Source organism: Endozoicomonas elysicola (assembly GCF_000710775.1).
GTDB classification, from domain to species: Bacteria; Pseudomonadota; Gammaproteobacteria; order Pseudomonadales; family Endozoicomonadaceae; genus Endozoicomonas; species Endozoicomonas elysicola.
On record NZ_JOJP01000001.1, the window covers coordinates 2,964,415 to 3,022,085 of the forward strand.

Annotated in this window: 47 protein-coding genes, 3 tRNA genes and 1 pseudogene (2 of these 51 only partly in view); 34 read left to right on the forward strand and 17 right to left on the reverse strand. The window is 47.6% G+C overall.

The features are described 5' to 3' along the window. The 3 genes from rlmD to mazG form a co-directional block, all read left to right on the forward strand. Positions 1-1,224 carry the 3' portion of a 23S rRNA (uracil(1939)-C(5))-methyltransferase RlmD gene (rlmD, locus tag GV64_RS12700; protein ID WP_020583287.1) on the forward strand. 117 nt of this gene lie to the left of the window's left edge, so 1,224 of the gene's 1,341 nt are visible here — the last part of the coding sequence; its start codon lies off the left edge, out of view; its stop codon occupies positions 1,222-1,224. A gap of 149 nt (positions 1,225-1,373) precedes the next feature. Next, complete coding sequence (gene relA, locus GV64_RS12705; RefSeq protein WP_020583288.1) at positions 1,374-3,623, forward strand: GTP diphosphokinase; 2,250 nt, start codon at positions 1,374-1,376, stop codon at positions 3,621-3,623. Between the two features lie 74 nt (positions 3,624-3,697). After that, the gene (gene mazG / locus GV64_RS12710) at positions 3,698-4,507 is read left to right on the forward strand and encodes a nucleoside triphosphate pyrophosphohydrolase (protein ID WP_020583289.1); all 810 of its coding nucleotides are present in this window, start codon (positions 3,698-3,700) and stop codon (positions 4,505-4,507) included. Between the two features lie 75 nt (positions 4,508-4,582). Here the strand turns inward: mazG and GV64_RS12715 are convergent, their stop codons facing one another. The 3 genes from GV64_RS12715 to GV64_RS12725 all read right to left on the reverse strand — a co-directional run bounded on the left by GV64_RS12715 (position 4,583) and on the right by GV64_RS12725 (position 7,240). Beyond that, positions 4,583-5,035, reverse strand: coding sequence for a YaiI/YqxD family protein (locus GV64_RS12715; protein WP_020583290.1), 453 nt, complete (start codon positions 5,033-5,035; stop codon positions 4,583-4,585). Positions 5,036-5,217: 182 nt separating this feature from the next. Continuing rightward, entirely contained in the window at positions 5,218-6,345 is a 1,128-nt protein-coding gene (locus GV64_RS12720) for a dienelactone hydrolase family protein (protein ID WP_020583291.1), read from the reverse strand. 94 nt (positions 6,346-6,439) lie between these two features. Further along, on the reverse strand, positions 6,440-7,240 hold the full coding sequence (locus GV64_RS12725) for a type IV pili methyl-accepting chemotaxis transducer N-terminal domain-containing protein (protein WP_026258355.1): 801 nt from the start codon (positions 7,238-7,240) through the stop codon (positions 6,440-6,442). 57 nt (positions 7,241-7,297) lie between these two features. On the opposite strand from GV64_RS12725, the gene GV64_RS12730 reads away from it, so the two are divergent. After that, positions 7,298-8,005 (forward strand): pseudouridine synthase, encoded by a 708-nt coding sequence (locus GV64_RS12730; protein ID WP_020583293.1) that lies wholly within the window; start codon positions 7,298-7,300, stop codon positions 8,003-8,005. Here the strand turns inward: GV64_RS12730 and GV64_RS12735 are convergent. Next, the gene (locus tag GV64_RS12735) at positions 7,982-8,419 is read right to left on the reverse strand and encodes a GNAT family N-acetyltransferase (protein WP_020583294.1); all 438 of its coding nucleotides are present in this window, start codon (positions 8,417-8,419) and stop codon (positions 7,982-7,984) included. The genes GV64_RS12730 and GV64_RS12735 overlap by 24 nt on opposite strands. Before the next feature lie 5 nt (positions 8,420-8,424). Further along, positions 8,425-9,159, reverse strand: coding sequence for a tRNA (cytosine(32)/uridine(32)-2'-O)-methyltransferase TrmJ (gene trmJ, locus GV64_RS12740; RefSeq protein ID WP_020583295.1), 735 nt, complete (start codon positions 9,157-9,159; stop codon positions 8,425-8,427). A gap of 161 nt (positions 9,160-9,320) precedes the next feature. Between trmJ and cydD the strand changes: the two genes are divergently transcribed. From cydD to GV64_RS12755, 3 genes are all read left to right on the forward strand, one after another. Next, positions 9,321-11,129 (forward strand): heme ABC transporter permease/ATP-binding protein CydD, encoded by a 1,809-nt coding sequence (gene cydD, locus GV64_RS12745; protein ID WP_026258356.1) that lies wholly within the window; start codon positions 9,321-9,323, stop codon positions 11,127-11,129. After that, positions 11,119-12,798 (forward strand): heme ABC transporter ATP-binding protein/permease CydC, encoded by a 1,680-nt coding sequence (gene cydC, locus GV64_RS12750; protein WP_020583298.1) that lies wholly within the window; start codon positions 11,119-11,121, stop codon positions 12,796-12,798. Before cydD ends, cydC begins: the two co-directional genes overlap by 11 nt. A gap of 105 nt (positions 12,799-12,903) precedes the next feature. Beyond that, positions 12,904-13,647, forward strand: coding sequence for a hypothetical protein (locus GV64_RS12755; RefSeq protein ID WP_020583299.1), 744 nt, complete (start codon positions 12,904-12,906; stop codon positions 13,645-13,647). A gap of 284 nt (positions 13,648-13,931) precedes the next feature. On the opposite strand, the gene GV64_RS12760 is transcribed toward GV64_RS12755, so the two are convergent. The 4 genes from GV64_RS12760 to ubiG all read right to left on the reverse strand — a co-directional run bounded on the left by GV64_RS12760 (position 13,932) and on the right by ubiG (position 18,226). Beyond that, positions 13,932-15,581, reverse strand: a complete 1,650-nt coding sequence (locus GV64_RS12760; RefSeq protein WP_020583300.1) for an HAD family acid phosphatase — start codon at positions 15,579-15,581, stop codon at positions 13,932-13,934. Between the two features lie 213 nt (positions 15,582-15,794). Continuing rightward, positions 15,795-16,541, reverse strand: coding sequence for a YciK family oxidoreductase (locus GV64_RS12765; RefSeq protein ID WP_020583301.1), 747 nt, complete (start codon positions 16,539-16,541; stop codon positions 15,795-15,797). 85 nt (positions 16,542-16,626) lie between these two features. Then, the gene (locus GV64_RS12770) at positions 16,627-17,349 is read right to left on the reverse strand and encodes an HAD family hydrolase (RefSeq protein ID WP_033403322.1); all 723 of its coding nucleotides are present in this window, start codon (positions 17,347-17,349) and stop codon (positions 16,627-16,629) included. 151 nt (positions 17,350-17,500) lie between these two features. Beyond that, positions 17,501-18,226, reverse strand: a complete 726-nt coding sequence (gene ubiG, locus GV64_RS12775; RefSeq protein WP_020583303.1) for a bifunctional 2-polyprenyl-6-hydroxyphenol methylase/3-demethylubiquinol 3-O-methyltransferase UbiG — start codon at positions 18,224-18,226, stop codon at positions 17,501-17,503. Positions 18,227-18,932: 706 nt separating this feature from the next. Between ubiG and gyrA the strand changes: the two genes are divergently transcribed. The 11 genes from gyrA to GV64_RS12835 all read left to right on the forward strand — a co-directional run bounded on the left by gyrA (position 18,933) and on the right by GV64_RS12835 (position 33,872). Further along, on the forward strand, positions 18,933-21,563 hold the full coding sequence (gene gyrA / locus GV64_RS12780; protein WP_020583304.1) for a DNA gyrase subunit A: 2,631 nt from the start codon (positions 18,933-18,935) through the stop codon (positions 21,561-21,563). Positions 21,564-21,775: 212 nt separating this feature from the next. Continuing rightward, positions 21,776-22,894, forward strand: coding sequence for a 3-phosphoserine/phosphohydroxythreonine transaminase (serC, locus tag GV64_RS12785; protein WP_020583305.1), 1,119 nt, complete (start codon positions 21,776-21,778; stop codon positions 22,892-22,894). Next, positions 22,894-23,979 (forward strand): prephenate dehydratase, encoded by a 1,086-nt coding sequence (gene pheA / locus GV64_RS12790; RefSeq protein ID WP_020583306.1) that lies wholly within the window; start codon positions 22,894-22,896, stop codon positions 23,977-23,979. Before serC ends, pheA begins: the two co-directional genes overlap by 1 nt. A gap of 191 nt (positions 23,980-24,170) precedes the next feature. After that, complete coding sequence (gene hisC, locus GV64_RS12795) at positions 24,171-25,307, forward strand: histidinol-phosphate transaminase (RefSeq protein WP_236632951.1); 1,137 nt, start codon at positions 24,171-24,173, stop codon at positions 25,305-25,307. A 27-nt stretch (positions 25,308-25,334) separates the two neighbouring features. After that, positions 25,335-27,719 (forward strand): bifunctional prephenate dehydrogenase/3-phosphoshikimate 1-carboxyvinyltransferase, encoded by a 2,385-nt coding sequence (locus GV64_RS12800; RefSeq protein WP_020583309.1) that lies wholly within the window; start codon positions 25,335-25,337, stop codon positions 27,717-27,719. A 167-nt stretch (positions 27,720-27,886) separates the two neighbouring features. Then, positions 27,887-28,582 carry a (d)CMP kinase gene (gene cmk / locus GV64_RS12805; RefSeq protein WP_020583310.1) on the forward strand — a complete coding sequence of 232 codons (696 nt, stop codon included), beginning with the start codon at positions 27,887-27,889 and terminating at the stop codon, positions 28,580-28,582. Positions 28,583-28,828: 246 nt separating this feature from the next. Beyond that, the gene (rpsA, locus tag GV64_RS12815) at positions 28,829-30,508 is read left to right on the forward strand and encodes a 30S ribosomal protein S1 (protein ID WP_020583312.1); all 1,680 of its coding nucleotides are present in this window, start codon (positions 28,829-28,831) and stop codon (positions 30,506-30,508) included. Positions 30,509-31,011: 503 nt separating this feature from the next. Continuing rightward, a complete protein-coding gene (gene ihfB, locus GV64_RS12820; RefSeq protein ID WP_020583313.1) occupies positions 31,012-31,311 on the forward strand; it encodes an integration host factor subunit beta in 300 nt (99 codons plus the stop codon). A 15-nt stretch (positions 31,312-31,326) separates the two neighbouring features. Further along, on the forward strand, positions 31,327-31,674 hold the full coding sequence (locus GV64_RS12825) for a LapA family protein (RefSeq protein WP_020583314.1): 348 nt from the start codon (positions 31,327-31,329) through the stop codon (positions 31,672-31,674). Continuing rightward, a complete protein-coding gene (gene lapB, locus GV64_RS12830; RefSeq protein WP_020583315.1) occupies positions 31,667-32,839 on the forward strand; it encodes a lipopolysaccharide assembly protein LapB in 1,173 nt (390 codons plus the stop codon). The genes GV64_RS12825 and lapB overlap by 8 nt, the downstream gene beginning before the upstream one ends. A 448-nt stretch (positions 32,840-33,287) precedes the next feature. After that, positions 33,288-33,872 (forward strand): hypothetical protein, encoded by a 585-nt coding sequence (locus tag GV64_RS12835; RefSeq protein ID WP_020583316.1) that lies wholly within the window; start codon positions 33,288-33,290, stop codon positions 33,870-33,872. Positions 33,873-33,876: 4 nt separating this feature from the next. Here GV64_RS12835 and GV64_RS12840 read toward each other — a convergent pair. Continuing rightward, a tRNA-Asn gene (locus GV64_RS12840) sits at positions 33,877-33,952 on the reverse strand. 91 nt (positions 33,953-34,043) lie between these two features. After that, entirely contained in the window at positions 34,044-35,192 is a 1,149-nt protein-coding gene (locus GV64_RS12845) for a pyridoxal phosphate-dependent aminotransferase (RefSeq protein WP_020583317.1), read from the reverse strand. Positions 35,193-35,521: 329 nt separating this feature from the next. On the opposite strand from GV64_RS12845, the gene uvrB reads away from it, so the two are divergent. The 3 genes from uvrB to GV64_RS12860 all read left to right on the forward strand — a co-directional run bounded on the left by uvrB (position 35,522) and on the right by GV64_RS12860 (position 37,807). Then, complete coding sequence (gene uvrB / locus GV64_RS12850) at positions 35,522-37,534, forward strand: excinuclease ABC subunit UvrB (protein WP_020583318.1); 2,013 nt, start codon at positions 35,522-35,524, stop codon at positions 37,532-37,534. An 81-nt stretch (positions 37,535-37,615) separates the two neighbouring features. Beyond that, positions 37,616-37,691 (forward strand) — tRNA-Val (locus GV64_RS12855). 40 nt (positions 37,692-37,731) lie between these two features. Continuing rightward, positions 37,732-37,807, forward strand: a tRNA-Val gene (locus GV64_RS12860). A gap of 411 nt (positions 37,808-38,218) precedes the next feature. Here the strand turns inward: GV64_RS12860 and GV64_RS12865 are convergent. Beyond that, entirely contained in the window at positions 38,219-38,416 is a 198-nt protein-coding gene (locus GV64_RS12865) for a hypothetical protein (protein WP_020583319.1), read from the reverse strand. A 163-nt stretch (positions 38,417-38,579) separates the two neighbouring features. Here GV64_RS12865 and GV64_RS12870 point away from each other — a divergent pair, with 163 nt between their 5' ends. Beyond that, positions 38,580-41,669: a glycosyl hydrolase family 18 protein gene (locus GV64_RS12870; RefSeq protein WP_020583320.1), complete on the forward strand. Its 3,090-nt coding sequence runs from the start codon at positions 38,580-38,582 to the stop codon at positions 41,667-41,669. An 85-nt stretch (positions 41,670-41,754) separates the two neighbouring features. Here GV64_RS12870 and GV64_RS12875 read toward each other — a convergent pair whose 3' ends face one another. Further along, positions 41,755-43,155, reverse strand: a complete 1,401-nt coding sequence (locus tag GV64_RS12875) for a M20/M25/M40 family metallo-hydrolase (protein WP_020583321.1) — start codon at positions 43,153-43,155, stop codon at positions 41,755-41,757. Positions 43,156-43,373: 218 nt separating this feature from the next. On the opposite strand from GV64_RS12875, the gene GV64_RS12880 reads away from it, so the two are divergent. From GV64_RS12880 to GV64_RS12900, 5 genes are all read left to right on the forward strand, one after another. Beyond that, positions 43,374-43,931: a hypothetical protein gene (locus tag GV64_RS12880; protein ID WP_152554046.1), complete on the forward strand. Its 558-nt coding sequence runs from the start codon at positions 43,374-43,376 to the stop codon at positions 43,929-43,931. 277 nt (positions 43,932-44,208) lie between these two features. Further along, positions 44,209-44,691, forward strand: coding sequence for a 5-(carboxyamino)imidazole ribonucleotide mutase (purE, locus tag GV64_RS12885; protein ID WP_020583324.1), 483 nt, complete (start codon positions 44,209-44,211; stop codon positions 44,689-44,691). A gap of 12 nt (positions 44,692-44,703) precedes the next feature. Further along, on the forward strand, positions 44,704-45,852 hold the full coding sequence (locus GV64_RS12890; RefSeq protein ID WP_020583325.1) for a 5-(carboxyamino)imidazole ribonucleotide synthase: 1,149 nt from the start codon (positions 44,704-44,706) through the stop codon (positions 45,850-45,852). Positions 45,853-46,030: 178 nt separating this feature from the next. Continuing rightward, positions 46,031-47,593: a bifunctional metallophosphatase/5'-nucleotidase gene (locus tag GV64_RS12895; RefSeq protein ID WP_020583326.1), complete on the forward strand. Its 1,563-nt coding sequence runs from the start codon at positions 46,031-46,033 to the stop codon at positions 47,591-47,593. A gap of 136 nt (positions 47,594-47,729) precedes the next feature. After that, positions 47,730-48,494 (forward strand): sulfite exporter TauE/SafE family protein, encoded by a 765-nt coding sequence (locus tag GV64_RS12900; protein ID WP_201772489.1) that lies wholly within the window; start codon positions 47,730-47,732, stop codon positions 48,492-48,494. A gap of 27 nt (positions 48,495-48,521) precedes the next feature. On the opposite strand, the gene yjeH is transcribed toward GV64_RS12900, so the two are convergent. Then, on the reverse strand, positions 48,522-49,772 hold the full coding sequence (gene yjeH / locus GV64_RS12905; protein ID WP_020583328.1) for an L-methionine/branched-chain amino acid transporter: 1,251 nt from the start codon (positions 49,770-49,772) through the stop codon (positions 48,522-48,524). A gap of 173 nt (positions 49,773-49,945) precedes the next feature. Between yjeH and GV64_RS12910 the strand changes: the two genes are divergently transcribed. Further along, positions 49,946-50,371 carry an Lrp/AsnC family transcriptional regulator gene (locus GV64_RS12910; protein ID WP_020583329.1) on the forward strand — a complete coding sequence of 142 codons (426 nt, stop codon included), beginning with the start codon at positions 49,946-49,948 and terminating at the stop codon, positions 50,369-50,371. 171 nt (positions 50,372-50,542) lie between these two features. Then, positions 50,543-51,385 carry a helix-turn-helix domain-containing protein gene (locus tag GV64_RS12915; protein ID WP_020583330.1) on the forward strand — a complete coding sequence of 281 codons (843 nt, stop codon included), beginning with the start codon at positions 50,543-50,545 and terminating at the stop codon, positions 51,383-51,385. A 97-nt stretch (positions 51,386-51,482) separates the two neighbouring features. On the opposite strand, the gene GV64_RS12920 is transcribed toward GV64_RS12915, so the two are convergent. Beyond that, positions 51,483-52,019, reverse strand: coding sequence for a dihydrofolate reductase family protein (locus GV64_RS12920; RefSeq protein ID WP_020583331.1), 537 nt, complete (start codon positions 52,017-52,019; stop codon positions 51,483-51,485). Positions 52,020-52,099: 80 nt separating this feature from the next. Here GV64_RS12920 and GV64_RS12925 point away from each other — a divergent pair, with 80 nt between their 5' ends. The 4 genes from GV64_RS12925 (at position 52,100) to GV64_RS12940 (ending at position 55,348) form a co-directional block, all read left to right on the forward strand. Beyond that, positions 52,100-52,690, forward strand: a complete 591-nt coding sequence (locus tag GV64_RS12925; protein WP_020583332.1) for a TetR/AcrR family transcriptional regulator — start codon at positions 52,100-52,102, stop codon at positions 52,688-52,690. Positions 52,691-52,778: 88 nt separating this feature from the next. Beyond that, positions 52,779-54,131 carry an MATE family efflux transporter gene (locus tag GV64_RS12930; protein ID WP_020583333.1) on the forward strand — a complete coding sequence of 451 codons (1,353 nt, stop codon included), beginning with the start codon at positions 52,779-52,781 and terminating at the stop codon, positions 54,129-54,131. A 294-nt stretch (positions 54,132-54,425) separates the two neighbouring features. Further along, on the forward strand, positions 54,426-54,644 hold the full coding sequence (locus GV64_RS12935; protein ID WP_020583334.1) for a VF530 family protein: 219 nt from the start codon (positions 54,426-54,428) through the stop codon (positions 54,642-54,644). A 179-nt stretch (positions 54,645-54,823) separates the two neighbouring features. After that, positions 54,824-55,348: an adenine phosphoribosyltransferase gene (locus GV64_RS12940; protein ID WP_020583335.1), complete on the forward strand. Its 525-nt coding sequence runs from the start codon at positions 54,824-54,826 to the stop codon at positions 55,346-55,348. Between the two features lie 104 nt (positions 55,349-55,452). Here GV64_RS12940 and GV64_RS12945 read toward each other — a convergent pair whose 3' ends face one another. Together GV64_RS12945 and aqpZ are read right to left on the reverse strand one after the other, a co-directional pair. Beyond that, positions 55,453-56,241, reverse strand: coding sequence for a transporter substrate-binding domain-containing protein (locus GV64_RS12945; protein ID WP_020583336.1), 789 nt, complete (start codon positions 56,239-56,241; stop codon positions 55,453-55,455). Positions 56,242-56,350: 109 nt separating this feature from the next. Then, positions 56,351-57,061, reverse strand: a pseudogene (gene aqpZ, locus GV64_RS12950) (aquaporin Z). Positions 57,062-57,498: 437 nt separating this feature from the next. On the opposite strand from aqpZ, the gene fabV reads away from it, so the two are divergent. Beyond that, positions 57,499-57,671 carry the 5' portion of an enoyl-ACP reductase FabV gene (gene fabV, locus GV64_RS12955; RefSeq protein ID WP_020583339.1) on the forward strand. The gene runs 1,030 nt beyond the window's last position, so the window shows 173 of its 1,203 coding nt (coding positions 1-173); the start codon lies at positions 57,499-57,501; its stop codon lies off the right edge, out of view.

The window sequence follows — 57,671 nt, forward strand, 5'->3', positions numbered from 1 at the left end:
GATGGCGCATTACCGAATGAAGTAGTCCGGGTTCAGGTTGTTGAAGATAAGCGACGATTCATGAATGCACGCGTCAAAGAAATCCTCACTCCTTCACCTGAGCGTCGTGATCCTGAATGCCAGCACTTTCGTCAATGTGGGGGCTGCAGCTTGCAATACTGGTCTCATGAGGGACAACTCAGTAGCAAGCAGCAGATAGTCCTTGATCAGTTACGACGTTTTGCCAATATAAGTCCAGAGTATATTGATGAATCGCTGGTTTCTCCTCCCTATGGATACCGTTATCGGTGCCGTCTGGCCATACGCTGGCTAAAAGGGAGTCTTCAGCTTGGTTTCCGTGAAAAGGCCAACAATACCATTTGTGTTATTGAAGACTGCCCGGTTCTGGCAGAGCCTTTGCAAGAAATACCTGCACTTCTGAAGTCATTTCTGCCAATGTTGAAAGGCCGTGAAGCGATTACACATGCAGAGTGTTTCCTTGCGGAGAATGGCCGAGGGTTACTGCTGCGTCATATCAAGCCTTTGATAGAAAGGGATCAGGAGCTCTTAAGAGCGTTTGCGGCTTCTCATCAGCTCTTCCTCTATCTGCAGGGAAGTCCTGAGAGGATTGATCCTTTTTATCCGAAAGATGGTCATGAAAAGCTTTATTACTCATTACCGGGCTCAGATTTAAAGTTGTATTTCAGACCTCAGGATTTTACCCAGGTCAACTGGACGATAAATCAAGCCATGGTTAATCAGGCCATTGAATGGCTCAGTCCAAAACCCTCAGATAAGATACTGGATCTATTCTGTGGCCTTGGTAATTTCTCATTGCCGTTGGCCAGAAAATCAGCGCATGTGACGGGTGTGGAAGGCTCGCAGAGTTCGGTGGCTCAGGCTTGCAGGAATGCTGAGCTGAATGGTTGTGCCAACACGCATTTTTATCAGACTGATCTGGCCAGTAATTTCAGTTCAGAAATATGGGCTAGAGAGCGATATGATATTGTTGTCATGGATCCGCCAAGGGCTGGTGCTGATTTTTTGGTTGGTCAGTTGAATAATATACTGCCTGACCGGTTGTTGTATATTTCCTGTAATCCGGCGACACTGGCAAGAGATGCAGGTGCCCTGACATCATACGGCTTCAAGCTGCATCGCTTATGCGTAATGGACATGTTTCCACAAACAGCACATGTGGAGTCTATGGCTCTGTTTATTCGGGCGAAATCTATCAGAGCGTAGTGAATTAGTAGGTAGCTTTTCTGGCAACAATATTAAATCCGGAATGCCGGGCACGGGATGCCGGACAACCAAAACGCCATACCTGAACTTTGAGCAAGGGGAAGGTTGATAATGGTGTTATTTATATAGAAAGAGACGGAATGGAATAGATGGTTAAGGTTAGAGAGGATCAGCCCCAGCACTATGACGGTAGTGTCGATTTGGGTGCCTGGCTGAATCGCCTTCAGGAACGTTATGGTGTCGGTGATACGGACAGTCTGAGAGAGGCCTGTGAACTGGCTCGTCAGGCTGAGCTGCTTGCTATGCAGCAAAGTTCAGCTGATGACACTGTCTGGCCAACGGGGAAAGGTTGTTTTCGAACCGGGCTGGAGATGGCAGAAATCCTGGCCGAGCTGAAACTGGATATGGATACCCTGGTTGCAGCCGTTCTCTACCGAGCCGTCCGTGAAGCTAAGTTACCTCTTGCTCAAGTTGAGGAAAACTTCGGAAGTGTGGTAGCCGGATTAATCAAGGATGTTCAAGGCATGGCTGCCATCAGTAATATTCAGAATCCGCGACGACAGGTGTTGGATCATCGGCAGGACCAGCTTGAAAAGGTCCGGAAAATGCTGGTTTCCATCATTGATGATGTTCGTGTAGCTTTGATTAAACTGGCTGAGCGAACCTGTGCAATTCGAGCAGTTCAGCATGCCAGTAAGGAGAAACGACAGCGGGTTGCCCGGGAAGTCTTTGAGATCTATGCTCCGCTGGCTCACCGACTTGGCATTGGTTACATCAAGTGGGAATTGGAAGATCTCTCATTCCGTTATCTGAAACCTCACGACTACAAAAAAATTGCCAAGCTGTTGGATGGTAAGCGACTTGATCGCCAGAAGTACATAACTGATGTCGTCGATACGATGAAATCCTCATTGTCTGAGGCCAGTATTGAGGGTGATGTTAACGGTCGGGTAAAGCACATCTACAGTATCTGGCGCAAGATGAGACGGAAAAATGTCGATTTCCGTGATCTCTATGATATTCGTGCTGTCCGCATACTTACCCATGAAGTGCGTGATTGCTATGCGGCTCTGGGCGTGGTTCATTCCCTGTGGAATCATATTCCCAAAGAGTTTGATGATTACATTGCTACGCCTAAAGAAAATGGCTATCGCTCTTTGCATACGGCCGTTTTTGGTCCCGAAGGAAAAACCCTCGAAGTTCAGATACGAACCCATGATATGCACGAAGAGGCAGAATTGGGTGTTTGTGCGCACTGGAAGTATAAGGGGACAGATGTTAATAGCCGCAGTGATAGCTATGAAGAAAAAATCTCATGGTTGCGGCAGGTTATGGAGTGGCATGAAGACCTCGGTGATCTCGGTGAACTGGGGGGGCAATGGCGAGCGGATGTTGAACCTGATCGAATTTATGTGTTCACCAAAGATGGTCATGTGGTAGACCTTTCGGTTGGCTCAAGCCCTATTGATTTTGCTTACCGGATACATTCTGAAGTAGGCAGTCGCTGCCGTGGAGCTAAAGTCGCTGGTCGTATTGTGCCACTGAACCATAAGCTGAAGACGGGAGATCAGGTTGAGATTCTCACTGCTCCCAATGCCCGGCCGAGTCGTGACTGGCTGAATCCTGATCTCGGCTATGTCACTACCAGCCGTGCCAGGGCAAAAATTACCAGTTGGTTCAAGAAACAGGATCGTGACGCCAATATTGCAGATGGGCAGAGCCTTCTGGAAATTGAACTCAAACGACAAGCGTTGAATGGTGTTAATTACAACGAGCTCGCGCTAGCCGTCAACTGTCTTGCTCCAGATGACATGTTTGCCGGCATTGGTGCCGGGGATATAAAGCTTCGTCATGTGGTATCACTGGCCCAGAAGCAGGTGGCTCCCGAAGAAGAGAAGTCTTTTGAAATTCGGACCAAGCCTCAACAGGAACGTTTGTCAGACAGTACCATTAATATTGATGGTGTTGGAAACCTGCTGACTCAGATGGCAGGCTGCTGTCAGCCAGTCCCCGGTGATCCGATTATCGGCTACATCACTGTTGGCCGAGGAGTGACGATTCATCGTCAAGACTGTAATACGGCGCTTTCTCTTCGTAGTCGTGAACCCGAGCGCTTGATTGAAGTGAACTGGGGAACCAGGCCGGACTACAGTTATCCGGTGGATGTCATGATTACGGCTTATGACCGTCCAGGGTTGTTGAGAGATATTACGGTAGTACTGGCCAATGATAAGGTCAACGTGCTGTCGATGCAGACTCGAACCAGTAAGGAGGAGCATTTGGCCAGTATGTTATTAACTATGGAAGTGTCCAGCCTTGAGAATCTGGGACGGTTGTTGGCGAAAGTTAGTCAGTTGCCCAATGTTATTGAAGCCGTCCGTCACCGTAAAATGAGCTGATTAGTACAACTATTCCCACGCATTGCGTGGGAATGCCTCCTTTTAGTGGTATCGAATGTTTGCAGGAGTCTGGTTTGTCCCATTCCATTGATGAGCTTATCACTTTGATGGCCAGGCTTAGAGATAAAGAGCATGGTTGCCCCTGGGATCTTAAGCAGTCTTTCGAGACTATTGCTCCATATACTTTAGAAGAAGCCTGTGAGGTCGCTGAAGCGATTGAGCGACAAGATTATTTGAATCTCAGGGAAGAGTTGGGAGACCTGTTATTTCAAGTGATTTTCCATGCCCAGATGGCATCGGAAAGCGAGCTTTTTAACTTCACAGATATTACCGAAGGATTATTGGCAAAGCTTTTGCGCCGGCATCCTCATGTATTTCCTGATGGTAGCCTTGAATCATTTTCTTCTCCAGACAAGCTGTCACCCGAGGAGGTCAAGCAGAAGTGGCAGGAAATAAAAGCAGAGGAAAAAAAGCAGAAGGGACAAAAGCTATCTGAGTCTGCGCTGCCAGATGATCTGCCAGGCACATTACCAACCTTACAACGTGCAGAGAAAATTCAGGCTGCAGCGGCAAGAGTGGGTTTTGACTGGCCAGAGGCTGAATTGGTATTTGACAAAATTCAGGAAGAGCTGGCTGAAATCCACGAAGCAAGAGCAGAAAGTCAGGAGCGAATTTCAGAAGAAGTTGGTGACCTGTTATTTGCCTGTGTCAATCTTGCCCGTCACCTTGGGGTTGATGCCGATATGTCCTTGCGGAAGGCATGCCATAAATTTGATGGGCGCTTTCGCAAAATGGAAGCGCTTGCCGCAACCAATGATCGGGCTTTTGAGCAGTTAACATTAGAAGAAATGGAAAACTACTGGCAGCAGATAAAGAGTGAATAGTTAGCATTGAACTCACAGGGATAAACCCTTATGTGCTTACAGTGCTCAGTCTGGCGATGTTAATTAATTGATGGGTTAGGCTTTAGATTTTTTTGCTAATAGTTTATCAAGATTATTGGCGAAATCCTGACGGTCACTTTGGCTGATGGCTGAGACTCCACCCGTTTGAATACCGCTAGATCTTAGCGTATCCATAAAGTCCCGCATATTCAGTCGTGCCCTGATATTGCTTTCGGTATATAGCTCGCCTCGCGGGTTTAATGCTAATGCACCTTTTTCAATGACTTCGGCTGCTAGAGGAATGTCAGCGGTAATGACTAAGTCGTCACTGGTGATGCGTTTGACTATTTCACTATCCGCGACATCAAAACCAGAACTTACCTGCATGAATTTGATGTATTTAGACTTTGCCACTTGTAAAAAATGATTCGCCACAAAAGTTGTTGGTGTTTTCGTACGCTCAGCCGCCCGGTATAAAATTTCTTTTATTACCAGAGGACAGGCATCAGCATCGACCCATATTTCCATCGTAAAATTCCAGTGCTGATATGAGCAATTATTTTATTCTCTTAGAGCCTGATTAATCCAGTAACATTTCTGGTGTTCTTTGGCGCAGAAAAAAACTGACCACAGAGACCGCAAAGAGCATTTAGGGAGAGAGTTTCTTTCCTTTGTGCTCTTGGTGGTCTTTGTGGTGCTATTTTTACATCCTAAGATTCATTAGCAACTAAAGTCATTGAGCGATCAAAATTCTTTTTGAGGAAGCTTAATAAATCACTGTACGCCTGCTGCTTGGTTTCATCATCATTACCAATCAGGTATCCGTACTTAAGGCAGTCCTTATACTTTGGTCCACTCTTCAGGCGTGAAGCAATTCTCTCTTCCCGTGTAGGCTGGTCTGAAAGCTTTAAAATGTGTTCACCATTGATAAGAGGGAAGCCTTTTGGATCATAGGTAACTTCGCAACCGGCAATATAAGGGGCATCTTCTTTCAGAGCCTGAGGAGCAAGATTTTCCCAGGAATGACCAGCTCCCTGATAAATAATGCTGTTTACATCCACGTTCAGTGCACGCAGCTCTTTTTCCCGGGCTGCACAGGCTTTCAGTTCATTAGAGAAGTCTTCTGTGCCTCTGAGGGTTAACAGGGGTTTACCATTGGTGGCCTGAGTGCCGAGGTTCTGAAAGCAGGGGCCGTAGACATCGACGTATAAACTGAAGCCATCGGTTCCTGGTGCAAGAATGTTGTGGAAACGCTCATCCATCGCAAGCCTGCTCGCCATGCCGCCATATGAAAAGCCCATGACCCCAATTTTTGAGCCATCAACCAAAGGGCTGCTTTGCAGCAGTTTATAAACTGAATAAGCATCGGTAATGACATCAAACTCGGTGACTGCATTCACCTTCATCATATAGTTGGTGTCTTCAGTAACTCCACGGGGTTGGTAATAGTCAACAACTACAGCCGCTATGCCATTTTCATTAAGGAGCTTGGCGTACTCATGCTCCCGACCGGGAGATATTCCTCCACTGCCGTGTAGGATAACCATTGCCGGTACAGGCTGATCGCTAGTGGCAATATCAGGTATATAAAGGTGTCCCATTCCAGTGGTAGGTCTGGCGTCTTCCATGTTGTTCAACAAGACATCCAGATCGAATGGTGTAGCGCTTTGATAGTAGATGGTGCCGGTTGAGTTTTCATCCAGTTGGGCTATGGGTTCTGGATAATCAGGAAATGACGGAAAGATAAGGCCGACCAGAAAGGCTTGAACCGCCGTGATCTGTAGTAACCCTGCTGTAGCAACAACCAGGGCAAGCAGACTGAGTATGGCTTTTTTCATGGGAGAGGCTCTTTCTTATTGTTCTAATGAGCGCTCCATTGTCTTTATTGAGGATTGCTCCTCACATCATCCGATCAGACGATTTTACGAGTGCTCAGATGTTTGACTTAATCATCAGTTGTTCATAGTCATAGGTGAGGTCATTCATTTTCTTAAGAATGGATTCCGTGGTTACTGACACCATGTTGGGGACAAACTGGCCCTGGTCGCTGATTTTAAAGCCGGCATTGGTAAAGTCCCATTGACTTTGTACTTTTGTCAGCTTTTTATTAATCTCGGCCGAATTTAATGCCGATTGACGCAACGTTTTCAGTGCCCCATCAAACTCAATGATAGCGGTATCTAATTCACTGCTGACTGCTTCGTCACGAATACCCCAGGCGCTGGCAATATAAAGCTTGGCTATCCGTTGACTCAGCATCCGCTGTCGGCCGGAAACATCAACCAGATTCCCCGCCTCATGCTTTACGTGTTCTGAAATGGCCTTGACGACAGCCTCACTGCTGGCCAGTAACTGGTCGCTCATGGCAATGACCGTTAATGCTTCATTACGACTGGGGCGGGTGAGTACTTTAAATCGGTAGTCTTGCCAGATGGCTGCTACCTCATTAAGGCTTTGTTTGATGTTATCGTTAGGAGCGTAGTCCTGGAGTTCAATGAACTGCTGTTCAAACAGGGCAATGCTGATATCCAGCTCTTTCGAGGCAACATCCGGGTTTACATCAGAGCCAATCATAATGTAGCTTTTGGCGATTCTCTGGCTAAGCATCCGCTGTCGGCCGGCCTTGTTGATGGCTTCAGCATCATTGATCGTCGCAAGAGCTGGAATAGAGGTTGTGATCAGGCTGAGCATAAAACCCAGGAATATCGATTTCTGGAATAGTTGTTTTAACATGTCCGTATCTGTGAATTGCTATTGATTTGAGAGGCGGATAATACATGAAATTTTCATATGATTCGCCTGTCAAAATACATTGCTGATGCCGGTGTCTGTTCGAGACGCCAGGCTTCCCGGCTTATTGAAGCTGGTTTGGTTCAGGTCAATGGTCGACATGGTTTGCATATTGATCGTATAAAAAACGGTGACATGGTAGTGGTCGATGGTCAGGAAGTTATGACCAATACCGAGAAAGTCTATTTTCTGTATAACAAACCGGTTGGCGTTGACTCAGTCTGTGATTGGGAAGATGGCTCAAGCATTGTTCATCATCTGCCAAAGGTTGAAAATAACATCAGGGTTTTTCCGATAGGCAGGCTTGATAAAGACTCCCATGGATTAATGTTGCTCACTAATCATGGTGAGTTATGCCACAAGTTGCTGCATCCGGACTTTTATCACGAGAAGGAATACCTGGTTTGTGTCGATCAGCCTTTGTCTGACGATTTTTTGTTATCAATGTCGGCAGGTGTTCGCTATGGTGGGGTTATTACAAAGCCCTGCCGTATTCAAAAAGTAGCAGACCAATGGTTTCAGATCATTCTGACCCAGGGGCTTAACCGTCAAATCCGCCGGATGTGCCGTTCTCTCGGCTATCGTGTTCTTGAGCTGCAGCGTATTCGTATGGTGAATTTGCAGTTAGGTAACTTAATGCTCAATAAGCACCGAAAACTGACGGATAATGAAGTTATCGGGCTGTTACGGGATACAGGCCATCAGTAGAAAATCGTTTCCCTGTTGCTGATATCGCTGGTAAGGCTCCAGGATGTCAGCAGGGACGTTCTCTAATACCGGCAACATAAACCCTGCTTTTATATAAAAGGTCTCAAGGTGGGGGTAGGGATAGCACCAGCACGTTTCAGATTTCAGGTCTGACAGTGTGGCTGTGAGCAGTAGTGAGCCAATACCCTGCCTTCGAACATGGTTCCCGACCCAGACACTTCTCAATAAATAACCGGCTGACTTCTGGCTGGCTCTCAGTCCAGCCAAAATATCTCCCTGTTGATCACGGACAACCCAAACCCGTTCATCACCTCTGGCTTTACCTTTATGACCATTTTCCTTAAAAAAACGGTTCACCAAAGGAAAGGCAATAGGGTTGAGTTCCTCCACTGTGAATAGGGTTGGTCTTGTCATAGCAGCTACTGTTTTTTTGCCGATTTCTGGACTGCTCCAAGAATTCCACGCAGCATGCTCAGTTCTTTTGCTTCGGGTCGTGCACGGTTAAAAAAGCGGCGAAGCCTTGTCATAACCAGACCGGGGTGCTGTTTAATAATAAAATTGATATCGGTCAGCGTAGATTCGAGATGCTCGTAGAAAAGCTCAAGCTCTTTGTTGAGGGGGTAGGCGTGCTCAGGCTTATCATTTGCGTAACTGTCTGCCTCTTTGAGAGAGGCCTTGTAGATTTCATAGCACAGGATCTGGATGGCAGAAGCGACATTCAGCACAGGATACTCAGGGTTTGCATCAATGCTGGTGTGAAAGTGACATTTTTCCAGTTCGCTGTTGGTAAGCCCCATGGTTTCCTGTCCAAAGACCAGCGCAACCGGAGCCTGCTGAGACTCTGATAAGAGTTGTTCTGCACAGTGTTCAGCATCAAGCATAGGGCGAGAGAACGAGTGTGTTCGAGTTCTGGCGCTGGTACCGATTACTAAAGAACAATCGGCAATGGCTTCATCCAGTGTTTCAAACAACCGGGCATTTTCAAGCACGTCGAGGGCGCCAGCGGCCATAGAATCAGCTTCTGGCGCAGGAAAACGCTGGGGACTTACCAGGCAAAGGTCACTCAGTCCCATGGTTTTCATGGCTCTGGCAGCGGAACCTATGTTACCCGGGTGGAAAGTATTGATAAGGATTATGCGAATATTCTGAAGCATGATGACCAATGATTTCGGATCAGAACCAAAAGCGCGTAATTATAGGGGGTGTCGCTATCTGAAAACCAGCTTGTATGTTCGTGGTGGCTGTACATGGTGACGGGCGATCGACTTATGTACAATGCCCTTCTTTGGTATGCAGTCCGGAAAATCGGTAAAGAATGAGTCAAACAACGCAAAAACAAGCCTATCGATGGCTGTTGAGGCAGATAAAGCCAGCCCGGCATTGGCTGCTGATCTCAATGCTCCTTGGCTTGCTCAGTGGGATCTTTTTAATTGTGCAGGCTTCTATTATGGCCAGCATGATTCACCAATTGGTGATGGAAAATGCCACTAGAGAAATGTTAAATCATGATTTTCTTTTGATTTTATTGCTGGTGATTATTCGTGGTGTTTGTGCCTGGGGGCGAGAGTTTTGTGGATTCAGGGCGGGCGCCAGTGTTCGAGTTGAAGTAAGAAAGCTTCTTCTGGATAAGCTGAGACGGCTGGGTCCTCTGGTGATTGGTGAAAAGCCTGCCGGCAGCTGGTCGGCGATTGCGGTTGAGCAGGTAGAAGAGTTGCAGGAGTTTGTTGCTAAATATTTGCCCCAGATGGTTCTGGCTGTATCGATTCCTGCGATTATGCTGGTAGTTGCTTTTCCTGAAAGCTGGGTTGTCGGCATTATTTTCCTGGGTACCGCACCGCTTATTCCTACATTTATGATTCTTGTGGGCATCAAGGCAGCTCAGGCTAACCGTAAAAACTTTCAGGCGCTTTCGCGTTTGGGGGGCTTTTTTCTTGACCGCCTGCAGGGGTTGGAAACGTTAAAGTTATTTCATCGTACCCAGTTTGCAGAAGAGCAGCTATCCGGTGCCAGTGAAGACTTTCGGGTAAAGACCATGGAGGTTCTTCGGCTGGCATTTCTCTCTTCAACGGTGCTTGAGTTTTTCGCCTCGGTGTCCATTGCACTGGTTGCCGTATTTCTGGGTATGAGTTTCCTGGGGCATCTCACCTTTGGAGGTGAGGTGACATTATATACTGGCCTTTTCCTGTTACTTCTGGCCCCTGAGTACTACCAGCCCCTGCGGGAACTGGGAACGTATTATCATGCAAAAGCAAAAGCCGTCGGTGCGACAGAAGAGATATTGGCGGTCCTTTCCAGGGAAGAGCCTGAGGTTCATCGTGGCGGGTTAATTATTCCCTCAGAAACGCCATTAACCATTGAGGTAAGAGCACTTTCTGTATTTGCCAGTGTAAAAACTGAGGTTGAACCAGAAGCGTCTGCCTGCCAGAAAAATAGCAATCAGTATTTGCTTGATCAACTGTCGTTCACCATAAAACCGGGTAGCCGGGTTGGTATTGTTGGGAGCAGTGGTGCCGGTAAAACTACGCTCATTAATGCCTTGATGGGGTTCTGGAATTATCAGGGAGATATTCTGGTGGCAGGCCAATCTTTAGCCGCTACTGACCTTGATAGCTGGAGAAAAGAGATTGCCTGGCTTGGACAGCACCCCTTGATTGTTCATGGCACTGTTTATGACAACATTGCATTTGGGCGAGCGGTTACTCCTGATCAATGCTTGAAAGCGCTGGAAAAGGCTCAGGGCTTGGATATTCTGGAAAGGCTGCCCGATGGTTTGGACAGTTCACTGCAGGAACAGGGCGGTAATCTCTCGGTAGGGCAGGCTCAGAGAATTGCACTGGCTCGAGCTCTGGTGATGCCGGTCCGTTTATTGGTTCTGGATGAACCTACGGCCAGTCTTGATTCTGCCAGTGAAACACTGGTACTGGATGCACTCAGTGCCATTCCCAGGGACTGTACGGTGATTACCATAACTCATCGAATCAACCAGCTGACTGCCATGGACCAGATACTGATGCTGGATAAGGGGCGACTGGTTGCCGATGGTTCTCCATCTTCTCTGATGGAAGGGAATCCTCAGTTCCAGCAGTTTGTCACTATGTACAGTGGGAGTCTGGATGATGAATGACCTGTGGCTTTTCCTGAAGCTGTATCGGCAATACCTGGGCATGCTGTCACTGGGAATTCTTCTGGCGATTGTCACTTTGCTAGCCAGTCTCAGCCTACTATCGCTTTCTGGGTGGTTCATAACGGCTACTGCTATTGCTGGTTTGACCTTTACAACAGCACAGACGTTTAACTTTTTTACCCCTGGGGCTGGTGTTAGAGGGTTTTCGATTGCCCGTACTGCGGCTCGCTATGCTGAGCGACTGGTGAGCCATGACGCCACGTTTCGTTTACTTTCTGGCTTACGCAGCTGGTTTTTCAGTAAGCTGATTCCCATTTCACAGGAGCAGCTGGGTCAATATCGAAAGGGTGAGTTACTGGATCGGCTGGTGGCTGATATCGATGCACTGGACCAGCTTTATCTGAGGCTCATCAGCCCTCTGTTATCTGCTCTGATGGTTACGATGCTCTTTTCGCTCTTCCTATGGTTTTTTAGCCCGACGGTGGCGATGGTGGCTTTTGTTGTGATGATTCTATGGATTGTCTCCATGCCTTTGTTGTTCTATGTTCTGGGCCGGAAAACCGGTGAATCCATGGGGGTCAGGCAGGCTCGCCTTCGGCAGCAGGTGCTGGACTATTTGCAGGGGATGGCTGAGCAGCAGATATACGGCAGTGATGCAAACAGCCGATCAGTGATCGCCGGTTCAGAGCAGGCATTAATCAAGGATCAATCCCGTATGGCGGCTCTTGAGGGATTGGGTTCTGCGCTGTTTGTGTCCGGATCGGGCGCCGCTGCATTATTGGTTCTGTATATTGCCAGCAGTGAAATGGCTACCGGTGCAGTCAGTGGGCCAGTAATGGTGATGATGGTGTTTGGTATGCTGGCCAGTTTTGAAGCACTGATGCCGCTGCCTTTAGCCTTTCAGTTTCTCAGCCATACCCGGCATGCGGCCAGCCGCCTGCGTAAGGTTGTCAGTACGCCGACAGTGAACTTCCCGGATATAGCCTCCAACCTTTCTGTGAGCGGCGAAATTCAATTCAATGATGTTGCTTGTGGCTATAGCCATGGGCAGGAAATCTTTACTCAACTCTCATTAACCATTCCTGCAGGTAGTCATGTTGCCCTTTTAGGGAAGACAGGATGCGGTAAATCAACCCTGATCAAATTATTGAGCCGGGGGCTGGAGCCACTCACCGGTCAGGTCTGCATTGATCAACAGGATATTCATCGTTTTTCAGAGCAGGAATTGTACCGGGCAATCACCTTTGTGCCTCAGAAAACCCACGTATTCAGTGCAACATTGAGAGAAAACCTGAAGTTGGCTGCGTCACAAGCGAGCGATGAGGAGCTTATGAATGTCGTTCGAAGCTCTGGTCTCGATAGGCTGGCTGCTGCAAGGAATGGAGAGAGTGGTTTGCTGGATACCTGGCTGGGGCAGGGTGGTATCGCCTTGTCTGGTGGTGAGCAGCGTCGTTTGGCTATTGCCAGGGCTATGTTGAAGGCTTCGCCGATTCTGGTCATGGATGAGCCTGGTGAAGGCCTGGATATTCAAAGTGAACAAACACTGATGGATGCAGTGCTCAGTCAGTTCAGAGAAAGCACTGTCATTATGATCACCCATAAAACCACGACCCTTGAAAAGATGGATCAAGTCTATCGAATGGAAAATGGTAGCCTGATGAAGCTTTAGTCTGTCATTGATGGCGGAGAAGTCTTCTATCTGGCATGATTTTTGGCTTGGATTATTTTTTGCTTCGGTCGATGTCTGCTAGCAGGGATTGGCTGGAGAAAGCGTGTGAAAAAATACCTGTTCATTATGTTTGCGATAGTCTGGGCGGTTTCAGGATGGATGAAAGACCAGTTACCTGAAAGACCAGGGGCAGTCGCTGGATTAATGAATGATCCTATTCAGACTCCAGCTCGTGTAAAGCCATTTATGACTCAGGTAGGAGGGGAGCGCTACGAGATCACGCCCAGATACGACTATGAGCAGTGGGGAATGGTTGTCTCATATCACCACAGTGATTCATGGATGGATCGTGTTCATGAAAAATGGGCTGATAACCTCAATATTAAGGATTTATGTGTTATTTGGGGGGCTGCCAATATGGATCCTTCCATCTATAAAAATGTTGAATTCTCAAGTGGTCAGTGGACCTGTTATACATGGATTGATGACCCTGTGGTATACAACCGTTTTGATGGAGTCCGTTTGGCTAATAATCACATGTTAGCGGACGATCCAGAGATAGCAGAGGCGATTCTTGATTCCAATTATGGAGATATTGTTCATATAAAAGGTTATCTCTCTAATTATCGAGGCCGGAAAATAACCCGGGGAACCAGTATTACACGTACAGATACGGGTAATGGCGCTTGTGAAACTATCTATGTTACTGACTTTTCAATAATTCATGATGCTAATAAAGACTGGGATATGCTGTATCGCTGGTCTTCGTACCTATTGTTAGCGCTGATTAGCTGGGTGTTATTTTTTGGATCACTACCCATTTTAAGAGATTTATTACGAAGAGAATAATTAGATTAAGGTAGTGAGTTTAAGCTAAGGTATAGGAATTCGTTCCTATGGTATCCAAGGCATATTAAAAGAAAGGTTGTAGTTTGCAAATGCTCTCTTTTTAAAACTGCTTGGTGAAGATTGTTCAGTTATTGGAATTTTTTCACCATGCTGATGAGATTTTAGAGACTCTATGCTGGCTTTTACGGAGTCTTTTATGACTTTTGAATGCTTGGAAGAGCAGCTATGCTGTTAAAGGGTAGCTGCTCTTCCAGATGTAATGCTTCAAATTTTAAATATAGACATTAGCGTTGTGCTGCTTTATAAAAGTCTTTTTCAGGCCAGTCCTCTATCAAACTCTTGCGAATATCAGAGCGCTCATTTTCACTCATTTGGCAGATGTCTCTACCAGCAACTTTAGAATAGTAGTGCCACATCCAGGTCTTGTTGACTGGGTTGGGAATAATAAAGTATTTTCTGCCGTAATTATCTTTAGTTTTTTCGACAGAGGACTTGTCGAAAGGGGACAGCCCCTGTTCTCTCAGGTCAAAATCATCAAGAAGATCGCCCACAAACAATCTGACATTATATTTTTTCCCATTAATCATTCCAGTCATGATGGCTCTTCGTTGATGCTCTTTATCACAGCTTCTTGCTATTCCAGGACAGTATTTTGAGCGATTTAGCAGGTTTTCCTGAGAGACTTTTGGAAATCCATTATGAGTCAGTTGTTTCAGGGTGAAGGCCTCAACGTCTCCTTTATGGTCAGATCGACCTGAGGAGTGTTCTCTGGCTGTTAAATAGAAAATTTCGTAGCCCAGAGCAGCCGCTTTGTTTAAAAAGTCTCTGGCGCCGGGAATTGGTGATGCCCTAAGCTGTTTTTCATAGTTCCTCATTTTTTCTTCAGGGTCAGGAAAGCTTTTACAAAGCGGGGGGGCCAAGTGAATAGGTGGGTAATCTATAAGTGTGCCGTCTATATCAACGATAATCGCCCGGTCTTTAATAAGGCTGTTTTCAGGGTTTTCAAGAGTTTTGCTGGCAAGATTATAGGTCTGTTGAGCGATTGCCATAAAATCTGCAGATCTCCTCATCCATAGATTCGCCATTATGATTTGTTGTTGATAATTTTCCGGAGCAGTAACTGATAAGCCGGGATAGAGGATGGCCTGTATACGGGCATTATGTTTTTCTTCAGGGCTCAGCAATCGGTAATCTCGGGTGATGGACTCTTCCCAGAAACCATAAACAGTGTTTGGTAAAATAAACCATTGACTGCCAAGTTTATCCTGATGCTGTATGACCCATTTCTTCTTTTCTGGGTAAAGTCCCTGATCTACTTCTCCAAGGTCGGCTAATTGATCTCCAAATAACATGATTGGGTGGTAACCCATATTAATAATCTGTTGTCGCTTTTCTTCTTTGCTTAGGGTTACATTTTTTTCTTCTTGCAGTAAAACATGTTTGTCGCTGTTAACCGGATAACCTAACTGTTTCAGTTTATTGATGGTAATGGTTTTTACATCCTTGAACCGTCCGCTGATATAGAATACCTCAATGCCAAGGTTATTGGCTTTTTGCAGAAACTCGACGGAGCCCGGAAGTGCTTTTGCTTCCTGGTGGTTCCACCAGAACCTTGAGCGCTCGATATTCCGTGACTCGTTAGTATCAATCATACTGGTGAAATAAGGTGTGCTTGGGATCAGGGTGTCATCAATATCGGTAATAATGGCCGGTTTTTTGCCTTCTGGTATTTGTTTTAAAATGGGTTCCAGTTGGTCAGCGGCGCTATTAAAGCTCTGATAAAGATAAGCTGCATACTCTCCTGAGTGTTGCTGCCAGTTGGCTGCAATAATCATTTCATTATTTAAGTCTTTTTGTTCATAGCTATTGGCTACGAAAGATTGCACATTCAACAGGCATGAAAAAAATAGAGCGGCCAAGTTTTTTTTGTCCATTGAGTCGAGTTCTCATAATTTTGTTTGTGATAATTATGTTTGTGATGGCTGTGCTTGTGACAAGAGTGACCGACTCAGAATAGACGATGGAAAATATAATTTATGGAAGAGTTTGCTCTCAGTTTATTGACGAATAAGTTCTTTTTAATTGACAAAGTCGTTGAAACACTTGTTTAACACCCTGGTGGTTAGCCAGGGTATTTATATCAAGCCTTAGCTTTTTTGGGCATGAAAAGCCTGACCGTTGATATGCTGGCTCTCATTGCCCATCAGGTAGAGGTAAACCGGCATAATCTCTTCCGGTGTAGGCAGGGTTTGCGGGTCTTCGCCGGGGAAAGCGGAAGCTCTCATGGTTGTTCTGGTGCCGCCTGGGTTGATACTGTTGGCTCTGACAGAGCTGATCCCGTCCTCTTCATCAGCAATGATCTGCATCAGGCCTTCTGTGGCAAATTTTGAAACGCTGTAAGCTCCCCAGTGAGCCCTGCCTGTATGACCGACGCCTGATGATGTAAAAATAACGGATGCTTTTTCAGAGAGTCTGAGTAAAGGCAGTAATTCCCGTGTCATCATGAATGCACAGTTCAGGTTGACCTGCATGATTCGCATCCAGGTTTCTGTAGGGAATTGGCTGATAGGTTTGAGGTCCCCAAGAAGGCTGGCGTTATGAAGTAATCCATCCAGCCGACCGAATTCATTCTCAATCGTTTCAGCAAGGTTGATGAAATCGATGTCGCCAGCGCTTTCCAGGTTTAATGGGTAAATGGCAGGCTGTGGCCACTGGTTCAGTTCGATTTCATCATAAACTGCTTCGAGTTTTTCGGTATTACGCCCCAGTAGGATGAGAGTGGCACCGTAACGAGCATATGTCAGTGCTGCAACTCTTCCAATACCACCGCCAGCTCCGGTAACCAGTATAACTTTTCCCTTGAGCAGGTCCTGGGGAGCTTGGTACTTAAACATGGTTCAAAACCTCATTATGAAAACGCCACCACTCTGCCATTGTTGCTCTAATGGTATTGGTGGTCATTCTTTTGGATAAAGCAACTCACAAGCTATTGCTTGAGGATAACGCTCTATCTTCAGGAATCAGCCAGTTACATTGCTTAAGCCAATCATGTAACTGTTTGATATTGTCAATGTCCAGGTCTGCCTGCCATTCCTTAGGATTATCTCCTTCTGCAATATAGCCATAATGTGCAGCAACCGTTGTCATGCCAGCTCTCTTTCCTGCTTCAATGTCACGGGCATGGTCGCCAATATAGAGGCTGTGCTCTGGTGAACATTTGGCTTGCTTACAGGCCAGTATCAGGGATTCTGGATCCGGTTTCGCCCTTTTGACATCTTCTGGGCAAACAATGGCATGGCTCTTATCAAGCAGGCCGGTCTGCCGTATAAGAGCTATGGCGTAGGCTCTGGGCTTATTGGTGACGATACCCCAGGCGATCTTCCGATGCTCAAGCTCATCGATCAATGGCAGAATGCCGGGGTAGGGGTGGGCGAAAGTTGAGCGACTTTGATCCTGAATATGCTGGTCATAATACTCAAGGAACAGCGCTCTTTTCTGCTCCAGTTCTTTTCCGGTGGGAATGTTAAATGCCAGCTGCATCAGTGCTCTGGATCCGGCCGACACATGCCGTCGGATCAGCTGGCCATCCAGTTCTGGGTGTTTGTGATCGGTTAGCATCTGGTTAACCGTGATGACAAAATCTTCTGCAGTATCGAGAAGGGTGCCATCCAGATCAAAAAAAACGCCTTCAATGGCTTTCATCAGCATTACTCTTGCTCATTGTTGTTATCACGGTGGCGGTAACCAGAAGGGCCACGATTTTCTGGTCAATGGGCTGCACCTGCAACTGCACCAGCCCTCGTGGAATACGGCTTTACGAACCACTGAGTTTGGAATCTTATGTCAACAGAATCTAATGCTCAGCCGGTTTGGAGCCATAGATGAGATAATTAACATCTACATCCTTCGGGTTGAGTCGATAGACTTTGGTCAGTGGGTTGTAGGTCATTCCTGTCATATCATGAATATCAAGACCAGCTTTTCTCATATCCCTGCTCAGCTCACTGGGTTTGATAAATTTACTGTGCTCATGGGTGCCTTTTGGCAGGAGTTTGAGTATGTATTCTGCGCCGATGATGGCAAAGAGAAAGGATTTTGGGTTGCGGTTAATAGTTGCGAAAAATGCCTGTCCCCCTGGTTTCAGGAGTTTGCTGCAGGCTCTGATGACTGATGCCGGGTCGGGGACATGCTCCAGCATTTCCAGGCAGGTAACGACATCGAACTGTCCTGGCATTTCTTCTGCCAGTTCTTCGGCGGTAATCTGTCGGTAGTTTACGTCAACACCGCTTTCCATACTGTGGAGGCGGGCAACGGAGAGTGGTGCTTCACCCATATCAATGCCAGTGACATCAGCCCCCCGGCGAGCCATTGATTCGCTGAGAATGCCACCGCCACAGCCAATATCAACAACACGCTTGCCTGCCAGTCCTACTCGTTGATCAATATAATTCAAACGCAGTGGGTTGATTTCATGCAATGGTCTGAACTCGCTGTCAGGATCCCACCAGCGACTGGCCAGTTCTTCAAACTTGGCTATTTCTCCAAGATCCACATTTTGTGCTGAGCGCATTTCAGGCATTCGTTCTGATCCGTCAAAGCAGGGATTAAATCGGGGCAGTCATCTCTGCCATCTATGCGGATTATACCTTTAATATTACATTTGATCACAGGGGGTAGGGCTTTGTTAATGTTCCTGATTATCAGATATTTCCACACGCGGGGCTTGTGTATCAGAGTATTTCAGGTTTCGGTTCGTCAGAATGAGGCGAAGTTATATTTCTGAAGCGCTGGTTTGTGGATTAGGTGGGGATGTGCGCAAAAACATGATAAATGTTAAGTGGTTTATTCTAGTGGTTTTATCCGAGAGATATCTCGCGATACCGGCATGTACTGTGGTATTCTTGCTCTTTTATTGGTTATCGAACCAATAGCTGTATTACAGAAGTGGTTGAGTGCAGTGGCGCTTTGCCCGTTCTATCGGGATTGCTGCTGTAAGAAGGTTGATTTGCCATCTGGCGGTTGCGTCAAAACAGGGACTCTGCTGTCAGACTGACTATGGAGTTTCCTGTGAGGTACACCTCTGCATCACCCGACCAATGACTACCTCTTCGAACAGCTAACGATTGATGGATCACCTTGGTGATCCCATGAATAGTGATGCCTTAAATGAGAGCCCTCTTCTGTGTGTAGGAAGAGCTTTTCAACATCGGTATCCTGGTCCACAGAACCGGAATGGATGCTGACTTCGATCTGTTGGCCGTAAGCAAAAGGACGACTGGGTTTCCATGACTGAAATTGCCAAAGAGATTCTCCCGGTAAATATTGAAGATGAGCTCAAACAGTCCTATCTGGACTATGCCATGAGTGTCATCGTTGGTCGTGCCCTGCCTGATGTACGTGACGGGCTGAAGCCCGTACACCGGCGCGTACTGTTCGCCATGAGCGAACTGGGCAACGACTGGAACAAGCCTTACAAGAAGTCTGCCCGTGTGGTGGGTGATGTTATCGGTAAATACCATCCTCACGGTGATTCTGCGGTTTATGACACCATTGTCCGCATGGCTCAGCCTTTCTCCCTGCGTTATATGCTGGTGGATGGTCAGGGGAACTTTGGTTCCATTGATGGTGACTCTGCCGCGGCCATGCGTTATACCGAAATTCGCATGGACAAGATCGCCCATCAGCTGCTGGCGGATCTTGATAAAGAAACCGTTGACTACGTGCCAAACTATGATGGCACCGAGCAGATTCCTGCGGTAATGCCTACCCGGGTACCAAACCTCCTGGTCAATGGTTCTGCGGGTATTGCGGTGGGTATGGCGACCAATATACCCCCTCATAACCTGACTGAAATTGTCACAGGCTGCTTGGCTCTGCTGGCAGACGAGTCACTGACCGTTGACGACCTGATGGAGTATATCCCGGGGCCGGATTTTCCGACCGCAGCCATGATCAATGGTCGTGCCGGGATATTGCAGGCTTATCGTACGGGCCGTGGCCGAATTTATATTCGCTCTAAGGCGGATATTGAGCATGACGAGAAGCGCAATAAAAGCACGATTATTATTAATGAAATACCTTATCAGGTTAACAAAGCTCGCTTGATCGAAAAGATTGCCGAGCTGGTTAAGGAACGCAAAATTGAAGGTATTTCAGAGCTTCGTGACGAGTCTGATAAAGATGGCTTGCGCGTAGTTATTGAGTTAAAGCGTGGTGAGAATGCTGAAGTTGTTTTAAACAATCTTTATGCCCAGACTCAGATGGAAACGGTGTTTGGCATCAATATGGTGGCGCTGCAGGACGGCCAGCCAAAATTGATGAATCTGAAAGATATTCTGGCTGCCTTTATTCGCCATCGCCGGGAAGTGGTAACCCGTCGTACCGTTTATGAGTTACGTAAAGCACGTGAACGTGGCCATATTCTGGAAGGTCTGGCGGTTGCTCTGTCAAATATTGATCCGGTCATTCAGTTGATCAAAGATTCTCCGACACCCGCTGAAGCAAAAGAAAAGCTGGTGGCCAAGGGTTGGAATCCGGGGCATATGACGGAAATGGCAGAGCGTGCGGGTGCTGATGCCTGTCGTCCGGATGAGCTGCCTGCAGAGTACGGCCTGAGAGATGGATTGTATTACCTCTCTCCAGGACAGGCTCAGGCTATTCTGGAAATGCGCCTGCATCGCCTGACCGGTCTTGAGCATGAAAAACTGCTCTCAGAATATCGGGAACTATTAGAGAAGATTGCTGAACTGATGCTGATTCTCTGTGATCCTATGAAACTGCGCGCCGTTATTCAGGAAGAGCTGGAGCTGGTTCGGGACGAGTTTGGCGATGAACGCCGGACCGAAATTACCAGCTCCCGTCGTGACCTGACGGTTGAGGATCTGATTGATGTTGAGGATATGGTGGTAACCCTGTCCCATGGTGGCTACGCCAAGACGACGTCACTGGATACCTATCAGGCACAGCGCCGGGGTGGTCGTGGTAAGTCCGCTGCTTCCGTTAAGGAAGAAGACTACGTCGAGCATATGCTGGTCGCAAATACCCATACCCAGATTCTCTGTTTCTCCAGTAAGGGGAAGGTTTACTGGCTTAAGGTTTACCAGATTCCTCAGGCTGGCAGAACATCCCGTGGTCGACCCATTGTGAATATTTTGCCTCTGGAACAGGGTGAAAAGATAACTGCCATGCTGCCTGTAGAAGAATATACCGAAGGCTATTTCGTCTTTATGGCGACAATGAATGGTACGGTCAAGAAGACACCTCTTGAGCAATTCGCCCGTCCACGTTCATCTGGTTTGATTGCTCTTGGTCTTGATGAGGGTGACACGCTGGTAGGTGCAGAGATCACCACCGGTGAGAAGCAGGTAATGCTGCTTTCTAATGGTGGTAAGGCAGTCCGCTTTGAGGAGACGGGGGTTCGCGCCATGGGGCGAACGGCGCGAGGTGTTCGCGGCATGAAGCTTCCAGAAGGTCAGCGTATTATCTCTTTGATTATTCCGGAAGACGATACCCAGATTCTTACGGCCAGTGCCAAAGGTTTTGGTAAGCGGACTTCGGTAGATGAGTTCCGTTTGACCAGTCGTGGCGGGCAGGGAGTAATCTCCATGCAGTGCACTGAGCGTAATGGTGAAATTGTCGGCGCTATTCAAGTGAAAAGCGGTGAGCAGATTATGCTGATTTCCGATCAGGGAACGCTGGTGAGAACCGGAGTTGACGGAGTATCTTCACTTGGGCGGAATACCCAGGGGGTTACACTGATTCGTGTCTCTGAAGGTGAAAAGCTGGTTGGGGTGGCCCGGGTTGAAGAACCTGAAAATGTCGACGGTGCTGGCATTGATCCAGAGTTGGCAGGTGAGTCTGAACAGGCTGAAGATCAGGGTGATCCTGTTGAAAATGAAGGGACGGTAGAATCCTGATAGCTTGATAAAAAAACGCCAGCCCAGTGCTGGCGTTTTTATGTCCAGTGATGGGCTGTATGATGGTAATGCCCGACTGCATGGATGCGGGAAGTAGAGTAAAGCAGGAGTAGTTACCGGGGGCAATTATCAATAATTGTCTGATATCGATAGCGCTAAAATTTGTAAGTAATGACCGGGGTAGGCCGTCTTTAAGTGGAGAGGGAGTCATCGTGAAGCATTCTGTAAATGATGTTCTGGCGCAGCTGGAAAATCGTGTTTACAACTTTTCAGCCGGACCTGCGGCTATTCCTCATGAGGTGCTTCAGCAAGCTCGTGATGAGCTGATGAATTGGCAGGATGTTGGTGCGTCAGTGATGGAGGTCAGTCATCGGGGTAAGGAGTTTCTTGCTGTCGCTCACGATGCTGAAAAAGACCTGCGAGATCTTCTGAAGATACCGAGTAACTATAAAGTACTATTTTTGCAGGGTGGGGCTCGAGGGCAGTTTGCAGCAGTGCCTCTGAACCTGAAAGGTGATAAAAAATCCGCTGATTATGTAAATAGTGGTCATTGGGCGCAGTCTGCCATTAAAGAAGCGCAGCGCTATATGGATGTTAATATTGCCGCTGATGGTAAATCCAATGGTTTTAGTGCCATGCCTTCACAGGATCAATGGCGGCTTAGTAAGGATGCGGCCTATTTACACTACACGCCCAATGAAACGATTGGTGGGCTGGAGTTTTCATTCATTCCTGACTCTGGCGATGTGCCTCTGGTTGCGGACATGTCTTCCAATATTCTGTCCGGGCCTGTCGATGTCAGTAAATTCGGCCTGATTTATGCGGGGGCTCAGAAAAACATTGGGCCAGCTGGTTTGACCGTAGTCATCGTTCGAGATGATTTGCTGGATCATGGCTCTTTGATGTGCCCTGCAGTGCTGGATTACAAACTGCAGGCGGGCAATGAGTCTATGTATAACACGCCGCCGACGTTTGCCTGGTATCTGGCCGGTCTGGTTTTTAAATGGTTGAAGAAGCAGGGTGGACTTGAGGCTATTAATGAGATTAATGGACGAAAGGCGTCCAAGCTCTACGGTCAGATTGATGGTTCCGGTTTTTATCAGAACCCTGTTGATGCTCAATGGCGCTCCCGCATGAATATACCTTTTACGCTTATCAAGCCAGAGCTGGATGAGAAGTTTCTTGCTGAATCTGAACTGGAAGGCTTTCGCTACCTTAAAGGCCATAAGGCAGTAGGCGGTATGCGGGCAAGTATCTATAATGCAGTGCCAGAGCAACATGTGGATGCTCTTATTGATTTCATGAAAGAATTTGAACGGCGGTACGGATAATGGCAGATGAGAAGTTGGGGCAGTTGCGAATTCAAATAGATTCTCTTGATCAGAAAATTCTGGATCTGATCAGTGAACGTGCGCGGTGTGCCCAGGAAGTGGCTCGTGTAAAAACAGAAGCTGACCCGTCTGCTGTGTTTTACCGTCCGGAGCGTGAAGCCCAGGTACTCCGTAAAATCATGGAAAAAAATGATGGTCCTCTCAATGATGAAGAGATGGCTCGTCTGTTTCGTGAGATTATGTCGGCCTGTCTGGCACTCGAAGATCCAGTCAAGGTAGCTTTTCTGGGGCCTGAGGGTACCTTTACCCAGCAAGCGTCTTTGAAGCACTTTGGTCACTCGGCTGTGTGTGTGCCGATGGCGGCTATTGATGAAGTATTTCGTGAAGTGGCTGCTGGTGCTGTCAGCTATGGTGTGGTGCCTGTTGAAAATTCCACAGAGGGTGTTGTCAGCCATACGCTGGATAGTTTTCTGGATTCTTCATTAAAGATTTGTGGTGAGGTCGTCCTTCGTATTCATCAGCATATGATGGTGTCAGAAAACACCCGGCGCGATCATATTACCCGGATTTATTCCCATGCCCAGTCATTTGCTCAATGCCGTAAATGGCTTGATTCGCACTGGCCGATGGCCGAGCGGGTGGCGGTGAGTTCCAATGCTGAAGCGGCAAAACGCATCAAGGGTGAGTGGAATTCAGCAGCAATTGCCGGTGATATGGCGGCAGAAATGTACGGTTTGGAAAAGATTGCTGAAAAAATAGAGGATCGTCCGGATAACTCGACACGCTTTTTGATTATCGGTAATCAACCAGTACCACCCAGTGGTAATGATAAAACCTCTGTAGTCATCAGTATGCGTAATCAGCCCGGAGCTCTGCATGCCATCCTTGAGCCTTTTCATGTTCATAATTTAGACCTGACCCGGGTAGAGACTCGTCCGTCACGTACCGGAATTTGGAATTATGTCTTCTTCGTGGACTTTGAAGGGCATCAGGAAGATCCTGTCGTACGTAAGGTGCTTGAAAAGCTGGGTGAGCGTGCTAATGATCTTCGTGTTCTTGGATCATATCCGAAGGGTGTTCTCTAGCATTCATTAAAAACATGCCGGGTCAGTTTTCAGTATATAAAACTGGCCCGGTTTGGCTTCTTGTTTGGAGTCTGTTTTTACCCGGTATACGTACAACCTCTGAAATTTTCCATAATCAATAAAAATTGCCATGAGTTGGAAATGTTGCTCTGTTTCAGCCTCTGAGATTTGTGGTTGAAAAGGCCATTTTCATGATCAATAACCCAACTGAAGGTCGAGTTATGTCCTGTGATTTTCTGGAGCTTGCGGTACCCGGAGTGAGAGGAATGAGCCCTTATCAGCCTGGCAAGCCTATTGAAGAGCTTGCCCGGGAGCAGGGTTTGAAGGTTGAAGATATTGTCAAGCTGGCCAGCAATGAAAATCCGCTGGGGCCACCCCCTTCGGCTGTGAAAGCCATGGCTGAGTCTCTGGCGGAGCTGGCTCGATATCCTGATGGCAGTAGTTTTCTATTGAAGCAGACTCTGGCAGAGAAGTTAAAAGTGTCGCCTGAGCAGCTGACAATGGGTAATGGCTCTAATGATGTGTTGGTTCTCTTGGCAGAGTCATTTCTGGATGCAGGCAGTTCTGCTGTGTATTCTCAGTATGCATTCGTCGTTTATCCTCTGGCTGTGAAAGCGGTGGGTGCTGAAGGTATTGCGGTTCCAGCGCTTAACTATGGCCATGACCTTGATGCGATGGTTGAAGCAATTAAAGAGAACACCCGGATCGTCTTTCTTGCGAACCCCAATAACCCAACTGGTACCAGTTTCAGTGAGCAGGCGTTACTTGGTTTCCTCGATCGGGTTCCGGAAGATGTCATTGTTGTTCTTGATGAAGCGTACTACGAATATGGCGTAGGCGGTGATCTGCCAGATGGTATTGAGTTGCTTGATCGTTATCCAAATCTGGTTGTTACCCGAACATTTTCCAAGGCTTATGGGTTAGCAGGTGCTCGTGTCGGTTATTCGATATCCAATCCTGAAGTAGCGGATGTGCTTAATCGTTTGAGGCAGCCATTTAACCTCAACCTGCCTGCTCAGTTCGGTGCGGTTGCCGCTCTCCAGGATGATGCCTATATGCAGAAATCCATTGAGGTTAATCAGCAGGGTATGGCATTTCTGGAGCAGGGCTTTTCTGATCTTGGGCTGAGCTGGATTCCTTCGTCGGGCAATTTCATTACGGTTGATCTGAGGTGTAATGCCATGCCCGTATACGAAGGGTTGTTATCAAAAGGTGTCATTGTTCGGCCTGTTGCTAATTACGGTATGCCAGAGCACCTCCGTATCTCTATTGGCCTGCCGGAAGAAAATCGTCGTTGCCTGGAAGCGCTGGGTCAGGTGCTGGCGTAAGTTGCTTGTGTCGTAAGGAGTGCGTTTGTGAAAACAGTTGATACACTGCTGGTTGTTGGGCTAGGCCTGATCGGGGGATCTTTTGCGGCGGCAGTGAAGTCTGCCGGAGCTTGCCGGCAAGTGTATGGTTACGATCTGGATAAGGCCTCTCTGGAGGAGGCGAAGGCACTGGGAATTATTGATCATGGATGTCAGAGCCTTGCGGAGGGGCTGGCTGCAGCTGATGTGATTATGCTTGCCGTTCCCATGTTGGCGATGAAGCCTGTTCTTGAAGAGCTTGTCCAGTGCTCACTGGATGGCTCTTTGGGTAAAAAGGTGATTACGGATGCCGGGTCCAGTAAAAGGGCGCTTCTTGATGCTGCCCTTGAGGTGTTTGGAGAAATGCCTGATTACCTGGTTCCGGGGCATCCTATCGCGGGTTCTGAGAAAAGTGGTGTGGGTGCGGCAAAAGCAAACCTGTTTCAGGCTCATGATGTTATTCTTACTCCGCTAGAAAATACTGACGCTCTTGCGCTTGAAACGGTGAAAATGCTCTGGGAATCCTGTGGGGCTGTGGTGACGGATATGGACCTTTATCACCATGATGAAGTTCTGGCAAAAACCAGTCATCTTCCTCACTTTCTGGCATTCTCACTGGTGGATACACTCGCAGGTAATCCGGATAATCAGGATATTTTTCGGTTTGCAGCGGGTGGTTTCCGTGACTTTACGCGGATTGCCGGTAGCGACCCTATTATGTGGCATGATGTGGCGCTGGGTAATAATCAGGCAGTGCTGGAAGCACTGGATGAATTCACAGAGGGGCTTCAGGTGCTCCGCCAGGCCATTATTGAGAAAGACAGTCAATCACTTTTGGGCATATTCAGTCGTGCTCAATCAGCTCGCCAGCATTTTTCTTCTCTCCTGGAGAGCAGAAAACAGAGAGTGAACACCTTGCCAGACGCATCCGTTGTCAGTGGTGGGTTGTCGGGCTCCGTGCTGCTTGAGGATCACGAGATAAAAAAAGAAGTTATGGAAGGTATGAAAGAAAGTACGCAGGCATTTATTGTTAGCCCGGGAGGGGCAATCTCTGGTGAATTAAGAGTACCCGGGGATAAGTCAATTTCTCATCGTTCCATAATGCTGGGAGCCCTGGCAGAAGGTGAAACGGTTATTGACGGCTTCCTCGAAGGAGAGGATGCGCTGGCGACCTTGAAAGCATTTCGTGATATGGGTGTTCAGATTGATGGCCCGTATCAGGGGAAGGTTACCATACAGGGTGTTGGTATGCATGGCCTGAAGCAGCCAGAGGGCCCACTTTATCTCGGTAATGCTGGTACTGCAATGAGGCTGATGGCTGGTCTAATGGCTGTCCAGTCCTTTGACGTAACGCTGACCGGTGATCATTCATTATCGGGTCGACCAATGAATCGGGTTGTTGATCCTCTCAGTCAGATGGGAGCAACTATCGAAACGACAGAAGGTGGTCGCCCACCCCTGAAAATCAAGGGTGGGTCGCGATTAAAAGGTATTGAATACCATCTGCCTATGGCCTCTGCCCAGGTTCAGTCCTGCCTGTTGTTGGCGGGAATGTACGCTGAAGGTGAAACGGTGACAGTTGCTCCAGGTATTGTTCGAGATCATACCAATCGTATGCTCAGTGGGTTTGGCTATCCAGTCTCGGTGAGTGGCGATAATGGCTGCCGGGTGGCGATCAAAGGTGGTAGCAAGCTGACCGCAGCACGTATTGATGTCCCATCTGATGTCTCTTCTGCCGCCTTTTTCATGGTGGCTGCTTCAATAGCAGAGGGTTCAGAAGTTCGGCTTTCTCATGTCGGTATGAACCCAACTCGCTCAGGTGTCGTTGAGATTCTCCAGCTGATGGGCGCTGATATAACCCTGGAGAATGAGTCTGTTGTGGGTGGAGAGCCGGTGGCTGATCTTATTGTGCGCTCAGCACAGCTGAAAGGAATTGATATTCCTGAGCGCCTGGTTCCCATAGCTATTGATGAATTTCCGGTGCTATTTGTTGCAGCAGCCTGTGCAGAAGGTAGAACGCTGTTGACTGGGGCACATGAGCTTCGGGTCAAGGAAAGTGATCGAATTCAGGCGATGGCTGATGGTTTGGTTGCCCTCGGTATTGATGCACAACCACTGCCTGATGGTATGATGATCAATGGTTCCGGTGTTTCCCCTGTTTCTTCAGGAAAAGCTTCAGGGCAAAAGCCCGTGTTTAATGGTGGCACCATTGACAGTCATGGCGATCACCGCATTGCCATGTCATTTGCCGTGGCTGCACTGCGGGCAAAGGATGATATTCGCATTCTGGACTGTGCAAATGTGGCGACTTCATTCCCGGATTTTGCAGGTCTGGCAAATCGAGCCGGTATGCGTATTGTGGTAACCGAAGGTTTTGAAGATGGCCCTTGTTAAGGCGGTGATATCTGTCTGACTGGCCTGTTTATTTTTGCGACTGCTTCAGGGGGCTCTGATTGTTCTTTTTCAGGCTCCGTTGATGATTTCGACAAGCAAGTCGGTTGAAAATTATGGGCAGGCTTTTAACCAGGGTCCTTCGTTCCATGGAATAAAGGTAAGTACGAGTGAGTGAGTCTCAGACACCAGTGACAGTGGTCACCATTGATGGTCCCAGTGGATCTGGCAAGGGAACCATTGCAGCCCTTTTGGCCCGAGAACTAGGCTGGGGGTTGCTGGACAGTGGGGCATTGTATCGATTGACCGCACTGGCAGCGATGAATCATGGGGTTGATTTTACCGATGAGTCATCCCTGGAGGTGTTGGCAGGTCATCTTGATGTTCAGTTTTTACCATCGGAAACTGGCGAAGGCCTTAGTATCATTCTTGAAGGTGAGCGGGTGGGTGAGAGCCTGCGAACGGAAGATGTTGGGGCGATGGCCTCCAAAGTTGCCGCTCTGCCTGGTGTTCGGGCTGCGTTGCTGCAGAGGCAGCGAGATTTTGCTGAACTGCCCGGTCTGGTAGCTGATGGTCGTGATATGGGAACGGTTGTTTTCCCGGGCGCAGCGCTCAAGGTATTCCTTACAGCCAGTGCTGAGGAGCGGGCAAAAAGGCGTTATGAGCAGTTGCATCAAAAAGGGATTAGTGCTAGTTTTGATCGCCTTTTGGCAGATATTCAGGCCAGAGACGAGCGAGATAGTCAGCGGACTGTAGCGCCGCTCAAACCTGCCGATGATGCCATCATTCTTGACAGTACCCGAATGAGTATTCAAGAAGTATTCAATAAGGTGCTGGAACAGATGCGTTTGAAAGGACTTGTTTAGGGCCTTTCAGGTGCATAGAAGTGTTTTTACGCACTTCAACAAGCCTGAGTGCGCCATATATCGTACTCTGGATTAATTTGGAGGTTCGTTTCTGGCGTAAAGCCAGCATTGCAGATTCGAACCTGATTAAAGTAACCCATACTGGCTGGCGGTGTGGATGACAAGCAGCGATGCGCTATCCAGTTTTTGTTGACTGGCTGACAGAGCAGAGGCTTTTCAGTTGCGTACGTTGTCACAGGAAAAAACATGAGCGAAAGCTTTGCCGAACTATTTGAAGAAAGCCTGAAAGAAATCGAAATGAAGCCAGGCGCCATTGTTAGTGGCGTAGTGGTTGATATTGATAGCGATTGGGTAACTGTCCATGCTGGTCTGAAGTCTGAAGGTGTTATTCCTAAAGCTCAGTTTCAGGATGAGAACGGCGAACTGACTATTGCCATTGGTGATGAAGTTCAGGTGGCTCTTGATGCGGTTGAAGACGGTTTCGGTGAGACTCGTCTGTCCCGTGAAAAAGCCAAGCGTATGGAAGCCTGGAAGGAACTGGAAAAAGCCTTCGAAGCAGAAGACGTTGTTAAAGGTGTTATCAGTGGTAAGGTCAAGGGTGGCTTCACTGTTGACGTGGCTACTATCCGTGCGTTCCTGCCAGGTTCTCTGGTTGACGTTCGTCCGGTTCGTGACACTGCACACCTGGAAGGCAAAGAGCTTGAATTCAAGGTTATCAAGCTTGATCAGAAGCGTAACAACGTTGTTGTTTCCCGTCGCAGCGTTCTGGAAGCTGAGAACAGTGCTGAGCGTGAGCAGCTGTTGGGCTCCCTGCAGGAAGGTCTGGAAGTTAAGGGTATCGTTAAGAACCTGACCGACTACGGTGCTTTTGTTGATCTGGGCGGCGTTGATGGCCTGCTGCACATCACTGACATGGCTTGGAAGCGTATCAAGCATCCTAGCGAAATCGTTAATGTTGGTGATGAAATCAACGTTAAGGTTCTGAAGTTCGACCGTGACCGCAATCGTGTGTCTCTGGGTCTGAAGCAGCTGGGTGAAGATCCATGGGTAGCTATCACCAAGCGTTTCCCTGAAGGTGCCCGTGCTTCTGGCCGTGTAACCAACCTGACTGACTACGGCTGCTTCGTTGAGCTGGAAGAAGGTGTTGAAGGTCTGGTTCACGTGTCTGAAATGGATTGGACCAACAAGAACATTCACCCATCCAAGGTTGTAAACCTGGGTGATGAAGTTGAAGTTCAGGTTCTGGACATCGACGAAGAGCGTCGTCGTATCTCTTTGGGTATCAAGCAGTGCAAGACTAACCCATGGGAAGATTTCTCCGGCTCCTTCAACAAGGGCGATAAGCTGGCTGGTAAGATCAAGTCTATCACTGACTTCGGTATCTTTATCGGTCTGGACGGTGGTATTGACGGTCTGGTCCACCTGTCTGACATTTCCTGGAACGAAACCGGTGAAGAAGCTGTTCGTCAATACCGTAAGGGTGACGAAGTTGAAGCCGTTATCCTTGCTATTGATGCTGAGCGTGAGCGTATCTCTCTGGGTATCAAGCAGCTGTCTGAAGATCCATTCAGTGTTTATGCAAGTCTGAATGAAAAAGGCACTATCGTTAAGGGTATTGTCAAGGAAGTAACTGCTAAAGCTGCAGTTGTTGAACTGGCAGAAGAAGTTCTGGCAACCCTGAAAGCTTCCGAAATCAGTGTTGATCGCGTTGAAGACGCAACCAACGTTTTGAAGGAAGGTGAGGAAGTTGAAGGTCGTATCATCAGCATCGATCGCAAGAACCGTAACATCAGCCTTTCTATCAAAGCGAAAGATCAGGCTGAAGAAAAAGTAGCGATGAAAGAGCTGCGCACCAAGCAGGAAGAAGAGACAGCTGGTCCGACCACCATTGGTGATCTGATCAAGGCTCAGATGGAAAGCAAGTAATCCATCAGATTCCTGATTACTTTTAGAGACACTGTTGTTTTCAAGGGTGGTTTCCATTAGTAGAGAAAACCGTGAGTGCTTCTGCCTCACGGTTTTTTTTGATCTGTATGTTCTTATTCTTGGTGTGGGTGTTTCATAGAATGTCCTGAATTTTGCGTACAGTCACAAGGATGTGGGAGTTAGTGTCCATAGGGCAAAAAGGTGGCTCAGGATAGCAAAACCGACAGTTTTGCTGCTCGAAAGGATACAGTGTGGAGGTGTATCGGCGAATGCCATCGATGGAATAAAGCCTCTTTGGCGTGGTAAAGGGCAGTCGATGGCGGGAGTCTATTCATGAAATATGCGGGCTAATCAAAGGGTTGCTTGATTTCTCGGTGTGGGTTAGCTAGTGTAGAAACTGTCTGGTTTTTTAAGGCGCTTTTTAAGAATAAGCGGTGTCTGTCAAGGTCTGTAGGATCTTTTTAGACATTCCGGGAATGGCAGCAGGGAAAGGAAAAACGACGATGACCCGGTCTGAACTGATTGAGCGGATTGCCCAGCTGCAACCGCAGCTCTCTATCAAGGATATTGAGTTGGCTGTAAAAGCTATCATTGAACAAATGTCTCATTCGCTTGCTAACGGTGAACGTGTTGAGATCAGGGGGTTTGGTAGCTTCTCCCTTCACTATCGTGCCCCAAGAGTTGGGCGTAACCCGAAAACCGGTGAAGCTGTGAGTCTGGATGGTAAATATGTTCCCCATTTCAAGCCGGGCAAAGAGCTTCGGGAAAGGGTGAACCGTGGCTTGCAGGCAGAAACGGATTGATCGTGAAATAAGGTTATGGCGGACTACGAGTTGACTGTTTTTGCGACGATCGTCGTATGGGCTAAGCGTCTTCTGGTTTTGGCGTTGTTTGTTGTTCTACTGGTATTTTTTGTCAATTTTACCCTGTCGAATACTGAGCAGATAAGCCTTGAGATGGGGGGGGTGGTTATACCTCCGGTTAGCAGTTCCACACTGGTCATGGTGCCTTTTGTTCTGGGTGGTTTTGCCGGTTTGCTGGTCTCGCTGATGCTTGTTATTCGCTTTCGACTTGCTAATGCCAGTTTGAGAAGGAAGCTTGTACGGCGTGATGCTGAAATTCAGAAATTGAGATCCAGTGCCCTGAAAGGGTTAACGGATGCCTGATATTGCGTTACTGGGTCTGATTCTTGCTGCAATCGTCATTGGTTATTTTCTGGGATGGCGTGATCAGAGAAAAAGACGAGGTGATGACTCCGGTCAGCTTTCAAAAGACTATTTTGTTGGTCTGAATTATCTGATTAACGAGCAGACCGATGAGGCTATTGATGTCTTTATCAAGGCTCTGGATATCAATAATGACACTGTAGATACCTATCTGGCGTTGGGCAGCCTGTTCAGTAAACGTGGTGAGGTTGAAAAATCGATCCGTGTTCATCAGGATCTGCTTGCGCGTCCAAGCTTGACCTCTATCCAATCTTTCCAGGTTCAACTGGCCCTGGCTCAAAACTACTCTTCCGCTGGTCTGTTGGATCGTGCCGAAAGCATTCTTATTGATCTTAGTCGCCAGAATCATGATCTTCGAGATCAGGCCTTGAAGCAATTGTTGCGGGTCTATGAGCAGGAGCGTGAGTGGGATAAGGCGGCTGATGTTGCGGAAAGGCTCAGGCGAACCCGTGGTGAGTATTTCGCTATTATCCTGGCTCATTATTACTGTGAGCAGTGTGAAATAGCCCTTAAGCAGAATGACAGAGTAACAGCCCGTCGTCTGATCCGTCAGGCATTTTCCCGAGATAAAAACAGTGTCAGGACCAGTCTGTTGCTCGGTCAAATGGAGTTTGATGAAGGCAGCTATAAGGAAGCGATTAAGGTATTGCAGAGAATATCCGTTCAGGATATCAGTTTCATGCCTCTCTCACTGCCGCTACTGGAAAAGGCCTTTGAGCATACTGGCAGTTTACGGGGATTTGGTGCCTATCTTGGGCGCTGTCTCAATGAGCGCCCGGGAACTGCCGTCATAATCTCTATGACCCGTCTTTTGGTCCGCGAGTCTGGAGAGTCTCAGGCTGTTAATTTTCTTACTGCGCAGCTTGATCGCCATCCTACCCTGAGAGGTTTGAATGAACTGATAGACCTTCGTCGTCAGTTTCAGGGTGACTTGCCGGATAATGTGTTGGCATTGATTCACCGTCTTACAGATCGCATGCTTGAGCTTAAGCCTGTTTTTTCCTGTGGGCACTGTGGGTTTTCTGGTAAAGAGATGCACTGGCAATGCCCGCGTTGCCATAACTGGGGTGCGGTTAAACCTATCCAAGGGTTTGAGGGTGAATAACCTTGCTGCCTTATCAGTTGCTATTGTTTTCTCCAGATAATGTCAGGGTTTCTTAAGTCATAATTGTTTGTTTAATAATTTCTCATAAAGTGCTTGGTATTTTCTGATTTAAAGTCTTTCCTTTCTTGCAATATTGGAGCTTAAGGGCGTAAGTTTTCCACTCCATGATTATGGTGTTATGTTGGTTTGTATTGTTTAATTGTTTGCTGTGGATAGAGTTCTAAGTTTATAGCCTTTGCAAAGTTGATTTTCGATTTCGTTTTCAGTGATTTTTGAGTTTAGCTTTATGCTTGCTCATCAGTTATTTTGAAGACTTATATAAATAATGGAACTGTACCTGAGTTGAGCAGTCTCTCTATAAGTAGATTGTTGCAATAGTTAATGGAAATTAAGCCATTAATGATTGCTGAAACAATCATAAACTCAATGTGCTTGTAGAGAGAGTGTTATGACTTCACCTGTTATGCAGCAGCCAGGTCAGAGTTCATATTTTCAGTTCGGTAGTGCTTCCATAGATGAATCCAGGCATCAGGAAGGTGTCGATGGTGTTATGGCTGTAAAGCGCCAAGAGAAAAGTGTTGGCACAAATCCAACCTTTACTGGAAGGGTTGTAGGTTTTCTGTCGTCAGTATGTTTGAACTCCCCATCTATTGCTGCTGATCCAAGTTGTCAGGCGTGTAGTTCGAATATTTTTTCTTCTGTATGCTGTTGTGTGGTCACAACTTATCTGGGGGGGTGTGCTGCAGACATTACTTTTGAACAGGTTGGTTGCGGTTATCAGAAAGAGGAGAGTACTGGTGAGATGAGGCTTTTCGTTGGCGTTCAGCCAAGAGGGTTTCATGGAATGGTTGAGCAAGCTAAAGCGAATGTGAATGATTTGGTGGATGGTGCTAAAACCATGTTCTCGAGAGCTTCAGGTGGCAATGATGGCATTGCTGATGAGCAGCAGCTTGCCGAAGGCAATAGTCAAGTAGGCGATCAGGTTGAAACTGGAGGGGAAGAATTAGACACAGGAACTAAAAAGGATAATTAATAATTGGCTCCCCGAGCTGGACTCGAACCAGCGACCCAATGATTAACAGTCATTTGCTCTACCAACTGAGCTATCGGGGATCAGAAGCGTGTTGTCAATAATACCGTTCTTAATATGCCTGTCAAGTTACTGAGTACCAGAATGGTACTCAGTAACAGAGGAGGGAGCTGATTAGGAAAGAGCCGCCTGGAGACGATCCAGTGCTTTCTCAAGAGCCTCATCGCTGGTAGCAAATGAAAGCCTCATGCATCCATCAGAACCAAATGCAGAGCCTGGAACCAAAGCTACGCCTTTCTCCAGGAACAGAGCTGCGAGATCGGTATCCTTCTCAAAGCCCATCGTTTTCATGGCATCACTGAAATCGGCAAAAGCGTAGAAGGTGCCGTCACCTTCAATGGCGCTGACGCCGGGCAGCTGGTTCAGACGGCCAACAACATAGTCATGGCGCTTTTTGAACACTTTGAGCATGTCTTTGACGCAATCCTGTGAGCCATTCAGGGCTTCAACCGCTGCTGCCTGGGCAATGGAGCAGGGGTTTGATGTGCTTTGAGACTGGATCTTTTTCATGTTCTTGATCAGCCACTCAGGACCACCGGCATAACCAATGCGCCAGCCCGTCATGGAGTAGGCTTTGGATACACCATTGAGAACAATAGTACGATCATAGAGTTCAGGGCAGGCCATCAGGATGTTACAGAATGATTCCTCGGTCCAGAGGATGTGTTCGTACATGTCATCCGTAGCCACCATTACATCCGGGTATTTCTTGAGAACTTCGCCAAGGGCTTCCAGTTCTTTCCGGCTGTAGGCTGTGCCTGAAGGGTTGGATGGGCTGTTCAGAACCACCAGTTTGGTCTTCTCGGTGATGGCTGCTTCCAGTTGTTCGGGGGTAATCTTGAAGCGATTTTCCAGTCCGGCCTCAACGATGACCGGTACACCTTCAGCAATAACGACCATGTCTGGATAGGATACCCAGTAAGGTGCAGGAATGACGACTTCATCACCCTTATCTAATAGCGCCAGTGCGAGATTGAAAAAGCTCTGCTTGCCACCACAGGAGACCAGGATCTGGCTCTGCGTGTAACTCAGGCCGTTATCCCGTTGGAATTTATCAATAATGGCTTGCTTGAGTTCTGTGGTTCCATCCACGGCAGTATATTTGGTTTTACCATCAGCAATCGCCTTGACCGCTGCTGCCTTGATATGTTCCGGAGTGTCGAAATCAGGTTCGCCAGCGCCCAGACCAATAATATCGTGTCCTGCTGCTCTCAATTCTGCTGCCTTGGCGGTCACTGCCAGGGTAGGGGAGGGCTTGACCATTTGCACGCGTTGGGATGGATGACCAGTCACAGTGTTCCTCGTTTATGGTTATTGCGTAGAGAGCTACATGAAAAGCCATGTAGAGAATTATAATACGGTTTGCCTTCGCCTTTTGTTGAGAAACATTTGCCTTGCTTTTTATGTGCCTGCTTGGTCAAAAGTTTCTATTTCGCTTCAGGCTTTTTGCACCTATGGAGGTAAACATCTATCCGGCACTGTAGTATAACAGTGGACAGTAGTGACTATCCGCCATTTGGGCAACAGATGCATCATACACAATCAAATGCCCATAGCGGAAGAAAGATATTAGCTAACAAGTGAAGGGTGATATGAGTCGAGCGTTCAGGGTATCTTCTCGCTTCAGTCCGGCAGGTGATCAGCCTGTAGCTATTGACCAGCTGGTTAAGGGTATTGAGTCTGGTCTGGCCTGTCAGACGTTGCTGGGTGTGACTGGTTCAGGCAAGACCTTTACTGTTGCCAATGTGATTGAGAAAATTCAGCGGCCAACCATCATCATGGCCCACAATAAAACGCTGGCCGCCCAGCTCTATGGCGAGTTTAAGGAATTTTTCCCCGATAATTCGGTTGAGTACTTTGTCTCCTACTACGACTATTATCAGCCGGAAGCCTATGTCCCGACCTCGGATACCTATATAGAAAAAGACGCTTCTGTTAATGAACATATTGAGCAGATGCGCCTTTCTGCAACCAAGGCGTTAATGGAGCGTGAAGATGCCATTATTGTGGCTACCGTGTCCGCCATTTATGGTTTGGGAGATCCTCAGTCCTATCTGAAAATGATGATGCATCTGGATCGAGGCGATATTGTTGATCAGCGAACCATTCTGCGTCGGCTGGCTGAACTGCAATATACCCGTAATGATGCAGATTTTCGCAGGGCAACTTACCGGGTGCGGGGTGATGTCATCGATGTGTTCCCAGCGGAATCAGAAAAAGAAGCTATCCGGCTTGAATTGTTTGATGAGGAGCTGGAGTCCATCAGTGAATTTGACCCGTTAACGGGTGAGGTGTTGAGAAAACTCCCCAGGGCCACGATTTACCCGAAAACTCATTATGTTACGCCCCGACAAACCATCCTGGATGCAGTGGAAAGCATTAAGGTTGAGCTCGCTGATCGACTCAAGGCTTTGAGAGATAACAATAAATTGGTAGAAGCCCAGCGCCTTGAGCAGCGCACTCAGTTTGATTTGGAAATGATGATTGAATTAGGTTATTGCACGGGTATTGAAAACTACTCCCGTTACCTTTCTGGTAATAGGCCGGGGGAGGCGCCACCAACCCTGTTTGACTATATTCCGGATAATGCACTGCTGATCATTGATGAGTCCCATGTGACCGTGCCTCAGATTGGTGCTATGTACAAAGGGGATCGATCCCGAAAAGAAACGCTGGTGGAATATGGTTTCCGGTTGCCGTCTGCACTGGACAACCGACCCATGAAATTCGAAGAGTGGGAGGGACGAAGACCTCAGACCATTTTCGTATCAGCTACACCAGGTAAGTATGAGGAAGAAAATCAGGGACAGGTCGTAGAGCAAGTGGTCAGGCCAACGGGTTTGGTAGATCCGGAAATTGAAGTGCGTTCGGCTACCACGCAGGTAGATGATCTGATCACCGAAATTAACAAGACCGTTGCCAAAAAAGAGCGGGTCCTGGTTACGGTACTGACCAAGCGGATGGCGGAGGACTTGACCGAGTTTCTCCATGAACAGGGTGTACGGGTTCGCTATCTCCATTCGGACATTGATACCGTAGAGCGGGTGGAGATTATTCGTGACCTGCGAATTGGCGCTTTCGATGTGTTGGTAGGGATCAATTTGCTCCGTGAGGGGCTTGATATGCCTGAGGTATCACTGGTAGCTATCCTGGATGCGGATAAGGAAGGCTTTCTTCGTTCTGATCGATCGCTGATTCAGACCATTGGACGTGCGGCACGGAATATTAATGGTCGGGCTATTCTTTATGGTGACCGTATTACCGGTTCCATGGAACGGGCGATCAGTGAAACAGAGCGGCGTCGTGAGAAGCAGGTGGCTTTTAATAAAGAGCACGGAATTACTCCGAAAGGTGTCTTTAAGTCGGTTGCGGATATTCTTGAGGGTGCCGTTGTTATTGGGCGGAAGAAGGGCAGTAAAGCTCAGAAGGGTGTTGCAGAGCCCAGGACTGATTACCAGGTACCTATGACGCCTGAAATGATGACTGCCACCATCAAAAAGCTGGAAGCGAAAATGATGGAACATTCCCGTAATCTGGAGTTTGAGCAGGCGGCTGCCGTCCGAGATGAAATTACAGCATTGAGAGAGCAGGTTCTCAAACACTGAGAATAGGTATTTATCCTGTTAGAATTAACCTGGTTGGAGTGTTGCATTTTTTAGCCGCATTGATAATATACGCACCACTTCAGTCGGTTAGCTCAGTTGGTAGAGCACCACCTTGACATGGTGGGGGTCGCTGGTTCAAGTCCAGTACCGACTACCAGTTTGTTTTTTCGTGTTCCTGTTCAGGGGCATGTCGATATAGTCGGTTAGCTCAGTTGGTAGAGCACCACCTTGACATGGTGGGGGTCGCTGGTTCAAGTCCAGTACCGACTACCAAATTCGTTTTATTCATTTATTTTTAGAGTTGCTTGAGTCTATAGGTGCTTGCTTTTTGCTTATATACGGTCTCAACATCAAGCCGAATAATAATACCAATTGACTATGCTATTGCTCTGGCATTACAAGCAACGGCTCGTCATTTCGCCGTGTTCTGACGCTTATCCTGCCATGTTTACTACGGTGGTTAGAGAGCTTGATGAGTACAAACTGCTGAGTACATTCCTTCTCAATAGTATTCTGAACGATTTCATTTCCATATAGAGAATCGCCCTTGAGACGCTGCCATCAGCGTGACTCAAAAGAACGACGGCTAACAAGTCAAAGAACATCAAGTCCCAAAAGTTATCCAACCAATGTCAAGCAAGTATTAAAAACCCCAGATGCTTGGGCATAACGTTTATCGATCTGTTATGCCTGATTAACGGCAGTGAACCATTTTGCATCCAGTGCTTTTAACATTTTACCTTTGTCGTCTTTTGTATCAACCAGCCACCCGGATGGACAGTCAATGGATCGATAACAGCGAATTACCGTACGAGGGCGGTTTTTCTGGACCGGATAGAAGTGGGTGGTGACCCGATCTCCGGATTCAAATGGTTTTTTCATGGCTGACTACTGACATTTACCTGAATTCGTAATCGACTTCACATTTTAATGTATTGCCTGAATCTAACACTTCTGAGAATGTAATAGTTATTAATGAAACCGGTTACAGAAATCGGTTTCATAAGGAATGGAACATTCTATAACATTTTCAGGGAAACTCTTCATGTTTAGACTATCCAGCTTGTTTGCGCTGAGCAGTTTGGCCATGGTGACGTCGGTTTCGGCATTAGCCTACGATTGTTCACCCCTCAGTTCATGGGAGTCGACTGCCGTCTATAACAGCGGTGATCGTGTGCAGCATAATAGCAAAGCCTATCAGGCAAATTGGTGGACGAAAGGAAATAATCCCGAACAGTTTTCATCGGCTTATCAGGAATGGACTTTACTGGGTAGTTGTGGGGGGACTGAACCGCCTCCGACAGAGAACCAACCACCTCAGGTCACTCTTATATCTCCAGTAAATGGTGCTGTCTACACTGAAGGTGATTCCGTATTACTGCGTGCAAATGCATCTGATGTAGATGGTTCTGTCAGCAAAGTTGAGTTCTATGTCAATAATGCTCTAGCAGGAGCTGATGTCACTGCACCTTACTCTCTGAGCTGGAGTGCGGTTGTAGGTTCCCATGCAATTTCTGCCAGGGCTATTGATGATCAGGGTGCCAGCAGCAGCTCTTCTGCAGCGGTTGTTGAGGTTTCGGCGGTAGAGCAGAACCAGTTACCACAAGTCAGTCTGACCTCCCCGGTTGATGGTGCCGAATACCAGCAGGGAGATAAGGTGGTTCTAACCGCTGATGCCAGTGACCATGATGGTACTATCAGTAAAGTGTCGTTTTATGCCAACAGTGTTCTTCTGGGAGAAGACAGTACCGAACCCTTCTCACTGGAGTGGGTCGCTGCCGAAGGGCGTCAGCAAATCAAAGCGGTAGCTACTGATAACGACAATGGCTCCAGCACCTCAAAAACCGTCGTAGTCAATGTTGGTGAAGTGGTTCCTCCCCCATCGGGTGACAGCAACTGCCGCCCCGATGGTCTGTATCAGACACCGGGTGTCAGCACACCTTACTGTACTGTATACGATGATCAGGGCAGGGAGAAAATGGGGGCTGATCACCCTCGGCGGATTATTGGTTACTTCACTGCCTGGCGTAATGGCGCCAATGGGCAGCCCGTCTATCTGGTCGATGATATACCCTGGGATAAACTCACCCACATTAACTATGCATTTGCTCATGTTAACGGTCAGAACCGTATTTCCGTCGGCACTCCGGGTAATCCGGAAAATCCGGCTACGGGAATGGAGTGGCCTGGTGTAGAAGGTGCAGAGATGTCACTGGACTATCCATACAAAGGACATTTTAATCTGCTGAATAAATACAAGCAGAAGTATCCCGATGTCAAAACTCTGATTTCTGTTGGTGGCTGGGCGGAAACCGGTGGTTACTTTGACGACAATGGTGATCGTGTCGACAGTGGTGGTTTCTACACCATGACCACTAATACCGATGGCTCCATTAATTACCAGGGAATTAACACATTTGCTGATTCTGTGGTCGAGTTTCTGCGTAAATACGGATTTGATGGTGCTGATATTGACTATGAATACCCGACATCAATGAACGATGCAGGTAACCCTATGGACTTCGGTATTGCCAACGCCCTGCGTGGCAGTCTGATGAACTCCTACGTTGAGTTGATGAAAACACTCCGTGAGAAACTGGATGCTGCGGGTGCAGAAGATGGCAAGCACTATATGCTGACCATTGCGTCTCCATCCTCAGGTTATCTGCTCCGAGGCATGGAAACCTTTCAGATCACTCAGTATCTGGACTATGTGAACATCATGTCTTATGACTTGCACGGTGCCTGGAATGAGTATGTGGGACATAACGCAGCACTGTTTGACACCGGTGAAGATGCGGAATTGGCATCCGCTAACGTTTATGGCACTGAGCAGTATGGCGGTATCGGCTACCTGAATACCGACTGGGCGGTGAAATATTTCCGCGGTGCCATGCAGGCCGGTCGAATCAATATCGGTGTTCCGTATTATACCCGTGGCTGGCAGGGGGTAACTGGTGGTGACTATGGCCTGAATGGTCGTGGACCATTGCCAAACCAGGTGGACTGTCCGATTGGTACGGGTGGCAGTGCCAAGTGTGGTTTCGGTGCTACCGGCATTGACAACATGTGGCATGATAAGGATGAAAATGGCGATGAGATGGGGGCTGGTTCCAACCCGCTGTGGCATGCCAAAAACCTTGAGCGGAATATTGTGCCAGGTTATCTCAGGGATTGGGGGTTGAACCCGGAGAGTAATCCGGATCATCAGCTCACAGGCCGCTACCAACGCTACTACGACAGCGTAGCTGTGGCACCCTGGCTATGGAATGCCGATAAGCAGGTCTTCCTCTCCATGGAAGATGAAGAGTCCATGAGAACCAAAGTCCAGTACGTGATTGATAATAATATTGGCGGCATCATGTTCTGGGAGCTGGCTGGAGATTACGGCTGGGATACAGAGAAAGGGGAGTATGGCTTTGGTACAACATTGACCTCGTTGGCCTATGAACAGTTTGTTAATGCAACCCCATACGGAGATCGTCGTACAGATCGAGTAATACCTGATGAAGCTGTTGAGATTGTGGTTGAGGTTTATGGCTTTAAGGAAGGGGATCAAAACTATCCATTGAACCCGACCCTGAAGATCACTAACCAGTCCGGTGTTGCACTACCTGGTGGTACTGAGTTCCTTTTTGATATGCCTACCTCAACCTCAGAATTTATTTCTGACCAGAGTGGCTTCAAGCTGGAAGTGGTGGAAAGTGGCGCCAATGCCAGTGGTAATAATATTGGTGGCCTTGAAAATGAGTTCCATCGGGTTTCCTTTAGCCTGCCCGGCTGGCAGAACCTTGGCGATGGTGAGAGTGTTGAACTGACACTGAATTATTATCTGCCTGTTACTGGCCCACAGGCCTGGACTGTCAACATCAATGGTCAGGATTATGCCCTGAAGTCAGAATATCCTGAGCTGCCATTGGCAGATCTCAATGGTGGCCCTAGTGGTGGTGGCGAGCTCTGCAGTGATCTGGGTGTTGATACTTCCGGCTTGAGCACCTATCCCAACTGGGCTAATGGCAGCAATGCCAATGGCGGGGACCAGGTTATCCATAACGGCAGTGTCTACAAGGCTAAATGGTGGACTACTAGTGAACCGGGTAGCGACGAGTCCTGGGCATTTGTATGCACCATATGATTAATTGCTGAAGAGTATATAGAAGTTTAAGCTGCCCCCCAACAATCGGGGCAGCTCTTCTCAGATCTGTTAGAAATCAGTTTGATCAATCAGCAGTTATAGGGCGTAAATCAAATTCAGACTGGGCCATTAAATAAGCAAACTGAGCATAGGCAGCTACATTCTGCTGCAGTGCTTCTGGATCAATTTTGTCTAAAGTGTCATTGGGTGAATGATGGTAGTCAAAGTAATCAGTACCATCCTGTCTTAACGAGGCAACCGGCACACCTTTTTTATGAAGGAACGATACGTCGGGCCCTCCCGTTGAGCTGTTATTACCCAGGGCAATACCATTACCTGTCATCGGCTGAACCAGTTGAATAACTTCTGCAAAATTAGCGTTATTAATCCCAAAATCAATTTGGTATACAGGAGCGGCACCAAAGTCAGATTCGGCTGCAATATAGTGTTTATCAAGCTCGGCCTGATGCTCTTTGGCGTAGGCCCTGGCGCCAAAATATCCCACCTCTTCCGCTGCATAGAGCACCACTCTGACAGTGCGTGCAGGTTTGGTTGGCAGATCCTGAATCAGCTTTGCGGCAGCGGTGACAATGGCGATGCCTGCGCCATCATCGCTGGCTCCAGTGCCTTCATCCCAGGAGTCCAGGTGTGCACTGATTAACACTATCTCTTCAGGTTTGTTTGAACCAGTTACTTCAGCAATGACATTGAAAGATGTGGTGAATCCCATGGATTTTGAAGAAAGGTGAAGTTTTATCTTCACATCATTGCTTCGCCTGAGCATGGCATTGATCAATTCTGCATCTGGAGAGGATATTGCCACTGCCGGGATTTTATTGATTCCATCCTGGTATTTCACCATGCCTGTCTGGGCAATCCGGTTCTGGCTGGTACCAACGGTGCGATTGATAACAGCCAGTGCTCCTTTGTGAGCGGCAACAGATGCTCCATGTAAGCGGGCAGCTGCACTTTTTACATACCCCTTGCTGGTTTTGTGACGCTCAGTCAGCTGGTCAATAAACACTATCTTGCCAGACACCTCTTCAGGCGTGGCTTTCTCCAGGGATCCCAGCGAATCAAATCGAGCAATACTTGCGATAATACCGTCAGGTGGGGTACCAATACTGCCCCCTAACGCAGTAATTACCAGTGGTTGTGGGTAAGGGGATGTTATTGATGCTTTGGCATCACCCCGTTGCCATACTGGTACCTGAACAGGTTCTTTGTAGACTCGGTCAAAATTCAGGGAAGTTAACTGTTTGATTGCCCACTCTACCGCGATGGGGTCCTTCTCGCTGCCCGCGAGTCTTGGGCCTACCTCAACGGTTAAGGATTCAACCAGTTCGTAGGCGAGGTTCGAGTTGAACGCTTTTTGTTGCAGTAATGCCGGAACAACTTCTTCATTGTGGCTGGTGGTTTCTTTCTGGCATCCAGTAAGACTGAAGAGGGCCATGACAGGGATGAGGCTGAGAATAAGGTTTCTCATGGGCGTCCTTTATTATTTTTTCTTTCCATAGACTATATCTGTAAAGGTTAACCAGGCTTTAAATAAGCCCATTAGCCCGGCCAATCCTTGATTCAGCATCTTTGCATATATTGAGCACGCAAAGATGCTGATTACTTTTTCTGCGTACCTGTTATAGTGAATTATTGTTGGAACTGTGAAGTTGGATCACATAACAGGGATCAGGGACTGATAGCTCTATGAAATGGATAACAATTCTAATAATGGTCATTGGGCTGGTATTGATTGTTTACAGCGGATCAATGTACATCCAGTCTGGTGAAGTTGCTCAAACTATTCCTTTGGAAATTGCCGGTGATACAGAAGGTACGGTGGAGCTTACTCCGGATATGAGCCCCGTCCGGGTGATATTGAATACAGAATTTATCAGTCGAACAAAAAGCGAAGCGGTTAGGTTTTACAGTTACACAATCGACATCAAGGATGACCAAAATAATGAGGTGCTTTCGCAAAGTGGTGCGCTCACCCTGCGTCGCGAAAGTAAGGATATCCCGGCCAATGAGTTATCCCGTACCCAGCGACGCATTCATTCTATCGATGCCTTCTCAATCCCCAGGAAATCAACTTATCACTGGGAAACTGGGCTACTGAATCGCCAGGCCAGGGTCAGTAGCGCTCATCTTGAAATACGGAGGAATGTTCAAACCGAACTTCCAATGAGCTTATGGTTAGGGCTGGGGTTACTTATTGGTGGAATCTTTTTAGGATTTTTCATCACTAAAAGAGGTGAAGAGTGAGCAGGTCTGTTGCCATCATGAGAGCCCATTTCAATATGGCTTAATCATCCAATTATGCGATGGTCTTACTGGTCGGTACCAAAGGTATGCCCTTGATTACTGGTATGGAAGAAACTGTTTTTATGGTTCATAAGGGTGCTGCAGTTTAAAGAGTACTCTGTCTGTGAGCCACTGAAGCGTTCTTATGCGCGGGTGCTGGTCGTGATATGCTCTGTTTTCCCTGAAGTCAAACCTATTATATATGCTATTATTGCCCGCTCAGAATAAAGGAGTGGTTATGACTGTTGGCATTATAATGGGTTCCAAGTCCGACTGGCCTACGATGCAGCATGCGGCTGAAATGCTCGAAAGATTCGGCATTGACTACGAAACAAGGGTTGTTTCTGCCCATCGCACTCCACAATTACTGGCTGAATACGCATCGCAAGCGGCTTCTCGTGGCATTAAGGTCATTATTGCCGGGGCAGGGGGGGCAGCACACTTGCCCGGAATGGCGGCGGCATTTACCAGCCTGCCGGTACTGGGGGTTCCCGTTAAGTCCAAGGCACTGAACGGTATCGATTCCTTATTGTCTATATGCCAAATGCCGAAAGGGGTTGCTGTGGGCACTCTGGCTATCGGAGAGGCCGGAGCTGCCAATGCTGGCCTGTTGGCGGCGCAGATCCTTGGCTGTCAGCAGCCTGAGTTGCAGGCTAAAATTGATGAGTTCAGAACGCAGCAAACTGAAACCGTATTAGCCAATCCAGACCCTGCCGAGTGATATGAGAGCAGTATGAACATTCTAGTGTTAGGTGCCGGCCAGCTTGCACGTATGATGAGCCTTGCGGGAGCACCGCTGAACATCAATATCATTTCATATGATGTTGGCTCCAGACAGTTAATGCATCCTTTAACGCTCGATGTCAGAGACCAGAGCTTGTCGGATGCCATTGCTGAGTGTGATGCCATTACCGCTGAGTTTGAGCATATTCCCGATGATGTACTCACCCTGTGTGCGGCTTCCGGGAAGTTTTACCCGGGTAAACAGGCCATTAAAGCCGGTGGTGACCGCAGCATAGAGAAAGCGTTGCTGGATAAAACCGGTGTACCCTGTGCACCCTACCAGCTGATCACTGAGCGCTCCCACCTGGACAGTGCCATTGAGAGTCTGGGTCTGCCTCTGGTGATTAAAACCTGTCAGGCGGGTTATGATGGTAAGGGTCAGTGGCGGGTCAAGGCCGACAGCAATGTTGAGCAGATCTGGTCGGAAATGTCGGACTTTCTGGCTGCTGGCAGCGCTGACGCACCACATTCCATTATCGCTGAAAAAATGATTCCCTTTCAACGAGAGGTGTCTGTTATTGGCGTCCGGGATAAAGCTGGCAATATGGCCATTTATCCGGTTACTGAGAATGAGCATAACGGTGGTGTGTTGACGTTGTCTCTGGCGAAGGCCATTTCTACCGATATTCATCAGCAGGCAGTGGATGCCTTCAGTAAACTGGCTTCGGAAATGGACTATGTCGGGGTGCTGGCTATCGAGTTTTTTGATGTGGGCGGCAAGCTGATGGTTAATGAGATTGCCCCTCGTGTTCATAACTCCGGTCATTGGACACAGCAAGGCACTTTATGCAGCCAGTTTGAAAATCATCTGCGAGCGGTTGCTGGTCTGCCTCTGGGTACAACGGAAGCACTCGGGCCAAGTGCCATGATTAACGTACTTGGTCAGCCAGATATTCCCGCTGATGTATTATCGGTTTCCAATGTCACCAGCCATTGGTATGGCAAAACCCAGCGCCCTGGTCGTAAAATGGGCCATATCAATGTGGTGGCTGAGTCGGAAGAGGCGCTGGGGGAAAAGCTTACGGCACTGACCGCATTTTTGTCTGAAGAAGACTATCCAGGTGTTGCCCGGCGTGGCAGAGAACTTGTGCAAGACTGATTACGAGCCATTCCATTTTAACCGGGCTGATGTGACTGATTAAGTTTGTTGCATCAGCCTTTTTTGTTGTTTTTTCAAACAACAATCTATAAACCTGATCTGGATCATGCTTGAAAAATAACCACATCTCATAGAATCGCTGCCTGCAAATTAATTGTCTGGTTGTTCAGGTTTTTTGATGATGGGTATTTTTTCGCCAAAAGCGCTTGCTCTTGCGGTAGCCGCTTCTCTTTTTTCTTGTGCTACGCAGGCGGAAGTTAAAGAAGTGACACTCCTCCATACCAATGATATCGAGAGTGTTTATGAACCAGTGGATGCATTCTGGGATGATAATATTTCCAGAATTGGTGGTATCCCTTACCTTGCCAGTCTGATTGAAGATGTTCGTGAAGACGAGGAAATCTCGTTTCTGCTGGATGCCGGTGATATTTACACAGGCTCGCTCTCTAAAAAGACCAAGGGTGCGCTGGCCTACGATCTTTATACCGCCATGGGCTACGATGTTATTACCCTGGGTAATCATGAATTTGAATACGGCTGGCAGGCATTGCGTGACACCATGCCACGTGCTGGTTTTCCAGTGCTGAATGCCAATATTATTTATGAAGGAACGGATATTACTCTGGCGCAGCCCTATACCATTCTGGAAAAAGACGGTATCAAAATAGGTGTTGTTGGTGTCATGGGTATTGATGCGTTTTACAACACCATGTGGAAAGGCAACCGTAAAGGGCTGACCATCCTTGATCCAACCGAAACCGCTCAGGAGTGGGTTGATAAGCTGCGCCCTGAGGTGGACATCATGGTCGTCCTGACCCATCAGAACCGTACCGCTCCAATGCAGACGGATAAAGAAGCCGATCCGGAAGTGCAGCGTGGTTTTGATGAAGATTATGCCATGGCGGGCAAGCTGAAAGGGGTCGACGTCATTTTTGGTGGTCACTCTGATAATGGATTGTGGGAACCGGTGGTGCATCCAGAAACCGGAACCGTTATCGGGTTAACCTTTGGTCAGGGTAAATACCTGGGCTATACCCGCTTTGAAGTGGATACGGAGACCCGGAAGGTAACATTAAAGGAAGGCAAGCTGATCCCGGTAGCGTCGGATAAGCTGGATCGTGATGAAAAGACCAGTGACTTGATTGCAACTGCCCGCAAGCAATATCCGGAGTTGAGCCAGAAGATTGCGACCATCAATGATGTAGCTTTCCGTCGCTATTACCGTGAATCCAATATTGGCAATCTGGTCGCTGATATGATGCGTGAAGAGGCTGGTTCCGATATTGCCATGATGAGCTCAGGCAGTATTCGAGTGGATTTGAACAAAGGGCCTGTGACGGTTGAGAATGTCACCAACGTGTTCCCATTTACTGACACTCTGAACGTGGTGAAAATTTCCGGTAAGCAGCTGGATGAGTTACTGGAGTACAGCTATACACTACCTTATGGTTTGGCACAGTTTTCCGGTATCGAAGCCCGTTATGACAGTCAGCGCCCGGAAGGTGATCGTTTGTTGTCTCTGACCGTTAATGGTAAGCCTGTGAATATTAATGAGAAGTATACACTGGCTACCTATTCTTATGCCGCCAGCGGTGGTGATGGTTACACGATGCTGGGTAAAGGAGAAATGCTGAAGAAAGGTGAGTCCATTACGCAGGTGCTCATTGACTCATTCCGTGAAAAGAAGAACATTGTCGTACCTGAACTGGGCCGACAGGTGGATGTGAACCGCAAGTCATAATGTTTAGTCGACACCAGTAACGGTTCGATGCATAGGTAAACCAGGCCCCGTTTTTACGGGGCCTTTTTGTAGCACAGCATTTAGTAAATCGGTACCCCGTATGCATATCTCTGGCCAATCAGCAGTCACCAGTGGTATGTATAATATCTACGATCTGGTAACAGCGAAAATATTAAGGTACTTAATGGGGACGGATTTACTGTTAGGTTTGATTTCATTGATAACATCGCTGATAGCCGCAATCGTCGGGCTAGGTGGTGGTATGATGTTGATCGCCCTCTTGCCACTGTTTCTTGCCGCTCCAGTCATTATACCCATTCATGCGATTGCCCAGATTGCCAGTAATAGCTCACGGGTTGCCTTTGCTGTTAAGGATGTTCGCTGGACTTATTTTCTTCCCTTTTTTATTGGATCACTGATTGGTGCCTTTTTATTTGGCTTTCTGCTTTTCAATATTTCAACTGATTACATTCCCCTGGGCATTGGTCTTTATATTTTGCTTAAGCTGTGGTGCAAGCCATTTGTCCAGAATATTGAAAAGTATGAAAACCCTTATCTGATCGGTTTTCTGCAAAGTGGTTTAGGAGTGATTGTGGGGGCAACGGGTCCTCTGACCTTAAGTTATCTGGCAAGTAAGTTATCAGACAGGAATCAGATCATTGCGACCAGTGCGTTATTCATGACCTTCAGCCATTTGGCCAAAATTCCCATTTTTGGGATGATTGGGGTTTCTTTATGGGACTATAAAGAGACTGTATTGATAATGGTCATCGGCTCTGTGATGGGTTCCTGGTTGGGTACTAAAATCCGGATCAGGATCGATAATGATAAATTGCTGCTGGCTATCCAGTGGCTTTTGACAGTTCTGGCTATCAATATGATTGCCAGAACTATTATCTGAGGAACCGGGGGCGGGCTCAAACGTTTCTTAAAGCGGGGAGTAGCCCGGTTTTAACTTCTTTTGCTGCTGAAACCAGAGAAACGGTGCAGCAATAATCAGTAAGCCAATGGCATAGCCCATTTTCCAGCCCAAGCCTGCGGCCAGCATCAGGCAAAACAGGCAGCCGAGAATCGTCAACCAGTGATATTTCCCAGGCAGCAACTTGAATGATGCAATCATGGAGGCAAAGTAGATAATGACGAATACGCCGTTCACCCAGGAGACCAGATCCTCTAGATTCTGATCGGTATAGTGAGTGGTAATCAGGACGGCAGCCATAATACTCAGCAGTGTGACCAGTGCCCGCTCTGAAACACCATGACGGTTCTGTCTACTGAACCAGGTGGGTAATATGCTTTCATTGCTGAAACTCCAGATCAGGCGGGTAAGGCTGGCGGTATACACGTTGACTGCTGCAATACCACCGGCAATCCCCAGAATACCAATAACCTGGGTTCCCATGCCGCCCAGTAACACATCAAAGACGCCGGTCATGGCCAGTGGTGTATCGGTAGGAATAGCCAGAATCAGCCAGGCACAGGCCAGATAGATACAGCCAACAATAGTAACGCCGATCATGATGGCGGGTTTAAGGTCTTTTTCCGGATTTTTAAAATCACCCGCCAGATGTGCCATGGCCTCAATACCGATAAAGCTCCAGAAAGCAATACCGGCTGCTTTCCATAGGGCGCTGCTATCGATAACACTTTTTACTGGCTTAACGGGAACATCAACCGTGCCCCATGAGAACAGCATCAGAAGTAATACGGCAACAATAGAGAAGGTAAGGCCCAGCTGCAGGCTGGCTGCAATATGGATTCCCCTGAAATTCAGTGCATACAGGAGTAACAGAAAACCCAGTTGAACCAGCAGTGCCATGGAGTCAGGCACTATGAACAGGGCATCAATGAACTGGTAAGTCATAATAATGGCTGCCGTAGCACCCAGAGGAACGGCAAACATGAAGATAATGCCGATAGTTTTGCCTGCTATTGAACCAAAGGCTTTTTCCACGAAATAGGCAGGTCCGGCTGCATGAGGGAAACGACTGGCCAGACTGGCAAACACCAGTGCTACCGGGATAATCGTCAGGGTCAGCAGGCCCCAAGCCCAAAGTGCCCCATAGCCCGCCAGTTCAATAGTAAGCTGAGGAAGAATAAATACGCTGGTACCCAGCAAGGTGGTAGCGAGAAGACCTGCTCCCTGCCAGCGACCAATACCTGATGTTTTGTTATGCACTCTTGTTTCTACCTCTGGGACATCGCTGTCATTTCTTTATTTACCAATGGGTTACGGCTTTTACTATAGAGTAGATTGACTTAACATTCTGTCGAACATTTCCCTCATTTGGCGGTATATTCCGGCAATTTGACGGGTATGTTTCCGTTTGACAACAAATCGTCGGGGGTTGTTTGGATAAGTTTGATCGAGCCATTATTGCGGAGTTAAAGAAAAACGCCCGGGCCAGCGTCTCTGCAATTGCCGAGTCTGTTAACCTTTCACGCTCTTCAGTCTCTGAACGAATAAAGAAACTTGAGCAGAAAAAGATTATCCGGGGTTATCAGGTGTTACTGACCGAGTCTCAGAAAGAAGGGGTCTCTGTCTATTTTGAAGTAAAGCATCGTTGTGCACGATGTTCGGAAGTGATTCCCCATTTTCGAGATATCCCTGAAATTATTACCTGTCATGGTATCTCCGGAGAGATGGATCTGATGGTTCATGTCAAAGCTGACAGTATGCGTCGCATTCATGAAATCCGTGAAACGCTGGATGGTCTTGACGATATTGTTAAGATCAGAACTCATGTAGTAATGAGTGAGTGGATTGACAACCGGTGAGAGTAATACCAATTCCGCCTTCTAAATATGATGTCGAGCAAGCCATTTTGAACTGCTGGGCAAGGCGGAATGACAAGTAATAGCATGGCTATTGCGAGGAATTTCAACGAAGATCCAGCGGTTCAAAATGGTTGCGCAGGTCATGTTTAGAAGGTGAAATTGGTATAATGTATGGCTGGTAAAGAGATTGAGCAGTTCCAGCTTGCGGTTGAAGAGCCTGTTCTGATTACCCGGGTTGATCAACAGAACCGGGATGCATTTCAGCGCAAACCACACCGCCATGATTACTTTAAAGTAATCTGGACGGAAGAGGGGGAAGGGGTTCACTGCATTGATTTTACCGAGTACCCCCTGCGCCCGAAAACACTCTATCTGATTGCGCCGGGGCAGGTGCATCAGATTACTACTCCTCCGGACCTGATGTATATTTTGTCCTTTCAGATGGACTTTATCGGAGCGGGTTACCGTAATCAGCTGTTATTGCAGGAAGCTTTCGCCACCTTCAGCCTTGAGCGGGCCTGTATTTCTCTTGATGCTGATGGCTATCGCCACCTCGACTACCTCGGTGAGATGATGGAATATGAACTGAGGCGGTCAACTACCGACTGGGATTTTCTGGAATCACTGCTGACGGCTTTTCTGCACTACCTGACCCGTTATTTACCCGACAATAACCCGGAGTCTGTCTATTTCGACCCCCGGGTGATGAAGCTATTTGAACTGATTGAAAGGAATTACCGCGAGCAGCGACACAACGATTTCTACGGCCATGAAATCGGGTTAACGCCAAAGCGGCTGAATGAGTTAACCCGGCAGTATGTGGGGAAAACAGTCACCCAGTTGATACACGAAAGGGTGATGGTGGCATCCTGTCGTGACCTGGCCTTTACCACCAAAACCATTCAGGAAATTGCCTTTGAGCTGGGTTACGAAGATACCAGTTACTTTTGCCGTTTTTTTCGCCGGGAGATAGGGGTGTCGCCCAAGCAGTTTCGCAGCCAGATGTTTGCCTAGATTATGTTTACCACAAAGGCACAGAAAAAAGACAAGCTCTTTTTTGTGTCTCTGCGCCTCTGTGGTGAAAAGAAACAGACTGCTATTTCAAGTAGTTCTAAACTCTTACACGACGGTAATGGCTTTTTACCAGACTGCCCAGCAGAACCTCGGTTTTCTGGTGTTCAAAAGTCAGTGATTGCTCCAATCGGGCAAACAATGGAATACCTTCACCCAATAGAATCGGCACAGTGGTGATGGTCATCTCATCAATCAAGTCATACTGGAGAAACTGCTGAATAGTTGCACCGCCATCAATATAGAGATTTTTTAACCCCCTGGCATTCAGAACCGAAATAATCTCTTCGGGTGTGCCTTGGATCAGTGAGGCTTTGTCGTCAAAGCCTGCCGGCACCACTTCAAGTGAGTTGCTGGCCACATAAACCGGTTTTGAGTAAGGCCAGTCGCCGTCAAAGCTCAACACCGTTTCAAATGTGTTGCGCCCCATCACCAGCGCATCAACCGTTTCCATAAAGTCGGCAAAGCCAAAATCGGAACCATCAGGGTTCGGTATTGAGTGAAGCCAGTCCAGACCACCATTTTTGTCGGCAATAAACCCGTCGAGGCTGGTGGCTATATATACGCGATTGGACATATTACAACTCGAGTTTCAGTGATGTTGATAGATAAATTCTACGGTGTAGAATTATGGCGTCAGTCTAGTGAGATCAGCAAATGTCTGTCAAGACGAAGAAACCCGTGAAAAAGCGGGGCCGCCCTGTTGAAACAAAAGGGCAGATGAGTACTGAAAAGATAGTACTTATGGCGAAGGAACTGTTAAAAGAAGACGGAAAAATACCCAGTATCCGCAAGCTGGCCAGTGCTCTCAACGTCGATGCCATGGCCATATATCATTACTTTGATAATAAAAATGCCTTGCTTAAAGCGGTGACTGTTTCGCTTATTGATGCAATTTATGACCCTGTCGTTTCTACCGACTGGCGCAAAGAACTGCGTGCGCTGTGCTTAAGCTATTTGCAACTGCTCTGTGATCACCCAGGTCTTCTGGATACCTTGCTGGGCATGAGCAGTGTCGGGCCAGCAGGTGTTTTCATCGAGCGGTTTGAGCGGGCGTTGTTGCCTTTAGAGCTGGTCGCTGAACATCAGAAGGTAGCATTAGAACTGCTGGTGGATTATCTGCACGGTTATGCCCTGGCACTTAACTGTCAGCCGGAAGCGACGCTCACCATCGAGCAACTTGATGGCCCGTTGAATTTTTATATGGATGCTTTGATGTTAAAAAAACACCATAAAAAGCGACAATGATCCATTTTTGATCAATTTGTAAGGATAGATAATACCATTCGTTCTTCAGCCACTGGCTGTTGTTTGTATAGACTGAGTGAATGGTTATATGGCTTCAATTGATCTTCGCAGTGACCCAATCCCTTCCAGCTTTTTTTATTATCTGCTGCCGGCGGTGAGTGGCATGCTGGTGAAATCACTCTATGTGCTGGTGGACAGCATCATGGTAGGGCGAGGTGTGGGGGCCGATGCACTGGCTGCGCTTTCTCTTACCGTACCTTTTTTTGCGCTGTTTCTTGCCCTGGCCTTGATGATTGGTGTGGGTGGTTCAGCCCTGATGTCCACCCAATTTGGCCGTGGTAATTATACCGAAGGTCAGAATATCTTTTTCCAGTCCGTATTGCTGACTCTGGTGATCAGCGGCTTTCTGGTGAGTGTTGGGTTTATTTGGCTGGATGAAGTGGTATTGATGACTGGTGCCAGTGAAGCACTGTTTACCATGACCCGGGATTACCTGGAAATCATGCTGATGTTTTTCATGATTTATGCCGTGGGCTGGGTATTGTCATGTTTTGTCCGTAATGACGGTAATCCGCGCTTGGCCATGTACTCATTGGTAGTCAGTGCACTGACCAACGTTGTGCTGGACTACGTATTTATCTTTGTATTTCCATGGGGAGTAAAAGGTGCAGCACTGGCCACCGGCCTTTCTCAACTGGTTTTATTTGCTGGTGTGATAACGCATTTTGTCCGTAGTAAAGGTGTTCTGAGACTGAAACTGCCATCATCCAACGTTAAATGGGTTGGCAAAATTATGAGTACTGGGTTACCGACATTTTTTATTGAGTCAACCATTGGTGTCAGCACCCTGATTTTTAACTGGGTGCTGATTCGCCACGGTGGTGATCTTTATGTCACTGCATACAGTATCGTAATAAACGTCGCAGTACTGGTATTGTTTATCCTGATGGGGGTCGGTCAGGCCTGTCAGCCCATTATCAGCTTTAATCATGGGGCCAAATCCGTTAGCCGAGTTCGTGAGACACTGGTGCTCGGTGTTAAAACTGCAGTTGGGGTGGGTATTGCCGCGCTGATGCTGGCCAGTCTGGAAACTGATTGGCTGGTGGGCTTATTTGTGGTGGATTATCCGGTGTTGTTTGATCTGGCCAGTCTGGCAATGCCCCTTTATTTTATGGCGTTCCCCTGCATGGCTATTAACCTGATGATTGCTTCATTCTTTCAGGCGGTTGAAAAGCCCATGCTGGCCACTGCATTATCCATCGTACGCGGTTTTGGTTTTGTGGTCTTGGGGCTGGTGGTCATGCCTTGGCTGATGCCAGAATATGGCATCTGGCTGGTGGTGCCCTTTGCGGAGATGATTACGCTGGTATTCAGCCTGGTGCTTTATCATCGGCATCATGTTCAGAGCAGTGGATCTTCAACAGTGGTGTTAAGTGCCTGAACAAGATTTATCCCTGTTGTCAGAGTGCCCTCTGGCTGCAGGGTGAACCTGCTATTGTAATGTGTTTAAAAGTTTGAATGCCTATAGCAATACTGTAGGTCGGTTTCCCTTTCGGGGAGCCGACAACCGAACCTTCCGATAACGTCAGGCTCAAAGGATACGTCATAGACTCGAGATCAATTTGCTATTTCGTAGGTAAGGTAGAAATTTCTGGTAAAATCCAGCGTCACATACCTGTTTGCAAATTGAGTATTCAAGGTATTCGTTTGTAGTCGTATCGTAGGAATCTACCCAATGAGTCAGGAACAGCCGAACAACCCCTTGCATGGGCTTACCCTTGAAAAAGTGTTAACTCGCCTGGTTGAGCATTTTGGATGGGGCGGCTTATACCAGAAAATTCGGGTCAATTGTTTCTACAGCGATCCTTCCATTAAGTCTTCTCTCAAGTTTCTGCGCAAAACCCAGTGGGCCAGAGATAAGGTTGAAGCCTTATACATCGATACATTTAGCTGAGTCATAACTGTATAAAGTAAGGGTGGAGCGCCTTAGAAGTAGCCCCCGAATAACTTCACTTTTTTACCACAGAGACACGAAGGCACAGACGATAAGCTTTTGCTTCTTGTCTTTGTACCCCTTCAGTTCATGCTTTGTTTATCTCCTATACTGATTCCAACCTAATCAGAGTCGAGTATATGTTGACAAAGAAACAGCTGGCAGGGTTTATCAGAGATGTACAGGGTTATCCCACTAAAGATATTCTCTTTAAAGATATCACCCCTTTGCTGGGCAACGGTGAAGCCTATTCGAGTGTTATTTGGCATCTGGTAGATCGCTACCGTCATTATGACATTGACTGTATTATTAGCATGGAAGCAAGAGGGTTCTTCTTTGGAGCTCCTCTGGCTGTTCAGTTAAAAAAAAGCTTTATTCCTGCTCGGAAAAAAGGAAAATTGCCCCGGGAAGTCATCTCTCAGGATTATAAACTTGACTGTTTCAATAAGTGTTTGGAAATCCATAAAACAGACCTGTTAAAAGGCAGTCGTGTACTGATTGTGGATGACATATTAGCTACCGGAGCTACAGCTGAAGCCCTGATAAAGTTAGTAGAAAAGCAAGGTGCTGAAGTGGTTGAACTGGCATTTTTGATTGACCGACCTGATTTTAAAGGCCATGAGAAACTAAAGCACTTTCCTATATATTCTATACTCCAATACTAATGAGAGGATAAACCTCCGGCATAGCCAGAAGGTTTATCCTCTCATTATTAGATCCCAGTGATGTTGTAAGACGTTGTCTTTGCTGAATATCGTAGGTTCAGGCACTAAAACCATCTTGTCTGTATCCTTTGAATATCCGTTTCTTTCAGCCACCGATTGACTTCACTGAGCAATGCCCGGTTGTTTTTTTGTGTCATGTAAACTTTGTGTGACACTGTCCATGAAAACATGTCGTCATTAATAATCATCAACGAAGGAATCTGTTTTACCTGGTAGAGCGCTTCTGTCCGGTCAGTAATCATGACGTCTGACTGATGGTCCCGTAACATCAGGAATGGCTCCCGGTTGTCTGCGGTCAGTGTAGAACGCATGTGTGGGAGGTACTTCATCGTGAATGTCTGATTTGTGCCACCGGGGTTGATCACCAGATGAAGGTTGGAAGTACTTAACTGTTTGACTAATTGCAGATCATTGAGCCCTGTGTAGGCACTGGCCATGCTTTTCTGCATTAAGACGACTTTGCCACTGGGTATAACCGGGTCAGACAGTAAAAATTGTGCGTCACGATCCTCCGTGTAGGTGATGCCTCCCATGGCAATATCGAACCCGTCATTTTCCAGGTCATTATGCAGGTCTGGCCAGTGGGTACGAACAAATTCAACAATCATGGTTTTTCCGCTGACCTGTGACAGGTATTTCCCCAGTGAGTGAGCCATGTCGATGGCAAACCCTTCACAGCGCCCCTGTTTGTCGCACAACGTTAGAGGGGCATAATCACCCGTGGTGCCTATCCGGAGAACACCGGAGCGGAAGATGTCTGACAAGTCTCTGGCCATGGCTGTTTGAATAATCATAATGCTCAGAAAAGCGGTGGCCAGAGAAAGTGGTTTCATGTTTTCATGCCTGTTTACTTTTTGTTTGGTTAGAGTCGACCCGTGGCCAATGGTTCAGAAAGAATGTTGAAGGCACTTCATTGCGAATAAGTAACACAAGCCCTGCAGCTTATTCTCGGACAGCCTCGTGGTCTTTTTTTCCCAACCATTTATAAACCAGCCCGGCAAGAACTGATCCGATAAAAGGGGCAATCCAGAACAGCCAGAGTTGGGAGATTGCCCAGTCTCCTTGAAACAGTGCAACCCCGGTACTGCGAGCCGGGTTGACCGAGGTGTTGGTTACGGGAATGCTGATCAGGTGAATCAGGGTCAGTCCAAGCCCAATGGCTATCGGCGCAAAGCCAACAGGGGCTCGTCCATCAGTGGCCCCCAGGATGATCAGCAGGAACATAAAGGTCATAACAATCTCGGTTACCAGTGCTGCCACCAGACCATAGCCACCAGGAGAGTGTTCGCCGTAGCCATTGGCAGCAAAACCTGCAGTTTCGAAGCCCGGCTGGCCGGATGCAATCAGGTACAGTATTGCCGCACCGGCAATTCCCCCCAGTATTTGAGCGGCAATATATGGCAACAGCTCTCTGACGGGAAACTATCCGCCCACCGTCAGCCCCACTGAAACCGCAGGGTTAAGATGGCAGCCGGAGATATGGCCAATGGCGAAGGCCATGGTCAATACGGTCAGACCAAAGGCCAATGCTACGCCTAGGAAACCAATCCCCGCATCAGGAAAGGATGCTGCCAGTACTGCACTGCCACAACCACCCAGCACCAGCCAGAATGTGCCCAGAAATTCCGCAACCAGTTTTTTACCCATGTTCATGGTCAGATAATTCCAGTTTCACAATAACTTACAGAGCTTAGTGCATGGCCACTTCAGGGTTGTGAAAACCTAACTGGTTCAGAATATTTACACGTTAAGGTTATTCAGGCAGGTGTTGTTTAAGTATTCGGACTGCATGTATTTACGAATTGGTATAGATAGTTGATTGATTCTTCTATAAGCGTGTCTTCATTTCAGGTAATTGATTCGGTCAGACGACAGATTGTGTTTTGAGTTTAATGGCCAAGGTTGGAAGGGAATCAGCGCCTGACTTACAGGCTGTAACAAATAGAGCCATATTGCTACCGAGTTACACGCACCATCTCTTTCCCAAACTACGGCTTTTGGATAAGCTACTCCGTTATTTATACAGAGAGGCTGATATCCGGTACTTAGCCTCTGGTAGCCAAACCGAGTTTCACCTGTTGGGGACAACGATGATCATTAAACCAAGGATTCGCGGATTTATCTGTACAACCACTCACCCGGTGGGTTGTGAAGCCAATGTGAAGGAGCAGATTGCTTATACCCAGTCCCAGGGCCCTGTTGCCAATGGTCCCAAAAAGGTACTGGTGATTGGTTCTTCGAGTGGTTATGGTCTGGCTTCCCG

Bases quoted from the DNA above. Each gene is read 5' to 3' on its own strand.
- relA (WP_020583288.1), top strand. From the start codon at position 1,374: ATGGTTAAGGTTAGAGAGGATCAGCCCCAGCACTATGACGGTAGTGTC.
- GV64_RS12715 (WP_020583290.1), bottom strand. From the start codon at position 5,035: ATGGAAATATGGGTCGATGCTGATGCCTGTCCTCTGGTAATAAAAGAA.
- GV64_RS12720 (WP_020583291.1), bottom strand. From the start codon at position 6,345: ATGAAAAAAGCCATACTCAGTCTGCTTGCCCTGGTTGTTGCTACAGCA.
- GV64_RS12725 (WP_026258355.1), bottom strand. From the start codon at position 7,240: ATGTTAAAACAACTATTCCAGAAATCGATATTCCTGGGTTTTATGCTC.
- GV64_RS12730 (WP_020583293.1), top strand. From the start codon at position 7,298: ATGATTCGCCTGTCAAAATACATTGCTGATGCCGGTGTCTGTTCGAGA.
- GV64_RS12735 (WP_020583294.1), bottom strand. From the start codon at position 8,419: ATGACAAGACCAACCCTATTCACAGTGGAGGAACTCAACCCTATTGCC.
- trmJ (WP_020583295.1), bottom strand. From the start codon at position 9,159: ATGCTTCAGAATATTCGCATAATCCTTATCAATACTTTCCACCCGGGT.
- cydD (WP_026258356.1), top strand. From the start codon at position 9,321: ATGAGTCAAACAACGCAAAAACAAGCCTATCGATGGCTGTTGAGGCAG.
- cydC (WP_020583298.1), top strand. From the start codon at position 11,119: ATGATGAATGACCTGTGGCTTTTCCTGAAGCTGTATCGGCAATACCTG.
- GV64_RS12760 (WP_020583300.1), bottom strand. From the start codon at position 15,581: ATGGACAAAAAAAACTTGGCCGCTCTATTTTTTTCATGCCTGTTGAAT.
- GV64_RS12765 (WP_020583301.1), bottom strand. From the start codon at position 16,541: ATGTTTAAGTACCAAGCTCCCCAGGACCTGCTCAAGGGAAAAGTTATA.
- GV64_RS12770 (WP_033403322.1), bottom strand. From the start codon at position 17,349: ATGAAAGCCATTGAAGGCGTTTTTTTTGATCTGGATGGCACCCTTCTC.
- ubiG (WP_020583303.1), bottom strand. From the start codon at position 18,226: ATGCCTGAAATGCGCTCAGCACAAAATGTGGATCTTGGAGAAATAGCC.
- gyrA (WP_020583304.1), top strand. From the start codon at position 18,933: ATGACTGAAATTGCCAAAGAGATTCTCCCGGTAAATATTGAAGATGAG.
- pheA (WP_020583306.1), top strand. From the start codon at position 22,894: ATGGCAGATGAGAAGTTGGGGCAGTTGCGAATTCAAATAGATTCTCTT.
- hisC (WP_236632951.1), top strand. From the start codon at position 24,171: ATGATCAATAACCCAACTGAAGGTCGAGTTATGTCCTGTGATTTTCTG.
- rpsA (WP_020583312.1), top strand. From the start codon at position 28,829: ATGAGCGAAAGCTTTGCCGAACTATTTGAAGAAAGCCTGAAAGAAATC.
- ihfB (WP_020583313.1), top strand. From the start codon at position 31,012: ATGACCCGGTCTGAACTGATTGAGCGGATTGCCCAGCTGCAACCGCAG.
- GV64_RS12825 (WP_020583314.1), top strand. From the start codon at position 31,327: ATGGCGGACTACGAGTTGACTGTTTTTGCGACGATCGTCGTATGGGCT.
- lapB (WP_020583315.1), top strand. From the start codon at position 31,667: ATGCCTGATATTGCGTTACTGGGTCTGATTCTTGCTGCAATCGTCATT.
- GV64_RS12835 (WP_020583316.1), top strand. From the start codon at position 33,288: ATGACTTCACCTGTTATGCAGCAGCCAGGTCAGAGTTCATATTTTCAG.
- GV64_RS12845 (WP_020583317.1), bottom strand. From the start codon at position 35,192: ATGGTCAAGCCCTCCCCTACCCTGGCAGTGACCGCCAAGGCAGCAGAA.
- uvrB (WP_020583318.1), top strand. From the start codon at position 35,522: ATGAGTCGAGCGTTCAGGGTATCTTCTCGCTTCAGTCCGGCAGGTGAT.
- GV64_RS12865 (WP_020583319.1), bottom strand. From the start codon at position 38,416: ATGAAAAAACCATTTGAATCCGGAGATCGGGTCACCACCCACTTCTAT.
- GV64_RS12870 (WP_020583320.1), top strand. From the start codon at position 38,580: ATGTTTAGACTATCCAGCTTGTTTGCGCTGAGCAGTTTGGCCATGGTG.
- GV64_RS12875 (WP_020583321.1), bottom strand. From the start codon at position 43,155: ATGAGAAACCTTATTCTCAGCCTCATCCCTGTCATGGCCCTCTTCAGT.
- GV64_RS12880 (WP_152554046.1), top strand. From the start codon at position 43,374: ATGAAATGGATAACAATTCTAATAATGGTCATTGGGCTGGTATTGATT.
- purE (WP_020583324.1), top strand. From the start codon at position 44,209: ATGACTGTTGGCATTATAATGGGTTCCAAGTCCGACTGGCCTACGATG.
- GV64_RS12890 (WP_020583325.1), top strand. From the start codon at position 44,704: ATGAACATTCTAGTGTTAGGTGCCGGCCAGCTTGCACGTATGATGAGC.
- GV64_RS12895 (WP_020583326.1), top strand. From the start codon at position 46,031: ATGATGGGTATTTTTTCGCCAAAAGCGCTTGCTCTTGCGGTAGCCGCT.
- GV64_RS12900 (WP_201772489.1), top strand. From the start codon at position 47,730: ATGTATAATATCTACGATCTGGTAACAGCGAAAATATTAAGGTACTTA.
- GV64_RS12915 (WP_020583330.1), top strand. From the start codon at position 50,543: ATGGCTGGTAAAGAGATTGAGCAGTTCCAGCTTGCGGTTGAAGAGCCT.
- GV64_RS12920 (WP_020583331.1), bottom strand. From the start codon at position 52,019: ATGTCCAATCGCGTATATATAGCCACCAGCCTCGACGGGTTTATTGCC.
- GV64_RS12925 (WP_020583332.1), top strand. From the start codon at position 52,100: ATGTCTGTCAAGACGAAGAAACCCGTGAAAAAGCGGGGCCGCCCTGTT.
- GV64_RS12930 (WP_020583333.1), top strand. From the start codon at position 52,779: ATGGCTTCAATTGATCTTCGCAGTGACCCAATCCCTTCCAGCTTTTTT.
- GV64_RS12935 (WP_020583334.1), top strand. From the start codon at position 54,426: ATGAGTCAGGAACAGCCGAACAACCCCTTGCATGGGCTTACCCTTGAA.
- GV64_RS12940 (WP_020583335.1), top strand. From the start codon at position 54,824: ATGTTGACAAAGAAACAGCTGGCAGGGTTTATCAGAGATGTACAGGGT.
- GV64_RS12945 (WP_020583336.1), bottom strand. From the start codon at position 56,241: ATGAAACCACTTTCTCTGGCCACCGCTTTTCTGAGCATTATGATTATT.